We start from the raw sequence: 55,902 nt of genomic DNA, 5'->3' as shown, positions 1-55,902 counted from the left end.
CGCCGGAGGGCAGCCTTTTTTCGGCGGAGTTCGCGGGGCAGGAGCCGGACGAAGCGCAGCTCGTTTTTCCGCTTGGCGGCGGCGAGAGCGGCCGTGTCTGCCTCGACGACGTCTCGCTGGTGGCGACCGGGGCTTCCTCGCCGGCGGCGCGGCGGGCGGCCGAAGGGCCGGCCATTCGCGTCAACCAGCTCGGCTACCTGACGGATGGCCCGAAGCGGGCGACCTTCGTCGCCGATGCGAAACAACCCATCGATTTTCGACTGTTGGATTCTGCGGACAGGATCGTCGGCAAGGGCAAGACGCAGCCCCACGGTTTCGATCCGACGGCCGGGGTCGAGACGCAGGTTGCGGACTTCTCAGCGTTCAAGACGCCGGGCGACGGCTATCGACTGGTGTCCGGCGACTGGGCAAGCGACCGCTTTTCGATCGGCGAGGATCTCTACACGCGGTTGCGGGTCGATGCACTGTCCTGGTTCTACCCGCAAAGAAGCGGGATCGAGATCAGGGGGGCGATCGCCGGCAAGGCCTATGCCCGATCGGCCGGCCATGTCGGCGTCGCGCCGAACCAGGGCGACAAGGCGGTTCCGTGCCTTGGCGGCGCGCAGGCCGAGGCGGTCTATGGCGGTTGGTCCTGTTCCTACCAACTGGACGTGACCGGCGGCTGGTATGACGCGGGCGACCACGGCAAATATGCGGTGACCGGAGCGCTGGCTGCTGCGCAACTGCTCGCCGCCTACGAACGCGGCCTGACGTTTGCGCCCACATCGGCGGTGATGCGCGACGGGCTGTCGCGCATTCCGGAAAACGGCAATGGCCTTCCGGATATTCTCGACGAGGCGCGCTGGGAGCTGGAGTTCTTGCTGCGGATGATGGTCCCGGACGGCGAGCCGCTCGCCGGCATGGTGCACCACAAGATCCACGATACGGCCTGGACCGCCGCGCCTATGCTGCCGGGCGACGACCCGCAGCCGCGCGCGCTTTACCGCCCCTCGACCGCGGCGACGCTCGATGTTGCGGCGGTGGCTGCCCAGGGCGCGCGGCTCTTTGCCGAGCATAACCCGACATTTTCCGCGCGGCTGCTTTCGGCGGCGCGCAAGGCGTGGGTGGCGGCGAATGCCAATCCGGCGCTCCTTGCCCCCAAGTCCGATGGGTTCGGCGGCGGCGGCGACTACGACGACGACAGCATTTCCGACGAGCTTTTCTGGGCGGCGACCGAGCTTTATCTGACGACCGGCAACGGCGAATATCTCAAGACCCTGCGGGCCTCGCCGCTCTGGGAAGCGGATATGTTTTCGCCCGGCGGCGCTTTCAACTGGCGCGACGTTGCCGGCTTCGCGCGGCTGCAACTCGCCCTTTATGGCAGGGCGCTGCCGGCGGTCGATCAGGAAACGATCCGCAATTCGGTGCTCACGAGCGCGCAGCACCTGCTGTCGCTGCAACAGGCGGAGCCATTCGGTATCGTCTACCGGCCGAACGAGCGCCGCTACGACTGGGGATCGAACCAGTTGATGCTGCAGAACATCGTCGTGCTGTCGGCCGCCTACGATCTCTCCGGCGACAGGGTCTTTCTTGACGGCGCGCGCGAGGGCATGGACTACATCCTCGGGCGCAATGCGATGGGGCTTTCCTACATAACCGGCTATGGCAGCCGCTCGCCGCAGAACCAGCACAGCCGCTGGTATGCCCGTCAGCGCGATCCGCAGCTGCCAAATCCGCCCGTCGGTTCGCTTGCCGGCGGTCCGAACTCGACCTTTGTCGACGACATCGCCAGGGAGCGGCTGCGCGGGTGCGCGCCGCAAACCTGCTATGTCGACGATATCGAAGCCTATGGGTCCAACGAAATCGCCATCAACTGGAATGCGCCGCTCGTTTACGTCGCGTCGTTCCTGGCCGACGCGCGATAGGAGACTGAAAGCGTGACCGGGATTGCCTTTGTCGGAACCGGCTTCGTCGCCGACTATTACATGACGACGCTTGCCAACCATCCGGAGCTGCGGCTCACCGGCGTCTGGGACCGCGATGCCGAGCGCCTCGACGCGTTCGCACGCTACTGGAAGGTTTCGCCCTATGCCTCGCTCGACGCCGTGCTTGCCGATCCCGCGGTGTCGATCGTCGTCAATCTGACGACGCCGGAGAGCCACTATACCGTAAATTGCCGGGCGCTTTCGGCCGGAAAGCACGTCTATTGCGAAAAGCCCCTGGCGATGACGGTGGAGCAGGCGAGCGAACTCGTCGACCTGGCAAGGGCCAAGGGGCTTGTTCTGGCCGGTGCACCGGCCAATGGGCTCAGCGACGCGCAGGCGCTCTGCGCCCGTCTGCTTGCGGACGGTGCCATTGGCACGCCGCGGCTTGTCTACGCCGAGATGGAAGATGGCCCGGTGTTCAAGGCCAACTGGCGCGCCTGGCGCAGCCGCTCGGGCGCTCGCTGGCCGGGCGTGCATGAGTTCGAGGTCGGCTGCACGCTCGAACACGCGGGTTATGCAGCAAGCTGGCTTGTCTCCCTCTTCGGCCCGGTCGCCGAAGTCAGTGCCGTCTCGGCGCTGACCTTTCCGGACAAGGGGCCGGGAACCGAGACGCTGGCGCTCGGGCCCGATTTTTCCGTGGGTTGCCTGACGTTCCGCTCCGGCCTGACGGCGCGGGTCACCTGCGGCCTGGCGGCGCCGCGCGACCGCTCGCTGACGATCCTCGGCGAAAAGGGCATGATCGCCGTTCGCGATCTCTGGGACAATCGCTCGCCGATCCATCTGGAGATCTTCGGGGCGAAGCGGCCGCTCCTGCATCGCGGGCTCGACTGGCTGGAGTGGAAACTCGGCCGCAAGCTTCCGCTTCGGCTCTATCCCGGAACGAAGATGCGCTATCCGACGGCGCCATCGGCAAGTGCGCTTCCGGCCTTTCCGTCGCAGATCGATTTCGTGCGCGGCATTGCAGTGCAGGCGCAGGCGCTCAAAGGCGGCGAAACACCGTTTTTCTCCGGCGCGACGGCGCGACATCTGACGGAGGTGGTGTTGGCGCTCAACGGCGGCTGGCGGGACTACCGTCCGCTCGACCTCTAGGCGCAGCGTCGGCCACGTTTTGCGTCCCGTTTCGAGGTAGAACTAGCCTGCCTCAGGTGTCCTTGAGCGGACCGTCTCGATGATTTCCAGGGCCTTTATGCTGGCCGATAGCGGCATCGACGGATGTTCGCTGCGGCCCTCGAGAATCGCCGCGCTTGCTGCCTCGATCTCGAATTGCAGGCCGCTCCCCGGGAAGTGATGATCGTGGCGGGTAAGGCCGGGCAGCGGGATATGCCGGGCCAGCCGGTAGGCCGTTTTTCCGTTGAAAGCCAGTAGCTTGCGCGCCGCGCCGCCGGTGGAAACGAAGAGGCGGCTTGCCTTCAGAAACGGTGTGTCGATGACCAGCGTGCCGCGCTCGCCCTCAATAACGAAGCGATTGTGCCCGTTTCGATCGAAGCCGCAGCCCAGTTCAGCGTCAAAGCCGTCATAGGCCAGCTTGATCTTGGCTGAACTGTCGACGCCGGTCGGCGCGCGCTTCCATGTGCCATCGACGGACCCGGGGTGCCCGAACAGATTGAGGCAAAGGGCGATCGGATAAATGCCGAGGTCGAGCATCGACCCGCCGCCGAGCGCCGGATCGAAGAACCGGCTGCCGGCATCGAACGGTTTCTCATAGGCGAGGTCCGCCCGGACATGGCGGATCGCGCCGAGCGTTCCGGCCGTGAGCAGTTCGCGAACCCTGGAAATCGCCGGAAGGAAACAGGTCCACAACGCTTCCATGGCGAAGGTGCTGCCGGCGGCAGCGGCGTTTGCAAGCGTGCGCGCGTCGGCCGACGACGTCGTCAGCGGCTTTTCGACGAGCACGGCTTTGCCGGTGGCCAAGGCGAGGGTGGCCTGTTGAAGGTGCTCAGCATTGGGTGAGGCGACGTAGATCGCGTCGATATCGGGAGAGGCCGCCAGTGCCTCGATGCCCTGATAGCCGCGGATGCCGCCGAAACGCCCAGCGAAGCTCTCGGCCTTCTGCGCGCTGCGGGACGAGACGGCGACGAGGCTCGCATGGGTTGCGAAGCGGAAGTCCGAGGCAAGACTGTTTGCGATCGTGCCGGTTCCGGCGATGCCCCAGCGGACCTTGTCACGCATATCCCGATGTCCGCTTTCCGGCTGATTCTGTCGCGGCGCATCGTGCCCCGGAAGTCTCAAGGCTCGGTAAATGCCAGCAAGCGCCGGCACCTTTCGCGTGCAAACTGGGAAGACTATCCGCCAAAGAATAAGCCCCGCGCGATTTCTCGTGTGGGGCTGTTCGAACGGGTCCGCAGATGCGGACCGAATATCAGGCCGATTTACGGACCGGAGTCTTTTCTGCAGTGGCGCTCTGGTCGTCACCGTAGATTTGATTGAGCGTGCCTAGAATCCGCATGACCGCGTCGGATGAGCTCGAATAGTAAATCGTCTGCGCATCGCGACGGGTGCTGACGAGATTCTGAGCACGGAGCTTAGAAAGATGCTGGGAGAGAGCCGACTGGCTCAGCCCAACCTTGTTGGCCAATGCGCCGACTGCCATCTCTTCCTTCACGAGGGAATCGAGGATGAGGAGGCGCTTAGGATTTGCCATGGCCGAGAGGAAACCGGCTGCTACCTCGGCTTCATCGTGTTTTTCAGGCGAAAGTGGCTGCATTGCGTGCTCCATGCGAAAATTACATCACACGTAGTTATGGTTGACGAAGCAAGATAATTAGTCGTGATGCATAAAAGGGCAACCACCTACTGCAAGAAATGGGGGTAGCTCTCCAGCGATTAACCGTTAAGTTCACGCAAAATTGCCCGTAAATTGGAACTATCTTCGATAGGTGTCGGGAACTCAAGGCGTTTTAGCTGATCGCCATCTGCAAGATCGAGCCCCGCGGCGTCGATACCCACGACTTTCCAGTTGCCTTCCGGTGCCTTGCAGAGCTTCACCGCATAGCGCTGAACTGCGTCAGAATGATCCGTATTCATGTGATCGATCGCGTTCGCCTCCATCGCGGCGAGCGAGGCGATGGCAGGCGTGTCGATCAGAAGGTCTTCGGCGGTCAAAACATAGGCGCGGCCGAAGCCGCCGTTGAGACTGGCACGCAGCGGCGACAGCCGGAAGAAGCCGAAATCGGGAAAATCGACGTAGAGTTTCGACTTGGGGTGGCGGCGGACGAATCGCTCGCGGATGCGGATATGTGCTTCGCTGTCGCGCGCAACCTGTTCGGCGGTGCATTGCACGGTCAGGCGAGGATGGGCGAGGGGGTCGCCCTTGCCAGGCTCGCCGGTCAGGAGCGAGGCCCTGGCGTCGGCCAGCAGCGCCTGCGTGTGTGTCGACAGTTTCGAGATCAGGATGACAGGCACCCCGTCGACATCCATGCCGACGAGCACGCGGCTGACGAAGGGGAAGCCGCCGCTCTCCGGCTCGATCGCCGCAAGCGATGCGCTGCGCGCGCCCCGCAGAAGCGTGCGGGCCAGCGTGCGGGCTTCGTTATCGGTGTCGCGCAGAACGTTCGGCTTGTCGCTCATGGTCTTTCCCTTTTCCTGCCATGCGGTCGTTGCCGGGACGAAAAAAGCCCGGAACGACGCTCCGGGCTTTTATTGGCTTGTTGAGCGGCTTCGTCAACTTTTGTTGCGGTGGCGCGTCAGTCCCTGGACGATATCCTGGGCGTCGATCGTACCGACCACGGAACCGTTGTCGACGACCCCGATGCTGCCCGGCTGGCGGGACATGGCGTCGAGGATGTCGACGAGCGGTGTCGTGGGCTTGGCCGTCGCGGTCACGCCGGCAACAGTCACTCCGCGCTGGACGCCGGTCTGCATCACGTCTTTCGCCGTCAGCATGGTGATCGGGTTCATGTGCTGGACGAAATCGGCGACATACTGGTTGGCCGGGTTCTTGACGATATCTTGCGGCGTGCCGCACTGGATGATGCGCCCGCCCTCCATGATGGCGATGCGGTTGCCGATGCGGAAGGCCTCGTCGAGATCGTGGCTGACGAAGATGATGGTCTTCTTCAGCCGCCGCTGGAACTCCAGCAACTCGTCCTGCAGGCGGGTGCGGATCAAGGGGTCGAGGGCCGAGAACGGCTCGTCCATCAACAGGATCGGTGCACCGGTCGCAAAGGCGCGGGCAAGCCCGACGCGCTGCTGCATGCCGCCTGAAAGCTCGTTGACCTTGCGACCCGCCCATTTCGAGAGATTGACGAGTTCGAGCTGTTCGCCGACGCGCGCCTTGCGTTCGGCGTCCGGCATGCCGGCAAGCTCAAGCCCGAAGCCGACATTGTCGGCGACGGTGCGCCAGGGCAGAAGCGCGAACTGCTGAAACACCATCGAGACCGTGTGCATGCGGAAGTCGCGCAGCGACTTCGGATTGGTTCGATAGGGATTGAGCGCACCATTTGCGGTCTTCACCTCGACGTCGCCCCGCACGACCGGGGCAAGGCCGTTGACCGCGCGAAGCAGCGTCGACTTGCCGGAGCCCGAAAGCCCCATCAGCACGAGGATCTCGCCCTCGGTGATTTCGAGCGAGGCGCCGGCGACGCCGAGCACGAGGCCGGTTTCGGCGCCGATCTCGTCGCGGGTCTTGCCCTGGTCGACCATCTGCAGCGCGACTTGAGGGTTGTTGCCGAAGATGATGTCGACATTCTTGAAAACGACGGCGTTGGTCATGCGCCTTCTCCTTCGTCGGACGAGCGGAAAAGGCGGTCGAGAATGATCGCCAGGATGACGATGCAAAGGCCAGCTTCGAAGCCCTTGGCGATGTTGACCGTGTTCAAGGCTCTCACGACCGGAACGCCGAGGCCGCTGGCGCCGACGAGCGCGGCGATGACCACCATCGACAGCGACAGCATGATGGTCTGGGTGAGGCCAGCCATGATCTGCGGCATGGCAAAGGGTAGCTCCACCTTGCGCAATACCTGGCCGGGCGTCGCGCCGAAGGCCTGTGCGGCTTCCACCAGCGACGGCGGCGTCGAAATGATGCCGAGGCGCGTCAGCCGGATCGGTGCGGGAATGGCGAAGATCACGGTCGCGATCAGACCCGGAACCATGCCGAGGCCGAAGAGGATCAGCGCCGGGATCAGATAGACGAAGGTCGGGATCGTCTGCATGAGGTCAAGGATCGGCCGCATGACGGCGTAGACCCATGGGCGACGGGCGGCTGCGATGCCGAGCGGCACGCCGACGGCCATGCTCACGGCGGTGGCAGCGAGCACAAGCGCCAGGGTTTCCGTCGTTTCCTTCCAGTAGCCCTGGTTGATAATCAGGAGCAGGCCCAGGCCGGTGAACAGCGTTATGCCGATCGAACGGCGGAACCACCAGGCGAGCCCGGTGATGACGGCGACGACGATCAGCGGGTGCGGGGCATAAAGCACCCAGAGCAGCGAGTCGGCGACGGCCTGAAGGAAGCGGGCGAGCTGGTCGAAGAAGAAATCGAAATTCGTCGTCAGCCAGTCGACGAATGCCTTGGCCCAGCCGCCGATGGGGATGCGGTTATCGGTCAGATATTCCACGAAGGTAATCCGTCTCGTCAGGTCAAAAAGGAGCGCATGACGCGGTGAAAAAAGGCGGGGTCATTCCCCGCCTTGATGCCGATCAGAGGCCGAGCGCGGCCTTGACTGCGGCCAAGCCGTCGCCGCCATCCTTGGCGGTCACGCCGGCGAGCCACGGGTCGACGGCAGTCGGGTTGGCCTTCAGCCATTCCTCGGCCGCCTTGTCCGGCTCCTGGCCGTCGTTCAGGATCTTGCCCATGATCTCGTTTTCCATCTGGAGCGAGAACTTGAGGTTGGTCAAAAGCTTGCCGACGTTGGGGCACTCGGTGGTGTAGCCGGCACGCACATTGGTGAAGACTTCCGCGCCGCCGAAATTGGCGCCGAAGATGTCATCGCCACCCGAAAGGTAGGTCAGCTTGAAGTTGGCGTTCATCGGATGCGGTTCCCAGCCGAGGAAGACGACCGGCGCGCCGTCCTTTTCGGCACGGGCGACCTGCGCCAGCATGCCCTGCTCGGAGGATTCGACCACTTCGAAGCCCTTGAGGCCGAAGGTATCCTTGTCGACCATGTCGATGATCAGGCGGTTGCCGTCATTACCCGGCTCGATGCCGTAGATCTTGCCGTCGAGTTCGGTCTTCTTGGTGGCGATATCCTTGAAGTCCTTGATGCCGAGCTCGGCGCCCTTGGCGTTGGTCGCCAGCGTGTACTTGGCACCGACCAGGTTCGGCCCGAAGGATTCGACCGACTTGTCGTCGAGGAAGGGACGAACATCGTTTTCCTGGGTCGGCATCCAGTTGCCGAGGAAGACGTCGATGTCCTTGTTCTTGAGCGAGGTGTAGGTGACCGGAACCGAGAGAACCTTGATGTCGGTCTGGTAGCCGAGGCCCTTTAGAACGGTGGAAACGGTGGCAGTGGTCGCGGTGATATCCGTCCATCCGACGTCGGAGAAACGGACGGTGCCACAGCTTTCCGGCTCGGCAGCTGCAGCCTGCTGAGCGGTGATGGCGACGACCGAAACGGCGCCTGCCAGTATCAGTTTGAGAGAGAGTCGTTTTTTCATCGTTGTCGTTCCCCTGCCTCGATTATTGTTTTAGCCAAACACCATTGGATAGCGAATTCAAGCGCTTTGATGTCGGAGGAAGTGTATTGCGTCAATATGCTGGCGGGGTGCACGATGCGACGCTCGATGTCGCAATGTCCACGAAATAGTCTAGTCCGCCGAAAAACTGTGGGTGCTGCAAACGGGCTCTGGCCTTCCCGGCCAAGCCTCGTCATTACCCAAAAAACGGAAAAACCGGACGCGGTGACTATGGCCAAACTCTATTTCAGCTATGCGACGATGAATGCGGGCAAGAGCACGATGCTCCTGCAAGCCTCCTACAACTACCAGGAGCGCGGCATGCGCGTGGTGATGCTGATCGCCGCCCATGACGACCGGGGCGGCGTCGGCCGCATTTCCTCGCGCATTGGTCTTGGTGCGGACGCCATTCCCTTTCACGGCGACGACGATCTCTATGGGCTGATCGATCGGTTGCACTCGGATGGCGAAGGCGAGATCGCCTGCATCTTTGTCGACGAGGCGCAGTTCCTCAATGAGGGGCAGGTCTGGGAGCTCGCCCGCGTCGCCGACCGTATCGGCATTCCGGTCATGGCCTATGGTCTGCGTACGGATTTCCAGGGCAAGCTGTTCCCGGGCTCGATGGCGCTGCTGGCGATTGCCGACGAGCTGCGCGAGGTGCGCACCATCTGCCATTGCGGCCGCAAGGCGACGATGGTCGTGCGCCTGGACGGTGAGGGCAAGGTCTTGCGCGAGGGCGCCCAGGTCGAGGTTGGCGGCAACGAGAAATATGTCTCCTATTGCCGGCGCCATTGGGACGACCTGATGCGCTGCGAGTGAGTGCGGCGTCGTGGCGGCTTGAAACCGCCACGCGCGCGATGCCATTCTTCGCCTCTATCGCACGCCAGGGGTCTTCGATGTTGCGTCTCGTCACCAGCCTTTCCATCACGCTCTGTCTTGGCACGCTCTGTCTTGGCGCAACGGTCGCCCATGCCGGCGGCGACGCTACGGCTGGCGCTGCCGTCTTTCGCAAATGCGCGGCCTGTCACACGGCAAGCGAGCCGACAAACCGCGTCGGCCCAAGCCTCATGGGTGTCGTCGGACGTCCGGCCGCATCCGTCGCCGACTACAACTACTCCGATGCAATGAAGGCCTTTGGCGCTGAGGGTCGCGTCTGGGACGAGGCGACGTTGAGCGAATACCTGCTGAGCCCCAAGGCAATGGTCGGTGCCACCAAGATGGCTTTTGCCGGACTGAAGAAGCCGCAGGACATCGCCGACGTGATTGCCTATTTGAAGGCGCCGCCGGCTGCCAAATAGGGACGACGCAAACCCCGGACGGAAAACCGTTTCCCATCTTTCCTGGACCTGCGCGCGGCAATGCCGTCGATATCTCAAGCACTTCGCTGTGGTGGCTGATCAAAAAGCTGCCGGGAAAGGCTTGTTCTCTTTCGGTAAACACCCTTTATATAACTGCAATCGAAGGCTGAATAATTCAGCCGGGCTGGCGGATATCGCCGCGGTGGACCGAGGGGCAGGACATGGCGACTCTTCAGAATTTTGACGCGGAGATCGAAAAGACGAAGGGCGTGGTCGAGCAGATGCGCGGCAAGCTCGAACAATCAGGTGTCGTGCTCGAACAGTTCGCCAAGGCCGAAACCAAGCTCGGCGACGTCAATTTCGACATCGAGAATGCCCGCATCCAGGACGTGATCAACCAGCAAAAGGTGATGGAAGCCAACATCGCCGACCTGATCATCGGCCTCGAAGACGCGACCAATGTCTTCGGCTCCGAATTCGAGAGCATGAAGAACTATACGGGCTACGAGAAGTTCATCGGCATCTTCTCCAAGCAGAAGATGCAGCGCATGCGCACCGACCGCGTGCGCAACATGTCGCTTGCCGGCAACCTGCAGGAACTGCTTTCCAAGTCCGACATGATCGTCGGCATCCTCAAGGAACAGAAGTCGATCCTCGACCAGCGCTACAAGACTTCGGAGCAGAGCCTGATCCAGGTGATCGAGCGCCGCAAGGGCACGATGGCGAACCTCGAAGCGGTGCAGAAGCGCATCGAGGAACTGAACCCGCTGCTGCTCGACATCGAAAACCGCATCGCCGCCTCGACCGAGCAGAAGGTGCGCACCGAGCTCGAAGGCGAGCGCTCCGCGCTTGCGACCGAATATAACGAGAAGCAGGCCAAGGAGCAGGAACTGCTCGCCGAGAGCCAGACGCTCGAGCGCTATACCTCGATGTTCCAGACCTTCGTCGATTCGCTCAACAACCAGATCGCCGCGCAGAACACGCTGATCAACAAGCTGACGATCGATACCGAGCAGCGCATCGTGCTCTACAAGGCGCTGGAAGATTCGCTGAAGACCGCCGCCCAGCAGGACGTCGCGCACAAGATCAACACGCTCGGCAGCCAGGTCGACACGGCCGCCGAGGAGACCATGGCCGGCATCGGTGCCGCCGCGCAACGCCACATCGGCGATCTCCTGGAAATGCATGAAAAGAACATGCTTTCAACGCAGGATATCCAGCGCCGCAAGAAGCTGGCAGACGATGCCTTTGCCCGCCGCTTCCAGGCTGTCATGGACAAGCACAACACTGCCAATTACGTGAAGCAGTGAACGGGCGGCGCATGATCCGAACCGAGTTTGCCTTTCGGCACGCGCCACGGGGATTTGCATGAAGGTCGCGGCTTCATCCGCTGTCGCACAGTATTTCGCGTCGATCCACGCGGCACTCGCCGGGCTTGAGCTCTTTCTCGGCGACCGCAACTCGCCGCTCTATCGCAACACCGTCGTCGGCGAAGTGATCGTTCCCTATCTTGGCCGGCTGAAGGCCTCGATCGACTGCTGGGAGAACCGGATCGGCTTCGTCGACCAGTTCCGGATTTCGCGCGCCGAAAGCGGCTTTCCGGTCTTTCAGAACGTGCTGGAACTGGAGAACGATCGCCAGACGGCGACGAAGCGCCTGGCCGATATTCCATCGGCCGATGCGCTGCGCGACGAGATGGTCGACTTCATCCTGCGCCAGAAGGCGTTTCCGGAAGCGCTGCAGACGCGCATGGCCGAGCGGCTCTATCTGGAGCAGATCGGCAAGGGCGAGATCTTTTCGCCCTTCATCCTGCCGGAGACCATCCGTGTCGCCGTCAATTCCAAGACGATGCGGCCCTATTACATCGTGAGCTGGGGCGCCTTCGACGGGGCCAATACTCTGCCGATGGTCTACATGGCGACGATCGAGGATTCCTCGGAAAAGATCGTCGACATGCTGGTGACCGCTGATGGCAAGCTCAACCCGCAGGTGGAAATTCCTCTGCCGGTTGGCGGCCTGCTCAATCCGGAGCTTGCCAGCCGCTTTGACGATTTTGCGTCCAAGAACAGCAGCTATTCGCTGACACCGGTGACGATCGCCACCAATCTCGACAAGGATTTTGACGAGCTGCATCCGAAGCAGTTGCGCCGCATCGTGCTCGGGCCGTTCTACTCGTCCGGGATCACTGAGAATAATGCGCGCATCAACGACATCCTTTCGAAGGTGCGGAAAACCGAAAATGCCTGGCTCCTGACCTGGACGGTGCAGGAGGTCTTCTCGAAATCGGAGCGGCCGGCCAAGCGCGGCTTCTGGTCGTCGACCCCGGCGCAGGAAGAATTCCACATCGACACCGCAAATCTGGAAGCGACGCGCATGGGGGTTTCTTCCTACGAGAAGCACGCGCTGGTGCCGCACGACGCCTATCAGGCGCTCTATGCCGCCGGCGAGGCGGAACAGGTGTTCGGCGACTACAAGGTCCACGTCATTTCCGGCAACCAGGTCGTGAGCGAGGTTTGACGATGACACTCAATACGGGGCTGACGACGCTGCACGAGGACGACATCGCCAAGCACCAGGCGGTGGCGCAAGGGTTGGTGACGAAGCTCATTATCCTGGAGCGGGAAGATGCCGCCGCCGGAACGTCGCTTGCCGGCACCGGCCGGCGCTTCGTGTCGACAGTTTCGACTGGCGGCCAGCGGCGCACGCGCGAGGTGGAGCTGACGAAGACGATCCAGGCAGTGCGCCAGGGCGACCCGATGTTCTCTCCGGCCCAGCACGCCGTGCTCTACCGGACGCGCCGCGGCATCCAGGTGGCGCTGGCCGTTGCCGATGTCTTTGCCCGCCAGACGAGCCTCGAACAGCTGCAGGCGAAGAACGCCACCTCGCCGCTTGGCGGAGAGGAGGCGAACCAGTTCAAGGCGCTGCTGTCGGCTTCGGCTTACGTCGCGGCCTTCACACTCGCTGCCTATCTCGGCGCGACCCTGGCGGGCGAGGGCGAGCCGGTCGACGATGCTGTCGAGCCCGACTTCCTGTTCGACACGCCGCAGGACGCGCTGAAGAGCCTGATTTCGGCGCTCGATCGCGGTCTTGCCGGGGCCCCCGATGATCTGGCGCTGACCGCCCGGGCGCGGGCCTTCTCGCGGGTGGCGATCGAAGGGCTGATTGCCCGCAAGGCGCGCTTTACCGGGCTGCAGAGCTTCGAGACCGTGCATATCCGGCTCGACCAGGACGATTTTACGCTGAACGGTTTGGACGTCGCACCCGGCCAGAAGCGCAAGCCGCTGGTCATGACCTTCAAGAAGCCCGAGGAGATCATCGGCAACCACATCGCCAAGTATCAGGCGCTGAAGCTTGCCAAGATGCTGATGGCCTACGACTTCGACCGGCAGATGAACCCGTTCGTCGAGCTCGGCGGCTTCCTCTTCACCTTCATCGGCGACGGCATGCCGGGCACCGGCAAGACGATCCTGATCCAGATGCTGGCCGGCATGCTCAACGACTATTGCGAGATCGCCGGCTACGCCTTCCACTACGAGAACTTCGGCGTCGACCAGATCTCCTCCTATCAGGGCAAGTCCGGGCAGAACTGCAAGGACTTCGTCAACAACGTCATCAATCCGCGGGCGATCGGTTTCGGCACGATCGACGATGTCGACCAGGTGGCGGCGAAGCGCTCCGACGATCGAGCCTCTGCCGGCCAGCACGAGGTGACGGCGGTGTTGATGGAGAGCTTTGCCGGCGCCTCTACCGTGGTGCGCGGCAACTGCACCTTCGGCATGTTCTCCAACTACCCGGAGAATGTCGACGACGCGCTGCGCCAGCGCGCTGGCGCCCGCTGGCTGGTCGACGGGCCGCAGACCGAAGACGACTACATCGACATCTTCGCGCTGCTCGTCGGCAAGAACCACAAGATCCCGCTTGGCGAGCACCAGCTTTTCGAGGGGCAGGAGATCAAACGCGCGGTTGCTCAGTCCTATGCTGAGCACGCGCGGCCGAAGGAAGATGGCCTCGTCGCTGTCTGGGAGCGTTACGAGAAGGAGAAGGGCGCGATCGCCTCGCTTGCCGATGTCGGCGCCTATCTGCACATGATCAAGGAGGCCGAGCCGCGCTTTACCGGTCGGGCGATCAAGAACATCACCGACGCGATCAAGCTGAGAGCAATGGACGTGGAACTGCCGGATGACTGGTTCAAGGACGCCGGCTCCTTCATGCACAAGGGCTATGACGAGAAGAAAGCGATGATCGAGGCACTGCGGGGTCCGATCACCATCGACATGGTGCTGCAGGAGATCAACCGCTACGCCGACAGCGAATTCCGCTACACCGACAAGTCGGACGATGCCGCCGTCACCGACATCATCCGCCGCGAGCGCCAGCGCGAAAAGGCGATCCGCGAGATCGAGGCGATGAAACGCGACGGCCGGTGGCAGGGGTGATGCTAGGAATGACCGATGAAACGCCTGCTTGAAGCGGAACTCATCTATGGACGGCTGCTCGATATCTCCGAGCCGCATCTGATCGCGCGCTACAACAAGGCGCTCGAAGGGTTTGGCCTGCGACCGACGGCGCTGACCCAGTTCAGCATCGACATGACCGGCTTTTCGCCGGAGATCGCCGAGGAACTGGGGGATCGTGACTACCTCGATCCGAACCGGGTCAACCGCCGCTTCATCATCATGACGCCGGAGCAGGCGGAGCTGCCGGTCGTGCATACGAGCTTTTCCAACACGGCCGCGCTGATGCACGAGTTCTTCAACGCCAACAGCCGTGCGATCAACGCGATTACCATCAAGGATGCGCTCTATGGCGAGATCGAGGATTCGGTCTCGGTCGTAAACGACATCGACGATCTCTTGTCGATCAACGAGGTGCGGTTCCGGGTGCTTTCGGCCGAGGACATGCTCGGCAAGGCGGCCGAACTGCGTGGTCTCGTCGACCGCTTGAAGAAGGTGCCGACGGCCTGGGCCGACGACGAGATGCTGACGCGCATGGTCGAGCTTGCCAAGCAGACCGGCGATATCCGCCAGAACGCACTGGTGCCGGATCAGCTCGTCTTCCATCACGAAGCCTTCTGGGCCAATCATTTCGGCGGCGTCTATGTCTTTCTCGACGACAAGACGACGACAGTCATCTGCGACCCCTCGGTGCCAGGCTTCCGCCGCTCGCGGCCCTGGCAGGTGAGCTATATCGCCATAAACGATCACGCCCGGATCTACGATTTCCTCGCCTCGACCAAGCGGCTGCAACTGCCGCAGGCCTCCTGGGTCGAGGATTCCGGGCTCTATCAGCACCGCGCAGACATGGTGGTGCGCGGGCTGATCAACGAGAGCGACCCGACGGCCGATCTTGCCAATGCCGACCGGATCTGGCTGCAGACCTGGATGCACCGATATGCCGCCGCGGTCGCAAAAGACGGCGCCTATCCGTTCCTGCAGGAGATGATCCGCACGGTCGCTGCCACCGGCACGATCAGGATGCAGGACGTGGCGCCGGCAAATCGCTTCATGTTGGTGCGCGCAGCACCCACCCATCCGGACCAATGGCTGGTCAACCGGCTGATATCCCAGCTCGTGCCCCGCGATTTCGTCTCGCGCTTCGTCTTCGACAAGCAGGGTTTCTACGACGCCTACGAGCGTTATAGCGAAACCTTCAAGGAGTATGTTGTGGCGACGCTGACCGGCACATATCTGAAAGACAAGGCGGCCTTCCGCCACAAGCTCTATGGGCTCAGAGAGGAATAGGACATGTTCGATCCGATCGTTGCGTTTTTCCAGCGTGTCTTCACCGCGATCGGGCGCGGCATCGGGCTCGTCGTTGCCTGGCTGCTTTGGCCCTTCGTGGCGGCGGGCAACTGGTACCGGCAGCGCAGCTGGCTGCTCAAGGGGCCGATCGGCCTCATCCTCATCGGTCTGGTCCTGTTCTACGGCTACTTCATCTGGCAGACCCAGGCCTGGACGAACTTCAACGAAGACTACATCGACCAGTACAAGCTGGCAGAACGCAAGGTGCCCGCCGGCTCGCCGATGAGCGGCCCCGGTGCGACGTCGACGGGACAATCGACGACCGGCGGCACTGCCAACAACCTTGCGGGTGTCGCAACGCAGCCGATGGAATCGACGCCGGAGGCGCTCGCGGCCGTTCAACTGCCGGCCGGCACCGTGTGCCAGACGTCGGCGATCGTCGATGTCACCGCCGACCTCATCGATTTCAATGTCAACGAGAATGCCTGGATCTCGTCGATGCTGCTCTACAAGGTCGGCCTCTTCGGGCTCGACTGGGACGACACGCCCTGGCTCGACAACAAGGCGTCGTTCCAGCGCGGGGTCAACCAGGCGATCCGCCGTACCTCCGTGGAGCTCGTCGATTCGCTCGGTCGCATGCGCGGCACCTCGGGCATCAACAACGCCCTGCAGAGCGCGCGCGGCAACATGCAGTTCGATGAAGAGACCTGGTACTTCGGGATCAACCCGTTCGGTCCGAAAACTCCGACGCCGAGCTTCTATCGCGCGGCGATGAAGGATCTGAGGTCCTTCAACACCTCGCTCAGCAAGTGTGAGGCGATTTTCGACGGCCGCTCCGATAACCTCGTCGAGTTCCTCGACCGTGTCGCCAACGACCTCGGCAACACCTCGGCGATCCTGCGCGAGCGCTCGGAAAACCACAATGGCGGCTGGTTCGACACGCGTGCGGATGACCGCTTCTGGTTCGCCTATGGCCAGCTCTACGGCTACTACGGCATCCTTTCGGCTGCCGGTGCCGACTTCGACAACGTCGTCGCCCAGCGCGGCCTGTTGCCGATCTGGACGGAAACGATCAAGCAACTGCGGGCAGCACTCCGCATCCAGCCATGGATCATCTCCAATGGCGAGGAAGCCGGCTGGATCATGCCGACGCATCTGGCGACGATGGGCTTCTATACGCTGCGCGTCCGCTCCAACATCGTCGAGATGCGCGACATCCTCGCGCGCTAAGACCGAACGGTAAGGTGGCGCCTGAGTATCCGGGCGCTGCCGATTACTTGAGTTCAAGCGGGACGCGGATCGAAAACCGCAGACGCGTTTCCCCATCCCGCTCCGGTATCATGAACTGCGCCTTGAAAGGCGCGGGTAAAAACGAGACCCTGGGGAGGGGACTGTCATGGCGGAGGTCAAGTCCGATATCGAGATTGCGCGCGCGGCGAAGAAAAAGCCGATCCTGGAGATCGGGGCCGCACTCGGCATACCGCCGGAGGACCTGTTGCCCTACGGCCATGACAAGGCGAAGATCAGCGCCGATTTCATCGCCCGCCAGCGCGGGAAGAAGAACGGCCACCTGATCCTGGTGACGGCGATCAACCCGACGCCGGCAGGCGAAGGCAAGACGACAACGACCGTGGGCCTCGGCGATGGGCTGAACCGCATCGGCAAGAAGGCGATCATCTGCATCCGCGAGGCGTCCCTCGGCCCCTGCTTCGGCGTCAAGGGCGGTGCTGCCGGCGGCGGTTATGCGCAGGTTGTGCCGATGGAGGACATGAACCTCCACTTCACCGGCGATTTCCACGCGATCACCTCGGCGCACAATCTGCTGGCGGCGCTGCTCGACAATCACATCTACTGGGGCAACGAGCAGAACATCGACGTCCGTCGTATTTCGTGGCGGCGGGTGATGGACATGAACGACCGCGCACTGCGCAACATTGTCGGCTCGCTCGGCGGGATCGCCAACGGTTATCCACGCGAGACCGGCTTCGACATCACCGTTGCCTCCGAAGTCATGGCGATCCTCTGCCTTTCGGCGGATCTTAGGGATCTCGAGCAGCGGCTGGGCAACATCATCATCGGCTACCGCCGTGACAAGAGCCCGGTCTTTGCGCGCGACATCAAGGCCGATGGGGCGATGGCGGTGCTGCTCAAGGATGCTATTCAGCCGAACCTGGTGCAGACCCTCGAAAACAACCCCGCCTTCGTCCATGGCGGCCCCTTTGCCAACATCGCCCATGGCTGCAACTCGGTGATTGCGACGACGACGGCACTGAAGCTTGCCGACTATGTGGTGACCGAAGCCGGCTTCGGCGCCGATCTCGGCGCGGAAAAATTCTTCGACATCAAGTGCCGCAAGGCCGGGCTGAAGCCGGATGCCGCGGTGCTGGTCGCGACCGTCCGCGCGATCAAGATGAACGGCGGCGTCAAGAAGGACGACCTCGGGAAGGAAAATCTGGAAGCGCTGCGCAAGGGCTGCGCCAACCTTGGCCGGCATGTGCAGAACGTCAAGAAGTTCGGCGTACCCGTCATCGTCGCGATCAACCACTTCACCTCCGATACCGAGGCCGAAGTGCAGGCTATCAAGGATTATGTGGCGACGCTTGGCGCCGAAGCGGTGCTCTGCCGCCATTGGGCCGAGGGCTCCGCCGGCATCGAGGAGCTGGCGATGAAGGTGGCGGCACTTGCCGAGGGCGGACACTCGCAGTTCTCGCCGCTTTACCCCGACGACATGTCGCTCTTCCACAAGATCGAGACGATCGCCAAGGACATCTACCATGCTAGCGAGGTGATTGCCGACAAGTCGGTGCGCGACCAGCTGCGCAGCTGGGAAGATCAGGGTTACGGCCATCTGCCGATCTGCATGGCAAAGACGCAGTATTCCTTCTCGACCGATCCGAACCTGCGCGGTGCGCCGACAGGCCATGCTGTGCCGATCCGTGAAGTGCGGCTGGCCGCCGGCGCCGGCTTCATCGTGGTGATCACCGGCGAGATCATGACGATGCCCGGCCTGCCGAAGGTGCCTTCGTCGGAAAAGATCTTCCTCAATGATCAGGGCTACATCGAAGGGCTGTTCTAGGCGCTTCCTGCCTGCCTGAAAAACAATGCCGTGCATCCGGGTGGATGCGCGGCATTCTTGTGTCCGGGGTCTTCCGCGGCGGAAATCAGGCAGTGAGGCTGAGGAAGTCTGCCTTGCCGAGCGGCACGCCCTTGTGGCGCAGGATGTCGTAGGCGGTCGTTAGGTGGAAGTAGAAGTTCGGCAGCACGAATTTCTGCAGGTATTCCTCCCCCGTGAGCGTCACCTTCAGGTTCGGGAAATTCAGCACGACTTCGCGGCTGTCGCTGTCTTCGAGATCGACAGGGCGCACCGTTTCAAGGAAGGCGACGGACTTGGCGATGCGCTGGCGCAGTTCGTCAAACGTCTTTTCCTCGTCCGGGAACCGGGGCACTTCGATCGACGTCAGCCGGCCGACCAGGCCCTTGCTGGTGTCGCTGACACGCTGCACCTGGCCGGCAAGCGTCAGCATATCGGGCGCCAGCCGGGCGTGGAAGAGATCATCCGTGGGGATGCCCTTTTCCTCAGCGAAAGCCTCTGCCTTGTCGAGCAGCTTGGTGAGGACACCAAGGCCGCGAACGAGTGCGGGAATGGAGAGCTGGTACATCGTCAATGCCATGACAGATTTCCTTGAGATTAGGCGCAAAACGGGTGGATTTTCCTCGCGCCGTATTTGGGAGCCGGGGCGGGCTCCTGCAAGGCGCGCAGCCCGGTATCTTTTGGGCTACGGGGGCTTGCGGGAGACGACAGGACGTAGGCACCTTGCTCTGGTCAGGACATGTGGTCTCGTGCACTGATCCGCGCAGGAACGCATCAGGGATGCCACGATGACGCCAGAGGAACTCCAGTCCTATCTTCATAACCACATCCCGCTGTCAGCGGCGATGCAGGTCCGCGTGGATGCGGTGAGCGACGATCATGTGCTGCTCTCGGCGCCGCTTGCGCCCAACATCAACCACCGTGACACGGTGTTCGGCGGCAGCGCCTCGGCGCTCTCGATCCTGTCGGCCTGGTCGCTGCTGCATGTGCGCATGCGCAAAAGCGGCGTTGTCGCGCGCCTGGTGATCCAGAGCAACCGGATGGATTATCTGAAGCCGGTCACCGGCGCTTTCGCCGCACGCTCGTCGCTGGCGGACGCCGGGCAATGGCCGGGCTTTCTGCGATTGCTCGAACGTCGGGGCAGGGCGCGCGCCGTGGTCGTTGCCGACCTCCTCGACGGCGACACCTTGGCCGGTCGCTTCGAGGGCGAGTTTGTCGCCCTTGGCTACGACAACGCCTGACGAGCGCCAGCGCAAGGAGGCTCATTCCTAGCGGCAGTAGCGGTAGTCGTTGCGGCGCTCGATGACGTCGAGATGCAGGTGGGTTTCGTGGGCGGCGTCGCTGCCGGGGTCGAGCACAGTCTTGAAGTAGAGGCAGGCGGACGCAGTGACCGCGCGCTGGAAGGCACCGTCCATGGTGCCATCCTCGTCGCGCGGCTGGATGGCGATCGTCGCGCCGTTGCTTAACGTGAAGGACGCGATGTCGACGGCGTTGCCGTGGGCGTGCTCGGAGATTTTGCCCGTCGTCGCATTGTTGCGCAGGCGGCAGATATAGGTCGATGCCTGGTTCAGCGCCTTGATCTTGATGGTCTTGTCGAAGGCGACTTCGGCGGCCGGCTGGGCGGTCTCCTTGGTCCAGCGTGCAAGCGCCAGCGCCGTTTCGCACCGCATAAGCCCCTTAGGCGCGAGTGTGACGGCGGGCAGGATGCTCGTGACCTCCAGTGGCTTGTCGATGCCGCAGCCCTTGCCGTCGTCGATGCGTTTGGCTTCGACAAACGTCGCTCCGATCGCCTTCAGGTCGGCGACACACTTTGCATAGTCGGCGGCGTCCTCCGCTTCGACCGGCGGATAGACGATCGATGCCGGCTTTTCCTCTTTCTTGTCGTCGACGGGCTGGTCCTTTTCGCCTGTGGCCGGCTTTTGATCCTTCGCCGCTCCTTCACTCCCGTCCTTGGGCTTTGGCTGCGGCACGGGCTGTTCGTCGCCAGCCGGCACCCCTGGCTGATCGGCCTTGCCACCGTCCGTAGGCGTCGCCGGTTTCTCTTCGGGTGTGGGAGCAGCCTCTTTCTCTCCCGCCTCGCTCGGCGGCTTTTTTAGCGGGATCGGTCCGGATTTCGGCAGGCTGGCGCCGGTGAGGATCAGGAGTGACAGCAGGATCAAGGGAAAAGAGCGACGCATCCGGGTCCTTTCGCATTGCCCCCGCAGCGGGGCCTGGAAGGGAGGGAACGCACGGAACCGGATCTGGTTTCATCCGGCCTTCGGCAAAAGCGTTGCAGTTTAGCAACGCCTCGAATTGGCACGACCCCATAAATTGTGGGGACTGCCTTTGTATGTTGACAAGAACACTCATGTTTTTTATGCGGCTTAAATGAGGCGACGACATGTCGCGCCGCTCTAGAATCTACCGCCCAGCCAGCCCCTTGAGTTTGCCGCTCAACAGCAAGCCCGGCCTCCGAAAATCAAAGGATTGGTCCATGCTCACCCGGCATCGTCGCCTGGCTCTTTTGGCTTGCGCTGCAGTCACCTTCGTACCCCCCATCTCTCAGGCCTTTGCCCAGAGCACCAAACCGGCGACGGCTGCGGAGGCTGGCACCAATACTACGGTGCTCCAGAAGATCGTGGCCAAAGGAAATCGCGTGACAACCGCGCCCAAGGGCAGCATCGCCGACACGCCGCTGGCCAGCGAGATCGATGAAAAGACGCTGGAAGAAAAGCAGGTGACCGATCTCGACGACCTCGGTCGCAGCGTCGATGCCGGGATCAATTCGTCGAAGCAGGACTCGGGCATCAACATCCGCGGTCTTTCCGGCCCGCGCATCGTCACGACGATCGACGGCGTTCCGATCCCGTTCCTGTCTAACAGCTCGCGTCAGAGCCCATTCCAGTCGATCAACGCCAACGGCGGCGGTGACACCTTCGATTTCAACTCGCTCTCGGCGCTCGATGTCGTTCGCGGCGCGGATTCGAGCCGTGGCGGCTCCGGCATGCTCGGCGGTGCCATCGTCCTGCGCACGCTTGAGCCGGAAGACCTGATCTCCGACGGCAAGGACTGGGGTGCGCTGTTCCGGACCATCTACGACAGCGAAGACGACAGCATTACCGGCTCGGCGGCGGCAGCCAGGCGTTTCGGCGACACGTCGGTCCTGTTCCAGGGCAGCTACCGCAAGGGGCATGAGCGCGAGAACGAAGGTACGGTTGGCGGCACCGGCGCCACCCGCACGGAAGCCAACCCGATCGATTTCGACCAGAGTAACCTCCTGTTCAAGCTTCGCCATGAACTGGAAGGCGGTCACCGGATCGGCTTTACGGCCGAAAGCTTCCGCCGCGACGGGGACGCCGACCTGATGTCGGAACAGGGTCTGCGGCGCAGCTACAAGATCGGCGACTACAACGGTTTCGAAGATCGCTCGCGCAAGCGCGTTTCGCTCGACTACGATTTCGAGGCGCTTTCCTCCGACGATCTCTTCAGCTTCGCGCGCGCCACTCTCTACTGGCAGGAGCTTGAGCGCTCATCCGGTTCGAACGGTCGCACGACCGCAAACGTTGCCTACGGCCGCGATAACTCGATCAGCAACGAAAGCTTCGGCTTCAGCGGCAGCGCCGGTAAGGATTTCGAAGCGGGCGGGTTCGACCACTCCGTGCTGTTCAAGCTGGATGTCCAGCGCTCGGACTGGAACCAGTACACCTGGGCGCTTTGCCCGACGCCGACGTCGTGCCCGTCGCTCAACAACCAGTCGGAAATCCCGACCGTCAAGAGCACGACCATCGGTGCGGTTCTGGAAGATCGTATCTCGATGGGCGATAGCGCCTTCGCGTTGACCCCGGGCGTGCGTTTCGACTGGTTCGATTATCAGCCCGAAGCCAATGCCGGTTTCCAGTCGAACCCGGGATCGCCGATCTTCGGCGGACTGAAGGACCGGGACGGCGCGCGCCTGTCGCCGAAGCTGCTTGCGACTTACGATGCCACGCCGGACACGCAGCTGTTTGCGCAATGGTCGATGGCCTACCGCGCACCGACAGTGGATGAACTCTACAGCCGCTTCTACAACCCCTTCGGCCGCTATGCCCAGCTTGGCAATCCGGACCTGAAGCCCGAGACCGCCAACGGTTTCGAGATCGGTGCGAACTTCGACACGGGCGGCATCGTCGGTCGCGTTGCCGCGTTCCACAACATCTACGACAACTTCATCGAGACGACGACGAACGTGGTCGGCGGGATCACCGAATTCCGCTATGAAAACGTGCAGAAGGCGCGCATCTCCGGTATCGAACTGAGTGCTCTGAAGACCTTCGACAACGGCTTCAACATTCACGGCTCGATCGCCTATGCCTATGGCAAGAACGAAGATACCGACAAGCGCCTGCGTTCGGTTGCCCCGTTCAAGGCCATCCTTGGTGCCGGCTACAGCCAGGAAACCTTCGGCGTCGATCTCTCGACCACGCTTTCGGCGGCCATGCCCAATGACGACGTCGCGACCACCTTCGATGCGCCGGGCTACGGCATCGTCGACTTCACGGGCTGGTGGACGCCCGAGGAGTTCAAGGGGCTGCGCGTCCAAGCCGGCGTCTACAACATCTTCGACAAGAAGTACTTCAACGCGCTCGGGCTTCGCGACCTGAACCTCGGAGCCGCAAGCAGCCAGCCGCGCGACTTCTACTCGGAGCCGGGCCGCACCTTCAAAATCTCGCTTACGCAGCGCTTCTAAAATCGACTGCATGCCTCTTTACGGGCGGCTCTTCGGGGCCGCCTCTTTTTTTGACGCAACCGTGACGATGGGCGCCGCTTTCCCGCTTGCGCAAGTCCGCAACCCAAGCTAACACTTTCGCCCATGGAAAACGCACGCAACATTTCGATCTGGTGGTGGGCTCGCTGAAGCGGCCTTGACCAGTCATGCGTGATTGAGAGATGAAGCCGCCCGGAGATTTCGAGGCGGCTTTTTTGTATCCAGGCCGCTCAAGGACCGGGCTTTTACGGAGCGAGGCGAATGGCAACGGTAATTCTCGAGGACGGCTCGGAGAGCTACACCACCAAGGGCGGCATTACGGTGACGCGCCGGCGGCGGGAAGCGTCCTATGGCCAGGCGATCGCGAGCTATGTGGACAAGCTCGACGAACGCCGCGGCGCAGTGTTCTCCTCCAACTACGAATATCCCGGCCGCTACACTCGTTGGGACACGGCTGTCGTCGACCCGCCGCTCGGCATCTCCTCCTTCGGCCGCTCGCTCTGGATTGAAGCCTATAATGGCCGCGGCGAAGTGCTGCTTGCGATCATCGCCGAGCATCTGAAGACCGTCGCCGACATCACGCTCGGCGCTTCGACCAGCCGTCGCCTCGACCTGACGATCAACGCGCCGGATCGCGTCTTCACGGAAGAAGAGCGCTCGAAGATGCCGACGGTGTTCAGCGTGCTGCGCGCCGTCACCAATCTTTTCCATTCGGCCGAGGATGCGAGCCTCGGGCTCTACGGTGCCTTCGGCTACGATCTCGCCTTCCAGTTCGATGCGATCGACCTGAAGCTGAAGCGTCCCGACGACCAGCGCGACATGGTGCTGTTCCTGCCGGATGAAATCCTCGTCGTCGACCACTATGCAGCCAAGGCCTGGATCGACCGCTACGATTTCGCCAAGGACGGCAAGACCACCGAGGGCAAGGCGGAAGAGATCGCCAGCGAACCCTTCAAGACCGTCGACAGCATTCCGCCGCATGGCGACCATCACCCGGGCGAATATGCCGAACTCGTCGTCAAGGCGAAGGAGAGCTTCCGCCGCGGCGACCTTTTCGAAGTGGTGCCCGGCCAGAAATTCTTCGAGCGCTGCGAGAGCAAGCCGTCGGAGATTTCCAACCGGCTGAAGGCGATCAATCCGTCGCCCTATTCCTTCTTCATCAACCTCGGAAATCAGGAATATCTCGTCGGCGCATCGCCGGAAATGTTCGTGCGTGTTTCCGGCCGCCGCATCGAGACCTGCCCGATCTCGGGCACGATCAAGCGCGGCGACGATCCGATCGCCGACAGCGAGCAGATCCTGAAGCTGTTGAACTCCAAGAAGGACGAATCCGAACTCACCATGTGCTCGGACGTCGACCGCAACGACAAGAGCCGGGTCTGCGTGCCGGGCTCGGTCAAGGTCATCGGCCGCCGCCAGATCGAGATGTATTCGCGCCTGATCCATACGGTCGACCATATTGAGGGACGCCTGCGCGACGACATGGACGCCTTCGACGGCTTCCTCAGCCACGCCTGGGCGGTGACCGTCACCGGTGCGCCGAAGCTCTGGGCCATGCGCTTCATCGAAAGCCATGAGAAGAGCCCGCGCGCATGGTATGGTGGCGCGATCGGCATGGTCGGCTTCAATGGCGACATGAACACGGGCCTGACGCTGCGCACGATCCGCATCAAGGACGGTATCGCCGAGGTGAGGGCAGGGGCGACGCTGCTCTACGATTCAAATCCGGAAGAAGAAGAAGCCGAAACCGAACTGAAGGCCTCCGCCATGATCGCTGCCATTCGCGATGCGAGATCCGCCAATGCCGGCAAGGCCGGTCGCGACGTTGCCGCCGTTGGCGCCGGCGTCAACATCCTCTTGGTCGATCACGAGGACAGCTTCGTCCATACGCTTGCGAACTATTTCCGCCAGACGGGGGCAACCGTCACGACGGTGCGCTCGCCGGTCGCCGAGGAGATCTTCGATCGGGTGAAGCCGGATCTCGTCGTGCTTTCGCCCGGACCTGGCAATCCCAAGGATTTCGACTGCAAGGCGACGATCAAGAAGGCGCGGGCGCGCGACCTGCCGATCTTCGGCGTCTGCCTCGGGCTGCAGGCGCTTGCCGAAGCCTACGGCGGGGATCTCCGCCAACTCGCGATCCCGATGCACGGCAAGCCGTCGCGCATCCGCGTGCTGGAGCCGGGCATCGTCTTCTCCGGCCTCGGCAAGGAAGTGACCGTCGGTCGTTACCATTCGATCTTTGCCGATCCGGCGAGCCTGCCCGCGGAGTTCATGATCACCGCCGAAAGCGAAGATGGCACGATTATGGGCATCGAGCACACGAAGGAGCCGGTGGCGGCGGTGCAGTTCCATCCGGAATCGATCATGACGCTCGGCGGCGACGCCGGCATGCGGATGATCGAGAACGTCGTGGCGCACCTCGCCAAGCGCGCCAAGATCAAGGCCGCCTGATTAGCCCGGCAATCCCCTATTCCGGGATGGAGCAGATGTTGGCGAAGACAAGGTGCCGCTTCCACCGTGGAGGCGGCCCTTTCTGTTCCTACTGTGCCGCCTGAATGGCCGGCACATTCTCGCAGCGATCGGCAAACAGTCGCTCGCTCAGAAAATCGACGAAGACGCGGACCTTGGGGGAGAGGTGACGGTTCGACGGCCACAGCAGGTGGAACTGTCCGGGCGCGTCGAGATGGGCGTCGAGCACTGTGTGCAGTCTGCCGTCGCGAAGATGGTGGCGGGCGAGAAAGTCCGGCAGGCAGCCGATGCCGAGGCCGCTAAGCACGGCGCCGCCGAGCGCTTCCATGTTGTTGCAGTTCAGCACGGTCTTGAGGCGCGGCTCCTTTCCCTCAGGCGGCAGCGTGATCGGCCATTCCTGCAGCTTGCGGCTGTTGGGAAAGCGGAAGCGAACCGCATGGTGTCCTTCGAGGTCGCGGGGGCATTCGGGCCTGCCATGCTCTCGAAGGTATGACGGAGCAGCGCAGAGCAGAAGCTGGAACGGCCTGAGCGCGCGCGTCATCAGTCGTGAATCCGGCAGCACGCCGCTGCGGATCGCGACATCCACTTCCTCGTCGATCAGGTCGACGATGCGGTCGTTGAAGTCGAGGTCGAGTTCGATTTCGGGATAACGCCGTACGAACGCCGGCAGCACCGGCAACAGCAGGTGGTAGCTGACGATCGGCACGCTGACGCGCAGCCGACCGCGCGGCGTCGCCACGGCGTCCGCCAATGACGCCTCGGCGTCATCGAGATCATCGAGGATGCGGCGGCAGCGCTCGTGAAAGAGGCGTCCCTCCTCGGTCAAGCGGATACTACGGGTCGAGCGCTGCAGCAGGCGGACGCCGAGTTCTCGTTCGAGAGTGGTAACAGCCTTTCCGACCGCGGAAGCGGACAGGCCGAGCACGCGACCGGCCGCGACGAAACTGCCGAGGTCGGCGGTGCGGACGAAGGCGGTCAAGCCGCTCAAGCGATCCATGCTACCTCCATTCGAGCGTTTTGTTCCGGTATGATCGGAGCGTTGATGCCGTTCTCATCGAATTATGTCGAAACTATCCTGCATTCGTCAATCGATACCCGGCAAGTGCCGACCTCAAGACGCAAGGTCCTACCGGGCCTGCGCGGGTATCCCCTTTGCTCGAACGGATGGAACGGGGAATGAGAACCGAAATTCAAGAACCACGCGGGCGCCGGCTCGTCCTTCTTGCGGTCTGTTGCGCCGCGGCGGCAATGCCGCTCACCTTCACCGGACCGGCGGTGGCGCTGCCGTCGATCAGTCGCAGCCTCGGCGCCGATCCAGTTGCCCTCAACTGGGTCACCAACGCCTTCATGCTGACCTTTGGCAGTTCGCTGATGGCGGCCGGTGCGCTTGCCGACAGTTTCGGTCGCAAACGCGTGTTCCTGGGCGGTCTTGCGGCCTTCCTGCTGTTTTCGGCCGGGCTCGCCTTCGCTCGGGATATCCTATGGTTCGATGCCCTGAGAGCGCTTCAGGGTATTGGGGCAGCCGCCGCCTTTGCCGGCGGTATGGCTTCGCTTGCGCAGGAATTCGACGAGAACGAGCGGCTCCGGGCCTTCAGCCTGGTCGGCGCCAGCTTCGGTGTCGGCCTTGCCTTTGGGCCGATCGCCTCCGGCCTGATGGTCGAGGCCTTCGGCTGGCGGGCGATCTTCGTCCTGGTCGTGGCGCTCGCCGGCCTGTCTCTGGCACTCGGTGCGGTCTTCCTGCGGGAAACGCGCGATCCGGACGCTGCTGGCCTCGACTGGAAGGGAGCGGCAAGTTTCACGGCGGCGCTCACCGCACTCACCTTCGGCATTCTGCAGGGTCCGGAAAGCGGCTGGAGCCATCCGCTCGTGCTCGCGATGCTCGCGGCATCGGTGTTCTTCTTCCTGGCCTTCTGGCGGATCGAGCGTTCGGTCGCGCGGCCGATGCTGGATCTGACGCTGTTTCGATATCCGCGTTTTGTCGGCGTGCAATTGCTGGCGGCAGCCCCCGCCTACGGCTTCGTGGTGCTGCTCATCCTGCTTCCGGTCCGCTTCATCGGTATCGAAGGCATGAGCGCCGTCGCGGGCGGGCAGATGATGATCGCCATGTCCGCGCCGCTTCTGATCCTGCCGATCGCGGCGGGCCTTCTGACGCGCTGGTTCACGCCGGCGGTTATCTGCGGTGTGGGCTTGCTGATCTCGGCGGCCGGGCTCCTCTGGCTCAGTCTGTTTCCGGCGGGGTCCGGGCCGGCCACGCTGCTTGCACCACTGATGATGATCGGTCTCGGCATCAGCTTGCCTTGGGGGCTGATGGACGGGCTTGCGGTCAGTGTCGTGCCGAAGGAGCGCGCCGGGATGGCGACGGGCATCTTCAGCACCACGCGCGTGGCCGGGGAGGGCATTGCGCTGGCGATCGTGACCGCCATCCTCTCCGCGCTTACGGCCTGGAACCTCGGATCGGAAGCCGGCGCCACTGCGGCTCCCATGGCGCAGCGCATCGTCACCGGCAATCTGCCCGCGGCGATGCAGCTTGCCCCTGAGACATCGCACGCCGCGCTGCTGCAGGCCTATGGCGACGCGTTCAGCGTCCTGCTTCTGGTTTTGACCGGCATCACTGTCGCAACTGCGGCCGTGGTATTCTTCTTCATCGGCAGGGGCGATAAGGCCGCCGGTGATGCGGAGATCGAAGCCGGTGCTCTGCCTTTCGAGGCGATTGCCTGCGGAGAAACCGGAACCGGCCGATCCAATCTTTGACAAGCGCCGCTTAATCCAGCATATGCTTGTCCATCGACCGCCTGCGCGAAAATTCGCGCGGGCGGTTTTGCGTTTGAATGGGCTTGCGTTTGCAACTCGTTTGCATCTGCACGAGGAATGACAATGACGACTGGAACCGAAAACCGCACCGTGCTCCGCCTTGCTTTCTGGGGCATACCGCTCTCGCTCGCTGTGCTCGGCCTGAAGCTGCTTGCCTGGTGGCTGACAGGCTCGATCGCGCTTCTCTCCGACGGGCTGGAGTCGACCGTCAACGTGATCGCGGCGGTCATCGCCTATCTGATGATCGGCTATGCTTCCAAGCCGGCCGACGCCGGCCACCCCTTCGGTCACCACAAGGCGGAGTATTTCTCGGCCGTTATCGAAGGCGTTCTGATCGTCGTTGCGGCACTGCTCATCGTCTGGGAGGCGGTGCCGGCAATGATGGCGCCAGTGTTGATGGAAGCACCGGCTCTGGGCCTGGCGATCAACTTCGTCGCCGGCGTCATCAACGCCATCTGGGCCTATGTGCTGATCACCGCCGGCCGCAAGCACCGCTCGCCGGCACTCAGCGCCGACGGCCACCACATCCTGTCGGACGTCGTCACCTCGATCGGCGTTCTCGTCGGCCTCGTGCTTGCGATCGCCACCGGCTACGCGATCCTTGATCCGCTGCTGGCCGTCATTGTCGCCTGCAACATTCTTTACCAGGGCTGGATGGTGATCTCGCGCTCGATCGACGGGCTGATGGACCGGGCCGTCTCGGGTGAGGAAGAAGAAGCGATCAAACAGGCGATCGCCGCCAACGCCGCGGGTTCGCTCGGCGTGCACGATCTGAAGACCCGTCAGGCCGGTCCGGCGATCTTCGTCGATTTCCACATGGTCGTGCCGGAGTTGATGCCGGTCGGCGAGGCGCATGACATCTGCGACCGGATCGAGGATGCGATCCGGGACGTGCATCCCGGTGCCAAGATCGCGATCCATGTGGAGCCCGAAGGTGAGAAGGCGCATGGTGTGCGCGTCAAGACGACGGTCGGGCGCCACTGATTCAAGGTCGACGGCACTTCAACCGTGACGAGGTTTCCTTCTTGAGGCAGTTCTGATTTAAGGGCCGCAAATGGAGCGGGTCGGCGAGGGCAGAGGCCAGCGTCGACCGCACCCACGCGCGGATGTTCTCATGGAGCAACAGGCAAATGAGCAAGACTGACGTATCCGGCCTTTCGCAACTGGGCGCAAAGGTCGACCTGCCGCAGAGCCCGGAAGACGCGGTGCTGGAGCGGGTCCCGAGCGGCAACAAGGGCAAGGACTATCTGGTGCGCTTCACCGCGCCGGAATTCACCTCGCTCTGCCCGATGACCGGCCAGCCGGATTTCGCCCATATCGTCATCGAATATGTGCCGGACGAATGGCTGGTGGAATCGAAGTCGCTGAAGCTGTTCCTGCATTCCTTCCGTAACCACGGCGCATTCCACGAAGATTGCACCATCGAGATCGCCCAACGGCTGGTGTCGTTGCTTCAGCCACGCTGGCTTCGCATCGGCGCCTATTGGTATCCGCGCGGCGGCATCCCGATCGACGTCTTCTGGCAGACCGGCAAGCCGCCCGAGGGCCTGTGGCTGCCCGACCAGGGCGTGCCGACCTATCGCGGTCGCGGCTAAAGCGGGAGATCCCCCCGCTACGGTCTGAGTGACTGGCGTTTGAGCCAGGCGTCAACGATGCGCGCGGCGATCTGATCGGTCGGGTCGCGCGTGTCCACTTCTAGGTCGTAGGCGCAGTAATCGTGCGTCTTCAGGTGAAAGCGGGCTTCGCCGATCGTGCGGTCGCCGCGCTCGCGCTCGCGACGCTCCAGGTCTTCGATCGGCGCGTGCACTCCGACCCAGAAGGTGTCCAGATGCGCGGTTTGCCTTCTGATATCGTCGGACCAGCTTTTCTCCTCGACGATGTGCTCGACGATCAGGTCGTTGCCGGCCTCGGCGAAGGCTGCGATCGAGCGATGAAATCCGTCGAAGAACCTCGCACGCTCGCCGCGCATTCCAGGATGCATGCCGCGCCTAAGGACCCGAAATCCGGCGTCGGCAAGCTGGTCGGAGGCATAGAAACAAAAGGGCTCCGGGAGGATTTCCCGGAGCGCCTTTGCCAGCGTTGACTTTCCGGCACTCGACGTGCCGTTCAGAAAGATAATTCGTCCGTGCTGCATGCCCGTTTGATTTCAGCCGAAGATCAAGGCAGCGCCGGCCAGAGCCGTGAGACCGCCGAGGAGGCGGGCAAGCAGGCCGCCGCCGGAGAGGCGCTGAAGGGCGATGCCGAGGCCGATGCCGGCCACATGCAGCGCGGCGGTGGCGAGGATGAAGCCGACCGAGAAGGCAAGCGCCCCGGCGCTGCCGAGTTCGCCGCCATGGGCATGGCCGTGGAAGAGGGCGAAGACGCCAACGATCGCAGCGGATGCCGCCGTGTCGAGCCGCACCGCCATGGCAACAAGCAGGCCGAGCGCCACCACCGAGGCGAGGATCGCCGGCTCGACGAAGGGCAGGCCGACACCGGCAACCGCCAGCGCGAAGCCCGCTGCCATCATCGCGACGAAGGCCGCCGGCACGACAACGAGCGCCCGGCCGCCGATCTGCGCCGCCCAGAGGCCGACGGCGACCATGACGAGGATATGGTCAAGTCCGAACAGCGGATGCGAGAAGCCGGCGGCAAACGAGCCGTGCTCTGCCGGATTGAGATGGGCGAAGGCGGGTGCGGCGGAGGCTATCAGCGCGGCAGTGGCGATCAGGATGCGTCTGTTCATGCGTGTCCCCATGGATGGGCGGGACCTGGGAGGCTGGCCCCACTCTTGAGTGTTTGACGCGACCGATCTTATTGGCCTCCGTCCCCCTGTCTATACGGCATTTGGCGGTAGGTGTTTTTACCATAAGCATAGTCGACCTTGCTGCTTTGTCGCCGCTTCGGTTTGTTGCATTGTCTTCGGCGTCGAGTCGCATTATCTGACTTTGACTGAAGACTTCATGAGATGCCGGAGAAAAACGGATGATGAACGACGACGAGGACGACAAGAAGACCGAATTGCCGCTCGGCAAGGAAACGGAGGCGAACCTTTTCAAGTCGCGTTCGATTTTCATCTACGGGTCGATCAATCAGGAACTGGCGCAGAAGGTCTGCTCGCAGCTCGTGGCGCTTGCCGCCGCCAGCGACGAAGACATCCGCATCTTCGTCAATTCGCCGGGCGGCCATGTCGAATCGGGCGACAGCATCCACGACATGATCAAGTTCGTGAAGCCGAAGGTCTGGACCATCGGCACCGGCTGGGTCGCTTCCGCCGGCGCGCTGATCTTTGTCGGCGCTCCCAAGGAGCGTCGCATTTGCCTGCCGAACACCCGCTTCCTGCTTCACCAACCGTCGGGCGGCACCCGCGGCATGGCGTCGGACATCGAGATCCAGGCACGCGAAATCATCAAGATGAACGATCGCCTGAACAAGATCTTCGCCGACGCAACCGGCCAGCCGGTCGAGAAGATCGCCAAGGACACGGACCGCGATTACTGGCTTTCCGCTGAGGAAGCGAAGTCCTATGGGCTCGTTTCGCGGATCATCTCGTCTGCTGCGGACATCTGAGTTCGCAAGCCAGTCAAGGGCTTGGAGGGCATCGGCATTTTGCCGGTGCCCTTTTCTTTTTGCGGTGATCCTCGCCATCGCGTGGCTTGCTCCACTCTGGCAAGCCGTGTATAGGCTTTGAGCATGACCAAGGCTGACGCATATCGGATCGCCTCGATCCCCGCCGGACACGATACCAATCGTGCGCCGTCGCGCGCCTTCGCCTCGCTTCTTCTTCTCGGCCTTACTCGCGGTTGCCGGGTTCGCTGAGGAGCGCCCGGCGGCCGAAAAGCCACGCCGGCGGATGCTCCTCGACCCCATCAAGTGTTTTAGGATAAAGGCGCGTTCGGCGCGGCATTAGCCATCGCAATCCGATCCCCGATCGGGTATGGCAAGGCGGCCAGGACGTCCAGTGATGAAGAGAAGCTGCAATGATCCAGAAATCCCATCCCGTTAAGATTGGCATGCCGGAAGCGGCGGTGAAGTACCAGGCCTATCCGCAGATCGCGCTCACCGACCGTACCTGGCCGTCGAAGACGATCACCAAGGCACCGATCTGGTGCTCGGTCGACCTGCGCGACGGCAACCAGTCGCTGGTCGACCCGATGGGGCACGATCGCAAGGCCCGCATGTTCCAGCTGCTGCTCGACATGGGCTTCAAGGAAATCGAAATTGGCTTCCCCTCGGCCTCGCAGACCGATTTCGATTTTGCCCGCTGGTGCATCGAGGAAGGCAATGTCGCCAAGGATGTGTCGCTGCAGGTGCTGGTGCAGTGCCGGCCCGAGTTGATCACCCGCACCTTCGAAGCGCTGGAAGGTGCGCACCAACCGATCGTGCATTTCTACAATTCGACGAGTGAACTGCAGCGCCGTGTGGTGTTTGCCAAGGACGTGCGCGGCATCAAGCAGATTGCGACCGACGCCGCCAAGATGATCACCGACATGGCGGCCAAGGCCGGCGGCGGCTACCGCTTCGAGTATTCGCCGGAAAGCTTTACCGGCACCGAACTCGAAGTGGCCTTGGAGATCTGCAACGCGGTCACCGAGATCGTCAAGCCGACGCCAGACAACAAGCTGATCCTGAACCTGCCCTCGACCGTCGAGATGGCGACGCCGAACATCTATGCCGACCAGATCGAATGGATGTGCCGCAACCTCGACAACCGCGAAAGCCTGATCATCTCGCTGCACCCGCACAACGACCGCGGCACCGGCATCGCCGCCACCGAATTGGGCCTGATGGCCGGCGCCGACCGCGTCGAAGGCACGCTGTTCGGCAATGGCGAGCGCACCGGCAACGTCGATGTCGTGACGCTGGCGCTGAACATGTTCACGCAGGGCGTCGATCCGCAGCTCGACTGCTCCGATATCGAGCGGATCAAGGAAGTCTACGAATACTCCAACCAGATGGTCATTCCCGAGCGCCATCCTTATGTCGGCGAACTGGTCTACACGGCCTTCTCCGGCTCGCACCAGGATGCGATCAACAAGGGCATGAAGGCAATCAAGACCGCCAACAAGCCGCTCTGGGAAGTGCCGTACCTGCCGATCGATCCGCGTGACGTCGGCCGCTCCTACGAGGCGATCATCCGCATCAACTCGCAGTCGGGCAAGGGCGGCATCGCCTACATCCTGCAGGAAGACTACGGCATCAACCTGCCGCGCAACCTCCAGGTCGAGTTCCGCGAGGACATCCAGCGCATCACCGACGAGGAAGGCAAGGAGCTGCCGTCCAAGCGCATCTACGAGCGCTTCATCGAGCGCTACGTCGAGCAGCCGGGCGGGCGCATCAAGTTCGTCGACCATCACACTTATCCGGTGGGCGAGCACAAGGGCGTGCGCGTGGTGGCGGCCGAGATCACCGACAATGGCGAGGTCAAGCGCATCGAAGGCAAGGGCACCGGCCCGATCGACGGCTTCATCAATGCGCTGTCGATCTATCTCGGCATCGACCTCTCGGTTGCGGATTACTCCGAGCACTCGCTGCAGCACGGCTCGAACGCAGCCGCGATCGCCTATGTCGAGATGGAGCACCCGGGTGGCAAGCTGTTCGGCGCCGGTATCAACACCAACATCGTTGCCGCCTCGCTCGAAGCGATCGTTTCGGCGGCAAACCGCGTACTCGAGATGAAGCGCGGCTGACACACTTCAGCGTTACGAATGAAGCCGCGTCGGGGAAACCCGGCGCGGCCTTTTCGTTTCAGGGGTAGGGGAATGCCGTCGATCTCAGATCGTCGCGGCGACGGCTTCGGCGATGTCCTGGATGCCGACATGGGAAGACGGGCCGACGAGCACGAAAGAGGCGCCGCCTCGCTGCCAGGAGACCATGCCGAGATCGTCGCGGATGCTCTCGTCGAACTGCTCCGCCTGCGGGCCGGTGGTGTTCTTGAGGAAACAGATCGCGAAGATTTCGCCTTCGGTGCTTCGGTAGACGAGCTGCGCCACGGGCTTGCCGTTGGCGACGAGCAGCCGCGCGCCCTCGAAGGTCAGGCCCTTGCCGGAAAGCTGCGGGACCTTGAAGGGAACGCCGACGCTTGCGGCAAGCCAGGTCTCGATCTTCGGTCCCTCTGTCGCCGGGACCTCGACCAGATGCTCCTTCTGCCGCGAATAGATGCGGTGATAGTCGGCGATGTCGTCGAGCCAGCCACGCGCCGCGGCGAGCTTGGTCGGCTCGCTCCCGGTGTTCGCCGTCCCGACGATGAAGCCGGCGCCGCCGCCGAGCAGCAGCAGGGCCACCGATGCGGCAAGCATGCGCGGCCAGACCCGCGCGTGCCGGACAGTGGTCGTCGTTGCCGCAATCCGCTCGGTCTTCGGATTGACCCCTGGACCCTGCTTGATTTGCCGGACAAGAGCGAGCGGCACGGGATCGTGCAGGAAATCTTCGAAGGCGGTATCGCCGAAGCTGCTGCCGGCCTTCAGCCTCTCGAACAATGCCTTTGCGTCCTCGTCGCGGGCGAGAATCGCGTCGAGTTCGGTTCGTTCAGCTTCGCCGATCTCGCCGTCGATATAGGCAGAAAGGCGCACTTCGAGCGCTTGACCCCTTGTCTGTTGCAACGGTCAGGCCCTCCTTTCGGTATTCTCTGAGATCATCGCCGCGAGCCTGAGGCGCGCGGTCGACAGTCTGCTCATGACGGTGCCGATCGGAATGCCCAGGATATCGGCGGTCTCGCGATAGCTGTGGCCTTCGACATTGACCAGCAGGAATACGCTCGCCAGCCCCTCGGGCATCGACAGGATCATCTTCTGCAACTGATTGGCGTAGACGGCTTTTTCGGCCGACGGCTCGATGCTGAGTTCGTCATGTCCGAGCGCATCGACGGTGCCGCTGCCGGTGCGAACCTTGCGCTTGCGGATTTCGTCGACCCAGAGATTGCGCGTCATCGCGTAGACCCAGCTTTCCAGCCGGCCCTCTCCGTTCCAGAGGTGGCTGCGGGTGATCGCGCGCTCGCAGGCTTCCTGGACGAGGTCGTCGGCGTCATTGGCATTGCGCGTCAGCGTCATCGCGAAACGGCGCAATTTGGGCAGCAGGCTGACCAAGTCGCGTCTGAAGTCCTTCGTTTCTGCCGCTGGACGCATTTCTCTTCCAATGAAACGTGCCGGATCATGCATTTATTCGCCGTGCTGCGCACAAGCGGATGATATGAAACATTTGCTCCTTAGTCTGCAAGGGAAGTCCCGGAACGGAAAGCAAATTCTGCTGCTTCATGGCGCCTTTTCCCAAAAAGCTTTCGCTTGCCCGCGGCCGTTAATCACGCGCTTCGTTACCGTTAACTGCAATGGTGGCCGGAGATCGCGTCAAAGTTCGGCCCGAATCTGGCCGGACCTCATGCACAACTGCAGGTCGACGTCGGGGACACGCCAATGAACGCACAGCATCGCAATGGCATGAGTATTGTCAGGTTTGTCGGGAGACATTGTGGCGGACGCCGCATTCGGGGAGGTGCGGCCGTCATTCGCACGGCTGCGCTGGTGCCTTTGTTTGCGGGGCTCGCCGCCTGCCAGAGCGCCCAGGTCATGGAAACGGGGTCTCTATCCTCCTACAAGGATTTCGTTGCCAGCGACGGGATGGTGACCAAGACGAAGTACCGGGTGGATTCTGCTGCCACCAAGAACGTCAAGACGGTGCATGTGATCCCGACGACCTTTGCCGCCACCGCGGATCTCGACAAGCTCGGGGATCCGCAAAAGAAGCTGGTGGCCACGGCGATCGACCGGTCGCTCTGCGAAGCCCTGAGCGAGCAATTCGACGTCGTGCCGATCTCCAAGCCCGCCGACATGGCGGTGCGCTCCGTGATCAGCAAGGTCAAATCGACCAATGCAGTCGTCGCCGGCGTGTCGACTGTCACCTCGGCCGTCGCTCCGATCCCGGTTCCGCGCATTCCCATCGGCCTTGGAAGTCTCGCGGTCGAGGCGGAGGCATTCGACCCGATGGGCAAGCAGATCGCCGGGCTGGCATGGGCGCGTGGCGCCAACATCCTCACCAACGGGTCCCGCGCCTCGACGGCTGCCGACGCCTTCGAGCTTGCAGGCGACTTCTCAAGCGACTTCAGTGCGCTGCTCGAAAAATCGGGTGACCCGATGAAGTCCGATTTTGAGCTGCCGTCGATGAAGAACGTCAAGAACAGCGTCGCCTATGCGGTCACCGGCAAACCCACCGATCCGGATTGCGCCGTGTTCGGCAAGGGATCCGGTCTCGGCGGCATCGCCGGCGGCGCGCTCGGCCTGCCGCCGGAATGGTCGGAGAAGAAGAACGAGGCAAAGTCGATTGCTGACGACACGACGGGAAGCGGTCCCTCAGCAGGCGGGGCGAAGGGAAATGCAGCCAAGGCAAGCGAGCCCAAAAAGAACGGGCCGGCGGCAAGCGGGTCGAAGAAAACCTAGCGTCCCAGTCCGTGTCCGTGGAACGTCGGATCGAGGCGGCGCCTGGCGCCGCCCGTCCATGTTACCGCCCGGTCAGTACTGGCGGACGCCGCCGAGCGACTGCAGCAAGGCGCGGTAAGCCCAGGTGTTTTCGCCGCCGCGGTCGCGGATCTCGACGAGTTGCACACGCGCTTCCTCGACGCGGCCCTGTTCGATCAGCGCCTGGCCCATGTAGGAGCGGGCGAGGATGTAGTTCTCGTCGGCCTGGAGCGCGCGTTTGTAGTACTGCATGCCGAGTTCCATGCGCCCGGCCTTGCGGTTGGCATAGCCGAGGTAGTTGAGCACCCGGGCGCTCTGCTGGTCCTTGACGGCGCCGAGCACCCTGATCGAATTTTCATACTGGCCGGCATAGGCGAGTTCGCGGGCAGCCTGGAACAGGATATCGTCGCCAAGGTCGCTCTTCTTGGCGTCAACGCAGGCCTTTTTCTTGGCGTCCCATACCTTGCCGTCGGTGCATTCGCTGGTCGTCTTGGTTTTCTTCGGCGGTTCGCTCGTATCCTCGCCGGCGGCCATCACCGCATGCGCCATGAAGCTGGTTGCCCCGGCGGCAAACAGGGCGAAAACGAGGTTCTTGTGGTTCATCATGCCATCTCCCATTGCTGGCGCATGACCGCGAAAGCCTCGCGCTGTTTCAAACGACTGCGTGTCCTGCATTCGCGCAGAGGCGGGCGCGCTGCCATGCGGCGGCGGACCGGAGTATGACGCAGCAGGGCCGGGGTTTATTCGCCGGGCGATGAATTTTCTGCAGAGGGAGGCTGCGTTCGGCTAGAAGCGTGTGGTTTCGGCGAGCGACACCGTGGTGGCATCGTCGTTCAGGGCGTAGCGCTCGCGCGTCAGGTGCCAGTTTCCGGCTTCACCGGCGACGGTGAACAGGTTGTAGGCTGCCGGCGGCTTGTGGCCGCCAGGACCTTGCGAGGCCGAGGCGATGCCGACAACCGGGACAGGGGCATGCTGGCCCTTCAGCCAATAGACAGTGTTGAGGTGCGTGTGGCCGTGGATCACGAGTTCGGCGCCGCCGGACGAGATCGTCGCAGCAAAGCGGCGAATGCCGATCATGCGCTTGTGCATCGAGGTTGCGCCGCGGATCGGCGGATGGTGGATCATGACGATGCGAAAGAGCCCGGCTTCGCCGGCTTGTCTCAGCAGATTGACGGTGGCGCGGGCCTGGCGCTGGCCGAAATAGCCGCTGGCGGCAAAGGGCGGGGTCGCAACGGCGGTCGAGCAGCCGATCAGCGCCACCGGGCCGCGCACGCGCATGTAGGGAAAGCAGCGGTGCCGGTCATGCCAATGCGCCGGCGCATCGTCGCCGCGCATATAGGGATACCAGGCACGGGTGGTCTTCTCGTAGGCGCCCGGAACATAGGCGTCGTGGTTGCCCGGAACGACGGAGATGTTTTCCGGCTTGCCCGCATCCTCCAGCCATTCGGTGACCGCCTTGATCTCGAGCGAGGAGGCGAGATTGACGAGATCGCCCGTCATCGCCAGATGGTCCGGATCCTTCTTCTCGATGTCGGCCAGCAGGGTGTCGAGCGTACCGGTGAAGAGATGGCGGCTGCGGTTGCGATGCCAGTTGACGAAACCGGTGATGCGCTTGGAAGCGAGTTCCCTGAGGGATAGCTCGGGCAAGGGCCCGAGGTGGACGTCGGAAATATGGGCGAGTTTGAACATCGACCCCGTCTAGCGCATATTCCGGCCGAGGGGAATCAGGTCGCCCGATGAATCGCGTGTGGCCGGGACGAGGAAGGAAAAAACGCCTGGAACAAGATCGGCCACCGGAGATGCGGCGCTGGTATCTCCGGCTGCTGATGTGGCTTGCGCATGGCTACTACGCTGTTGCGCGTGGCATGACGATGGGTGTGCGGGCGGCCTGTTTCGATGGCGAGGGCCGCGTTTTCCTCGTCCGCCACTCCTACCTGCCGGGCTGGCACCTGCCGGGCGGAGGGCTCGACCGCGACGAGGCCTCGATCGACGGCTTGCTGCGGGAGTTGCGCGAGGAGGGGAACCTCGAAGTTTCGGCGCCGCCGGTGCTCATCCAGGTCTACTACAACAGGCGCACGAGCCGCCGCGACCACGTCGTCTTCTACCGCTGTGACGGTGTCAGCCAGAGCGCGCCGAAAACGCCCGATCTCGAGATTTCCGAAAGTGGCTTCTTCGCACTGGACGCGCTGCCTGACGACACCACGCCGGCAACACGCCGCCGGCTTGCGGAACTTGCCGGCGGCATCGCAATCGATCGCTACTGGTAGCGATCGATTGCCCTTTCAGTGCAGTGTTACAGCGCCTCGCGGCCGTGCGGGGCGGTGAGGTCGAGCACCGGGCCCACCGGCACGACGCCGGTCGGGTTGATGGTCGTGTGGCTGCGGTAGTAGTGCTCCTTGATGTGGCGCATGTCGACCGTCTCGGCCACGCCCGGCACCTGATAGAGTTCCCGCAGATACCCTTGGAGGTTCGGATAGTCGGCGATCCGGCGGATGTTGCACTTGAAATGGCCGACATAGACAGGATCGAAGCGCACCAGCGTCGTGAATAGCCGCCAGTCGGCCTCGGTGAGGCGGCTGCCGGTGAGGTAACGGTGCGAGCCGAGGCGCTCTTCCAGCTTGTCCAGCCGGGCAAAGAGTGCCGTCACACTTTCCTCGTAGGCGGATTGCGTGGTGGCAAAGCCTGCCTTGTAGACGCCGTTGTTGACGTCATTGTAGACGTCGGTGTTCATCGCATCGATCTCGCCGCGCAGCTCTTCCGGATAGAAATCGAGCGTCGAGCCGGTCAGGCCATCGAAGGCGGAGTTGAACATCCGGATGATCTCGGAGGATTCATTCGAAACGATGGTGTTCTGCTTCTTGTCCCAGAGGACGGGCACGGTCACGCGGCCGGAATAGTTGGCATCGGCGCGGGTATAGACCTGCCACAGCGCCTTCGAGCCGAAGAGATGATCGCCGGTGCCGATGCCGCCGTCCTTGAATTCCCAGCCCTGGGTGAGCATCAGCGGATCGACCACGGAAACGGAGATCAGGTCCTCGAGCTTTTTCAGCTTGCGGAAGATCAGCGTACGATGGGCCCATGGACAGGCGAGCGAAACATAGAGGTGATAGCGATCGGCCTCGGCCTTGAAGCCGGCGTCGCCGCTCGGGCCGGCCGATCCGTCCGCCGTCACCCAGTTGCGGAACTGCGAAGCGCTGCGCTTGAAGTGGCCGTTCGTTGCCACCGTGTCGTACCAGACGTCCTGCCAGACGCCATCTACCAACCTGCCCATCGGACAAACTCCTTCGTGATCGTTGCGTCAATAGATAGCGCTTCCAGCGACATTCGATAGGTGGCGAAATCGGAACAGTGCGTTTTAGGCTTTGACAGAGGGCAAATTTCTGCTATCGGCGATTTCACAACTTTTTTCGTGTCTGGAAGAATCCGCACAGATGATGTTCTCGGGAAACCTGCGACGACGCTGATGCTGCCAACGCCCTCATCGGGCGAAGCCATCCCTATGTCTGTTCGCATGCCTGGTTTCTCGATCTCATGAAAAAGCACGATCTCGTCTATCTGACCGAAGACGCGTCCCATGACGCAGCCATCGAAATCATCAACGAAGAAGCTTTCGGCCCCGGCCGGTTTGCCCGGGCGGCCGCGCGCATCCGCGAGCAGGGGCCGCATGACCGGTCGCTGTCCTTCATCTGCGCCGACAATGGCGAGACGATCGCATCGGTCCGGATGACGCCGGTCATGGCGGGCTCGATCAAGGGCCACCTGCTCGGACCGCTCGCCGTCAGGCCGTCGCACAAGAACCAGGGCATCGGCCGGGAATTGGTGCGTATCGCGGTCGAGGCGGCGCGGCGCAAGGGCTCACACGCGGTGATCCTTGTCGGCGATCCGCCCTATTACCAGCCGCTCGGCTTCGAGAAGGTGCGTTACGCGGCACTCGAGTTCCCTGGGCCGGTCGACCCGGCGCGGGTGCTCGTCGTGCCGATGGCAGAGGGTGTGCATGCCGGACTTGCCGGCGTTATCGCCTGGCGGGATGATAGGCTGATGCAGGCGGAGCCGATTGCGTTACCGCTTGCCGTCTGATTCCGGACCTTATCGCGCGACGAGCGATTTCTTCAGAAACACCCGGGTTCGGCCAACAGGGAAATCCGGCAGTTCACCGAAGGCCGCATAGCCCTGACGCTCGTAGGCGCGCAGGGCCCGCGGGTTGAAGGTGTCGATCCAGGCGCTGTGGCAGCCGCGATTGCGCGCTTCGTCCTCGGCCGCCTGGAGCAACTTGCCGGCAAGCCCCTGTCCGCGAAGATCTTCCGGTAACCACAGCCATTGCACGAATAGCCAGCCCCAGCCGGTGTAGCCGTTCAGGCCGCCGCGGGCTCCCTGTGCCTCGGGGCCGCCGACAAGGACGGCGAGGGGGCGTCGCTCCGACGGGCCGACGTCGGCGGCGTTGAAGGCTGCAAGACCGTTGCCGATTGCTTCGATCGCCTCGGGCGGCGGGGCGTCGGTGACGACGAACATCAGCCTTTACCTTTCGACACGGCGCATGCTGAAGACATCCAGGCGGTCTTCGCCGACATCCGTCTCGTCGAGCTGCCAGCCGAGACGCTCGTAGAAGGCGCGCTTGCCCGAGAGGGCGCAAAGATGCACGGCTTCGGCGCCGGTATCGAACGCCGCCTGCGCTGCCTTCAGCACGATGTCGCCGCCGATACCTGCCCCGCGGAACGGCGGATCGACCCAGACGGCAGCAACCCACGGCGTGAGATCCGGTCGCTCCTCAAGATCGGAGGCGATGACCGAGGCGGTGCCGACGAAACGGTCGCCGGCATGCGCCACCAGACACAGCGGCTCGGCATCGTCGGCAAGGCTCGCCTGAAGCAGGCCGGTAATGTGTTCCAGCGGGAAGCCGTGCGGCTCCCACCAGGCGCGCCAGACGCGGTCGGCCACGGCATCGAAGAAATGCGGTGCGTCGCGAAGGTCGCTGACGACGATGGTGCTGTCGCTCATCGTCCCTCGCGATACCAGGTGGCGGAAATCAGCAGCAGCAGCGCCGCAAGACCAAGGAAGCCGGTAAACAGCGGCACTGAATTGACGCCCTTCAGCACGGTTTCGTCGGTCATGCGGATCGAGAGCCGCTGGTCGTCTGCCGCTCGGATCGAGCCCCTGACCGGCAGAACCGTGGGCAGGTCGAGCGGTCCATCGGCACTTGCGAGGCGCCGCACGATGCCCTTGGTCTTTTCCGCCCAGGGACGCAGCTTGTCCTCGGTCGAGATCGCGGCCTTGAATTCCGGAGCGTTGGGGTCGCCGACATGGGCAAGAGCCGTGAGCTCGCCGTTCGACATCTCGAAGAGCCCGGTTTCCGTGGTGGCGACTTCGGCCGAGTAGAGGCCCGGCTGGCGTTCGGTCAGCTTGACGTCCTGCTTCCCGCCGGAGGGAGCGACCAGCGTCACCGGACCCGGATCGCCATCGATCGTCTGGCGGGTGATTTCGAGTGTCCGGCCGCGTGCGCGTGCCGTCAGCGCCTCTTCTTCGAGCGAGGGCTCTTGCATCAGCCAATGGGCGGTGCGCCGATAGAGCGAAACGTGGGGTCCGCCGCCTTCGAAGCCGCGAGCCCAGAGCCAGCCCTGATCGGAGAGCAGCATGGCGACGCGGCCCTTGCCGACACGGTTGAGCACCAGCAGCGGTTTGCCGTCGGCCGCTTCCATGACCGTATGGCCCTGCGGTCGGTTGACGTCGACGGTGCGGAACCAGCGGCCCCAATGCGGCGGCTCGCTGTCGGAGCCTTCCAGACCCCGGGTCACCGGATGCTTCTTTCCTTCCTCCGACAGGCGCGGGAAGAAGGCCTTTTCGTTCATGACGCCCGTCGGCGCGGCCGGCAGCACTGCCTCAAGCGGTGTCGCTGCAATCGAATCGTCGCCGGCATGTTCGGGACCTGCCGCGATCAGCAGCGCGCCACCGTTCTCCACATATTGCGCGATGTTGTCGTAGTAGAGGATCGGCAACAGACCGCGGTGCTGGTAGCGGTCGAGGATGATCAGATCGAACTCGTTGATCTTGTCGACGAAGAGTTCGCGCGTCGGAAAGGCGATCAGCGATAGCTCGTTGATCGGTGTGCCGTCCTGCTTTTCCTGCGGACGCAGAATGGTGAAATGTACGAGATCGACGGCCGCATCGGATTTCAAGAGGTTGCGCCAGGCGCGTTCGCCGGCATGCGGCTCGCCGGAGACCAAGAGCACGCGCAGGTTCTCGCGAATGCCGTCGAGCACGTGGACCGCGCGGTTGTTGGCCGTCGTCACTTCGCCCGGAACGGCATCGACGGCAAATTCGAGCACGTTGTTGCCGCCGCGCGGAACGTTGAAGGCGAACGGGACGTCCGTGCCGGGCTCGGCCCTCTCGCGGGCGATCTCGTTGCCGTTGAGGCGGATCGTGACTTCGGCGCTGCCGCCGGGTGCCGCCCCGTCGTCGACCACCCGGAACGAGAGCTTCTGTTCCTCGCCGACAATGCCGAAGCGCGGCGGGTTGATCAGTTCGACACGCCGGTCGAATTCATCGGGCTTGCCGGTGATCAGCCCGTGCACGGGCGCGTCGAAACCGAGCGCGCGAGCGACATCGGGCACATCGTGGATCTGGCCATCGGTGACGAAAATGGCGCCGCCGATGCGCGCCGGGGGAACGTCAGACAGCGAGGAGGCAAGCGCGCCAAAGAGATTGGTCGACGGTGAGACATCTGCCGGATCGGTGTTTGCCTCGATGATCCGCGGCTCGATCAGCGGTATGGCCGCCAGCCGTTCCTTCAGGCCCTCGACGGCGCGATCGGTCTGCGCGGTGCGGTCGCCGTTCTGCTGGCTCTGGCTGCGGTCGACGACGACGGCGACGATGGTCGAGAGCGGATCGCGCAGCTCCACGAAAATGGAGGGGTTGGCGATCGCCAGTCCGAGCGCTGCGAGTGCGGCCAGGCGCAGCCAGGCGCCGCGCACCTTCTGCCAGAGGCCATAGGCGATGAACAGCGCCGCGATTGCGAGCAGCGGGACGAAGTAGATCCACGGGATCAGCGGGGCAAAGCCATAGGTCATCGATCGGCCCTCACTGTCCAAGCCTTTGCAGAAGGTCCGGCACGTGAACCTGATCGGCCTTGTAGTTGCCCGTCAGCATATACATCATGATGTTGACGCCGGCGCGGTAGGCATATTCGCGCTGCATCTCGTCCGGCGGCACTGTCGGCAAGAGCGGCGCGCCGTTGACGTCAACGGCCCAGGCACCGGCAAAATCGTTGCCGGTGATCATGATCGGCGTGACGCCGTCGCCGCCGCGCACGGGGCGATTGCTGCGGTCTTCGTCGTCATTGGGGGCGGCCTCGACCCAGAGCTGGCTTTCCGCATAGCGCCCGGGGAAGTTCGAAAGCAGATAGAAGGCCTTCGTCAGCACGTGGTCGGAGGGCACCGGCTCCAGCGGCGGAATGTCGAGCCCGCTCAGCATCGCCTGCAGGCGCTGCACGTTGGGACTGTCGCCGGCGTCCGACGGTGTCAGCGAGGAAAACTGGTCGCGCGTGTCGAAGAGAACGGTGCCGCCGTTGCGCATATAGGCGTCGATCCGGCTCATGACCCGGCTGCTTGGCATCGGAGCGGTGGCCGAAACCGGCCAGTAGATGATCGGGTAGAAGGCCAGCTCGTCCTGTTCGAGGTCGACGCCGACGGGCGCTCCGGGTTCGAGCGCCGTCCGGTAGGTCAGATAGTTGCTGAGGCCGATGAGGCCCTGTTCGGAGAGGCGGTCGACCTCCTGCTCGCCGGTGATGACATAGGCGAGATGGGTCGTGTCCAGCCGCTGCAACGTCTGCTCGTCGCTCGGCTGGCTGTCCTGCGCATGTGCGATCGCCGGGGCGAGAGCGGCTACAAGGCCGAGCGTCGCAAGGCCAAGGGTTGCGACCAGTGCCGCGGCCGCGGCGCCGCGCCCTGCGCGCCGGCGCAGCCCGGCGAGACCGCCGGCCATGTAGAGAACGATCAGCGTATCGAGGACGAAGAGCGCCAGCGCCAGCCCGAAGAGGTAGGGTCGGATCGAGAAGGGCCGGGCGCCCTCCAGTCCTTCGGCCCGCGCTCCGACGAGATTGCCTGTAATCGGGGTGAGCTTGCCGCCGTCAGGCAGCAGATTGTTGGCGACGAAACCTTCCTCCGAGCCGTAGAGGCCGGGGGGCGTGTCGGCGGAAACGGTGGGCGCGATGCCGGGTGCGATTTCGAGCGGTCGAGCGCTGCCGGTGTCGCCGGTCAGTTCGCCGCGGGCGCTCACCAGGCGATAGGGGGGCAACGTCTGCGCCTTGCTTGGCTGATCGCCGGCAACGCCGCCGGCGCGCGACAGCTGGATGGAGCGGCGCAGCATGTCGACGAACGAGCCGGAGATCGGCAGGTTCGACCAGTTCGGATCGGCGCTCACGTGGAAGAGCACGATGCGGCCGCGGCCGCGCTCGGCGGTCGTCACCAGCGGTGTGCCGTCGGCGAGGTTGGCCCAGGTCCGCTCCGTGAGATCGGGTGTCGGTTGCGCCAGCACCTGGCGCTTTACCAGGACGTCACGCGGGCGTTCCAGTCCGGCAAAGGGGCTCGAGGACGGATAATCGGCAAGCGGCTGCGGTTCCGACCAGGAAAGCGCGCCGTCGAGCGTACGCTCGCCCTGCCGGAGCACGACCGGTACGAGCGGGTCGTCGGCGGGCGCGCCGGCGAGCCTCGGGCCGGCGAAGCGCACCAGCATGCCGCCATTTTCCAGCCAGCGCGTGACCAGCGGGTAGCTTTCGTCCGGCAAACGGCCGACGTCGGCCATGACGAGGATCGACGGATTTTGCGCCAGAAGCTCGGCGATTGCCTTCCCGACCGCCTCTTCGCGGGGTTCGATCAGGTCGGCATGCGGCTCGAGCGCGCGCTTGATGTAGTAGAGCGGCGAAAGCAGCGGCTGCGACTGATGAACCTCGCCGCTGAGCAGCGCGACCCGGCGGCGGCGGTTGCCGTCATCGAGCAAGTGCAGGCCGCCGGCCGTCGCCTGGCCCTCGATCGTCAGACGTGCGAAGTCGTTGCGCAGCTCGAAGGGCGCCTTCAGCAAGGCATCCGCCGTGGTGGCGCCCGTCGCGAAGCGAAGCTCGCCCTCGGCGATCGCCGTGCCGCGAATGTCACGGGCAAGCACGTAATAGGCGCGTGGCTCGCCGAGCGGCAGGCGCGAGGCGGTAACCCGCATTCCGTCGTTTTCGTTGGTCGCTGCCGTCAGTGCGATGGCGCTTTCCGCATTGCCCTCGACCCGGCGGACATTCGTAGCGCCGAGCTCTGCGATCTGCTGCATCGTCCCGCCATTCGACGCTTCGATGCCGTCGCTGAGGAAGGCGAGGGTGCCGGGCGGAGAGCCGGCAAGCGCGGCCTTCATGGCAGCGAGTGCCCGCTCTCGGTCGGCCGGCAGCGGTTGCGGCTGGGCGGCGGCCAGGCGGTCGCGCGCCGCGGCGGCGGAAGCGGGCGTCGCGTCGTGCTGGCGGTCGGTGGTAAAGACGATCGAAACGGGAAGCTCCTTGGCTTCCGCGTCGTCGATCAGCGCACCGGCGGCTTCGACCCGCTGGTTCCAGTCGGAGACCGTCGCCCAGCTATTGTCGATGACGAGGGCAAGCGGACCGGCTGACGAAAGCGTGTTCTGCCGCGGGTTGATCACCGGATCGGCGATCGCAAGGATAAGGGCGGCGGCCATCAGCATGCGCAACAGCGTCAGCCACCACGGGCTTTGCGCCGGGGTCTCCTCACGCTTCATCACCGACGCGAGGATGCGCAGCGGCGGGAAGACTTCGGCCGACGGCCTTGGCGGCGTCATGCGCAGCAGCCACCAGATGACCGGCAGGGCAACCAGGGCGGCAAGGATGGCCGGATTGGTGAAGAGGAAGGCGAGGCCGCTCATAGCTGGCCTCCGTGGGTCGCGCGTCCCGGCATGCCGGAGAGATAGGTGTGCACGGCGACGAGCGCCTCGGAGGCGGGCCGGTCGGTCTTGTGCGGGGTGAAGGTCCAGCCGAGATGGCGCAGCGTCACGCCCAGCGTGTCGCGGCGGCCAATATAGGCGCGCTGATAGTCTTCACGCAGCACTTCGGCGCGGCCGGCGGTCAGCTTCTCGCCGGTCTCCGGGTCGGTGAATTCGGTCCGGCCGGAATAGGGAAACACTTCTTCGGCCGGGTCGGCGATCTCGACCACATGGCCGCGCAGGCCGCGTCTGGCCAGCGGGCCGAGGCGGTCCATGATCTTTTCGGCAGGATCGAGAAAATCGCCGATCAGCACGAGGTCGCTGGCGCTGCGGATCATTCCGGTTTCCGGCAGGCCCTCGGCAAGTGGGCTCAGCATGATGGCGGCCGCCAGCCGTTCGGCGGCGTTGCGCGCCGAGACCGGCTCCATGATGCCCGGGCAGCCGATGCGCTCGCCCGAGCGCGCGAGGATTTCGGCGAGCGCCAGCATCAGTACCAGCGCACGGCTCTCCTTGGACACGGTGCCGAGCTTCGACTTGTACATCATCGACGGCGAAAGATCGGCCCACAGCCAGATGGTGTGGGCGGCTTCCCATTCGCGGTCGCGCACGTAGGTATGGTCGTCACGGGCAGAACGCCGCCAGTCGATGCGCGACATGCTCTCGCCGTCCGAATAGGGCCGGAACTGCCAGAAATTCTCGCCGATGCCGCGCTTGCGCCGGCCATGCCAGCCGGAAATTACGGTGTTGGCGATCCGTCGCGCCTCGACCAGGCAATCGGGTACGAGCATGGCGCGCTGCTGCGCTCGTGAAAGCACTTCACTGGCGGGAGTACGCGAGACTATGTGCCCGACGGTGGCCATGCGTCAGCCTCTGGCCTGCTTCACCAGATCGGCGACGACGTCGCGCACGGTCATGCCTTCGGCGCGGGCGGCGAAGGTCAGCGCCATGCGGTGCTGAAGCACCGGTTCGGCCAGCGCCAGGATATCGTCGATCGAAGGCGCCAGACGGCCGTCGTAGAGCGCGCGGGCACGGGCGCAGAGCATCAGCGCCTGGCCGGCGCGCGGGCCTGGACCCCAGGCGACGTTCTTGTCGGTCGCGGCATTACCGTTGCCCGGACGGGCGGAGCGCACCAGCGAAAGGATCGCGTCGACCACCTTTTCGCCGACCGGCATCTGGCGGATGAGGCTCTGGATCTGCAGCAGCCGGGCGGCATCGATGACCGGGTGGGCGGTCGCTTCGCCGACACCTGTGGTTTCGAGCAGGATCTGCCGCTCGGCCGTGAGGTCCGGATAGCCGACGTCGACCTGCATCAGGAAGCGGTCGAGCTGCGCCTCGGGCAGGGGATAGGTGCCTTCCTGCTCCAGAGGGTTCTGGGTCGCGAGCACATGGAAGGGCGCCGGCAGGTCCTTGCGGGCGCCGGCAACCGTGATGTGGTACTCCTGCATGGCCTGCAACAGTGCCGATTGGGTGCGCGGCGAGGCGCGGTTGATTTCGTCGGCCATCAGCAACTGCGTGAAGATGGGGCCGGGAATGAAGCGGAACGAGCGATGGCCGGCCCCGTCCTGGTCCATCACTTCGGAACCGAGAATATCCGACGGCATCAGGTCGGGCGTGAACTGTACGCGGCTGGAATCGAGCCCCAGCACGGTGCCGAGCGTGGCGACGAGCTTCGTCTTGGCAAGGCCGGGAACGCCGACGAGCAGCGCGTGACCGCCGGAGAGCACCGCGAGCAGGGTCTGCTCGACGACGCTTTCCTGGCCGAAGATGACTTTGCCGACTTCCGCACGCACCCGGGCGATTTCACCCAGCGCACTTTCGGCCGCAGCGACAATCGCCTTCTCGTCGATCGCGTCAGCCGCGCCCTTCATCACACTCATGGTCATACTCCCCGGTCGCCCGTTGTTAAACCGAATCGCCCCTACAGCGCCGCGCGTCCTTATAGAGCGCGCCAGGCTCGCTGTAATATTGAGCCGCCGCATGACGCCTGTCCTTACATCGATCCCGATTCAAGGAATCATGCGGTAGCCTGGATTTCAGTCGCCAAAATCCAATTTAGACCCTGCCGCACGGCTGACAAGTCGGCGCCGACGCACTATCTCGTGAGATATCAAAGGTCTCGATGCAAAATCGAGGTCAAACGGGACGGAACAATGGCAGAAGCCGAAATTCAGCAAACCGGCGATGCGGCCGGACTGGCGGCCCTGATTGCGCGTGCCGCCGGGCAGACCGGCGAAAAAGCGCGCGGCCTGCCACCGGTGGACCGCTGGAATCCGCCGTTTTGCGGTGACATCGACATGGAGATCCGCGCCGACGGAACCTGGTTCTATCTGGGCACGCCGATTGGCCGGCAGCCCTTGGTGCGGCTGTTTTCCACCGTTTTGCGCAAGGACGAGGATGGGCGCACCTATCTCGTCACGCCTGTGGAAAAGGTCGGCATCCGCATCGTCGATGCGCCTTTTGTCGCCGTCGAGATGAGCGTGACCGAGGGGGAGGAGGGGCAGGTCCTGACCTTCCGCACCAATGTCGGCGACGTGGTCGAAGCCGGGCCGGAGCATCCGCTGCGCTTCGTCATCCATGGCGAGAACCGCGAGCTGAAGCCTTACCTGCATGTGCGAGGGCGGCTGGAAGCCCTGGTGTCGCGGCCGGTCATGTATGACATCGTCGAGCTCGGCGAGACGGTTGCGATCGACGGCACGGAGATGTTCTGCGTGCGCTCGGGCGGTGCGGTCTTCCCGATCATGCCGGCAGCCGAGCTGGAAGCGCTTTCCCGATGAATGCGCATCCCTTCTCAGCCGACGAGTTTCGTCGTCGGGCGCTGACCCAGATGGGTGGGCCGATCGAGACCTCCTGGCGCGAGCACGGCGACTTCCTGCTCAATCCGGGCATCGTGCCCTATCTGGAGACGCTGAAGCTCAAGGATGCCGCGGTCCTGGTGCCTGTTGTTGATGATGGCGACGATGCGACGGTTATCTTGACGCAGCGCACCACCAGCCTGCGCAAGCATTCCGGCCAGGTCGCCTTTCCGGGCGGTGCCGTGGACCCCGAAGACCGGTCGGTCGAAGTGGCGGCGTTGCGCGAGGCGCAGGAAGAGATCGGGCTCGATCCGCGCTTCGTCGAAACCATTGGCCGGCTTCCGCATTACATGGCCATGTCCGGTTTCCGCATCACCCCGGTGCTGGCGGTGGTCAAGCCGGGTTTCGAGCTCGTGCCCAACCCGGAAGAGGTCGAAAGCGTCTTCGAGGTGCCGCTGTCGTTCCTGATGAACCCCGGCAATCACGATCGCGGCAGTGGCCACTGGCAGGGCGAGGAACGGCATTTCTACCGGATGCCCTATGGCGGCCGCAACATCTGGGGTATCACCGCCGGAATTCTGCGCATGCTCTATGAAAGGCTTTATGCATGACCTCGGTTGCTGGCGAAGGCTGGTTCTCGACGCCTTCTCTGCGTCGCGTTTTCGATGTGCTCAATGTCGACGGCGGCGAAGTCCGGGTTGTCGGCGGCGCAGTGCGCAACAGCTTGATGGGCTTGCCGGCCGGCGATATCGACATGGCGACCACCTGGCGCCCCGACGAAGTCGCCGAGCGGGCGAAGGCGGCCGGCATCAAGGTGGTGCCGACCGGCATCGACCATGGCACGGTGACGCTCGTCATCGACGGCACGCCCTATGAGGTCACGACGCTTCGCCGTGACGTTGCGACCGATGGCCGCCGTGCGGAAGTGGCCTTCGGCACCGACTGGAAGGCCGATGCCGAGCGGCGGGACTTCACCATCAACGCACTCTACGCCAACGACCGCGGCGACGTCTTCGACGATGTCGGGGGGCTCGCCGACATCGAAACGCGGACGCTGCGCTTCATCGGCGATGCCAGCGAGCGTGTCGCCGAGGACTATCTGCGCATCCTGCGCTTCTTCCGCTTCTTCGCCCATTACGGCCGCGGCCGGCCGGATGCCGACGGCTTGCGTGCCTGTGCCCGTGCGCGCTCGAAGCTTGCAACGCTTTCGGCCGAGCGGGTCTGGGCGGAAACGAAGAAATTGCTTTCGGCCGATGATCCCGGCCGCGCGCTGCTCTGGATGCGCCAGGCCGGCGTGCTCACCGAAATCCTGCCGGAAACCGAGAAATGGGGCATCGACGCAATCCCGGAACTCGTTGCCGCCGAGCGGGCCTTCGGCTGGAAGCCGGACCCGCTTCTGCGCCTTTCCGCGATCGTGCCGCCGGATGAGGAGCGTCTGGAGGCGATGGCAGAGCGTCTGCGTGTCTCGAAGGCGGAGGCTGCCTATTTCAGCCGCTGGGCGAAGGCGCCTGCGGTCCCGGCGACGATCGTCGACACGGCATTCGATCGGTTGCTCTATCGTCATGGCGTGGAAGGGATCGTCGTAAGACTGCGACTGGTGCTCTCAACAGCGCGGCGCAAGTCGGAAGGCGACCCGGCGTTTTTGTCCGAGACCGCTTCGCTGCGGCGGCTCCTGGCACGGGCCGAGGCCTTCAAGCGGCCAAGCTTCCCGCTGAATGGCGGTGACGTGCTGAAGGCCGGCGTGCCGGCCGGCCCGCGTGTGGGGGAAATCCTCGGCGAACTCGAAAATCTCTGGATCGAGCGCAACTTCAATCTCGACCGGGCAAACCTCGTCGCCCGGCTCGAAGCCATGGTGCAGCCGTCCTGATCAGGCCGCCTTGGCCGGACGGCTTAAGCCGCCTTGGCCGGACGGCTAGGCCGCCTTGGACTCGTCGGTGATCCGGGCCTTGATGTTGTCGATCATGTTTTCGCGGATGACGGTCTCGCCATGCGTTTCACGCATGTGGTCGACGACGCGGCGCACGATTTCGGCATCGTTGTCGGCTCGGGTGTGCCATTCGCAACCCGGGACGAGGGAACCGCATTCAAACAGGCGCATGGTTGCTTCCTTCCCTGTGTAAGTTTGATGCGAGAGCGCGGCGCGCCGGTCGGGCGACCGCACGGTCAGAGTAGCATCAACCCCCGGCACGGCCAATTGTTCCCACCGAACGCGCGACAAGAAACCGTTATAGACAAGCGGGCCGATGGTGTTATGGGTTTGCGGTAACAAGAGACGCAAAGGCCCTTTTGCCCATGACCTCCACCGTTCAATCGGAACTGATTGCCGCCATCCGGAACATTCCTGACTATCCGAAGCCGGGCGTGATGTTTCGCGATATCACCACGTTGCTCGGCAATCCGCGCGCCTTCCGCCGCGCGATCGACGAACTGGTGCATCCCTATGCCGGCACCAAGATCGACAAGATCGCCGGCATCGAGGCGCGTGGCTTCATCCTCGGTGGTGCGATCGCGCATCAACTCTCGTCGGGCTTTGTGCCGATCCGCAAGAAGGGCAAGCTGCCGCACGACACCGTACGTATCGCCTACAGCCTGGAATACGGCGTCGACGAGATGGAGATGCACAAGGATGCGATCCAGCCAGGCGAAAAGGTGATCCTGGTCGACGACCTGATCGCGACCGGCGGCACGGCGGAAGCGGCCACCAAGCTCTTGAAGCAGATGGGCGCCGAGATCGTCGCCGCCTGTTTCGTCATCGACCTGCCTGAACTCGGTGGGCGCAAGAAACTCGAAGCGCTCGGCGTCAATGTCCGCACGCTGATCGAGTTCGAGGGCCACTGATTGGTCGTTGCGGGATGGGTGCGGGAACCGCGCCCTTCCTTTGGCCTACATGCGGTTGATCGTCCGCAGCATCAATTGCACTTCGCGCTGGGCTGCCGGCGACAATGTCTCCACTTCGGCGAGCCAGAATTTTTCGGCTTCCGGCGGCTCGTCTTCCCAGCTTCTCACCGATGTTTCGTTATCATCGATGACGACGCGACGGTGACCGCCAAGACGCAGATATTCGTCCGCCAGTTCGCGGGCGTGGGTTTTTTCCATAGCCGCTCCTCCGCTAGCAATGGTCGCTGCCCGCAAGCCGCTTGGGCGCGGCCAAGGGCGCGCAACCTTTATCCCGAGAGTGTACACCCGGCGAAAGGCGATTTTAAGAAATGATGGTGTTTGGCCGGTTTCGTCCGGTTAGACGAACTCGATGACCTTGCTCTCGAAACGGATCACCGCCTCGCCGTGCTGGTTTTCGCCTTCGCACAGGATCGTGTTGACCCGCCAGCCGGGCTTTGAAGCAAGCGACCGGCTTTCAAGAAACGTGACGAAGTAGGTGACCGTGTCGTCGGCATAGACGGGCTTCAGCCATTTCAGGTCACGAAATCCGGGCGAGGGGCCGAGGTTCGGCGCCTTCAGGCCTTCGGCGGCAAGTCGCCGCTGCTCGTTTCGCCAGAACTTGACGAAGCACTGCATCCACCCGGCGCAGGTATGCCAGCCCGAGGCACAAAGGCCGCCAAACAGCGAATGCCGCGCCGCTTCCGCATCGAGATGGAAGGGTTGGGGGTCGAAGTCGGTGGCAAACCGGATGATGTCCTCGGCCGTAAAGGTCAGGCTGCCGATCACGGTCCGGCTCTTGGCCGCGTAGAATTCTTCCATCGTCATCATCAGGCTTTGCCCTTGTCGCGGCAGCGAAAGAGAACCGAGCATTCGGAAACCGCCACGGGTTCACCGGCCTGGTTATTGATTTCGTTTCGGAATTTGACGATGCCGAGATCGGGTTTCGACCTCGAACGGCGCGCCTCCAGCACAATGCTGAAGCCCGAGAGCACGTCGCCGGCAATGACCGGCCTCCTCCAATCCATGAAATCGATGCCGGGCGAGCCCTGGGACGTGGAGTTTCCCATGAAGGCGTCGAGCATCATGCGCATGCCGATGGCGCTGGTGTGCCAGCCGGAGGCGGCGAGACCACCAAGAATGCTGCGTTTTCCCGCTTCCTCGTCGAGGTGCATCGGCTGCTGATCGAATTCGCTGGCAAACGCGATCATCTCCGGTGGCTTCATCTCGACCGGCTTGTAGTCGAACCGCCGGCCTTCGGAAAAATCCTCGAAGTAGAGCATGCTTGCCTTGTCCCGTCTGATTTGTTGCCGCATTACCTACTGCATAATCTCCGGAAGCGGAATCGATTTGAGCGGAGATGCGCAACATCGCAGGTCGCTCGCGACGTTTCGCGGTTGCGCTTGGCTCTTGTCCATGCAACCAGCTGATAATCCGTCCCATCCGCTCGTGTCTTGACTGAGGAAAGCGCGTGACCGAACTGAACAGAGCGCTCGCGGGCGCAGCCGAAAAAGGCATCATATCCGCGCATCAGGTGCGCGATCTCGAAGTCTATCTGGCTGATCGCGGCTTCCGTTTCGGACCGGCGGCATCGGATGCCGCGGCCGACAGGGCCGACGCCGCGCTCGATGCGCGGGCGGCGGAAGACAGCGAACAGCCGCGCTTCATCAGAGGCTTTCACGACATCCTGATCACCATCGGCATCGTGGTCGTGCTCATCGGCCTGTGGGGCCTGACCGGTCCGCTTGCAACGCTGCCGGTCATTCTCGTGCTTGCGGAAATTCTCGTGCGGCGCCAGCGTCTGGCGCTGCCTTCGGTGGTGCTGACGCTCGCGCTCGTTCATTGGGTCGCAATGACGTCGATGTGGCTGGTGGACGATCATGAGGACACCTGGCACCCGCTTACCTTCACCCTGGTCTACGTTGCTACCTTCCCGATCCCGCTGGCGCTGTTCTACTGGCGCTATCGCGTTCCGCTTGCGCTGGCCGGTCTGGTGCTGTCGATCGCGCTCACCTGCGTGGTGGCGGTCCTGCTCGCATTCGAGAGGGCCCTCGGTATCGACGTGGCCAACCCCGATTACGTCCTGCTGCTTCCATTGACCCTGCTCGTCGGGGCACTGGCTGTCTTCGCGATCGCCATGCGCTACGACGTTTCGGACCCGCAGCGGCTCACCACCCGTTCGGACATCGCCTTCTGGCTGCATCTCGCAGCCGCGCCGGCTCTGCTTTACTCGCTGATGGGACTGGTGTTCCTGGTCAATGGCGGTGCAACGTGGTGGGACGGACAGGCGAGCTTCAATCAGGCCGCTTCCGCCATTGTGATCGTCGCCGTGTTCATGCTGGTCGGGCTCGTCATCGACCGCCGCGCCTTCGTCACATCGGGGCTGTTGTCGCTGGGCGGCGCGATCTGGACCGTGCTGAGCAAGACCAATGCATCGCTCGACAGTTACGTCTTCATCGCCCTTGCGGTCGTCGGGGTAACGGTCTTGTTCATCGGCATTTTCTGGCAGCGGCTGCGCCGCATGGTCATCGACCTCTTGCCGGAAACGATAACGGCGCGGTTGCATGCCGCGCCGTAGTATCAAGTTCTGATGCGCTCTGATCCCGCGCCTTGAGTGCGGGATCAGACCGACAGGTCTTACGTGTTGAAGCGGAAGTGGATGACGTCGCCGTCCTGGACGACGTATTCCTTGCCTTCGTCGCGGGCCTTGCCGGCCTCCTTGGCGCCCACTTCGCCGCCAAGTGCGATGTAGTCTTCAAAGGCAATGGTGTTGGCGCGGATGAAGCCGCGCTCGAAGTCGGTGTGGATGACGCCGGCAGCCTGCGGAGCCTTGGTGCCGCGCTGGATTGTCCAGGCGCGCGTTTCCTTGGGGCCGACGGTGAAATAGGTGATGAGGTCGAGCAGCTTGTAGCCGGCACGGATCAGTCGGTCGAGACCGGCTTCTTCGAGACCGAGCGCGCTCAGGAACTCCTTGGCTTCTTCCTCCGGCAGCTGCGCCACTTCCGACTCGATGGCAGCGGAGATCACGACGCTTTCCGCCCCTTGCGCCTTGGCCATTTCGGCAACCGCGCGCGTGTGTTCGTTGCCGTCGACGGCATCGCTTTCCGCGACGTTGCAGACATAGAGAACCGGATGGGCGGTCAGGAG

The 55,902-nt window shown here is 63.5% G+C and carries 54 protein-coding genes (2 of these 54 running past the window's edge); 27 read left to right on the top strand and 27 right to left on the bottom strand.

All coding sequences use genetic code 11. From position 1 onward, the window contains the following. Positions 1–1,904: the 3' portion of a glycoside hydrolase family 9 protein gene (locus IB262_RS27645; protein WP_112975132.1), read on the top strand. The gene continues 349 nt to the left of window position 1, outside the view; the window shows 1,904 of its 2,253 coding nt (coding positions 350–2,253); the start codon falls outside the window, past its left edge; it ends in the stop codon at positions 1,902–1,904. A gap of 60 nt (positions 1,905–1,964) precedes the next feature. Continuing rightward, the gene (locus IB262_RS27640; protein WP_210333269.1) at positions 1,965–3,053 is read left to right on the top strand and encodes a Gfo/Idh/MocA family oxidoreductase; all 1,089 of its coding nucleotides are present in this window, start codon (positions 1,965–1,967) and stop codon (positions 3,051–3,053) included. Between the two features lie 42 nt (positions 3,054–3,095). On the opposite strand, the gene IB262_RS27635 is transcribed toward IB262_RS27640, so the two are convergent. From IB262_RS27635 to IB262_RS27610, 6 genes are all read right to left on the bottom strand, one after another. Beyond that, a complete protein-coding gene (locus IB262_RS27635) occupies positions 3,096–4,133 on the bottom strand; it encodes a Gfo/Idh/MocA family oxidoreductase (protein ID WP_112975105.1) in 1,038 nt (345 codons plus the stop codon). A gap of 190 nt (positions 4,134–4,323) precedes the next feature. Beyond that, positions 4,324–4,668: a metalloregulator ArsR/SmtB family transcription factor gene (locus tag IB262_RS27630; RefSeq protein ID WP_034788940.1), complete on the bottom strand. Its 345-nt coding sequence runs from the start codon at positions 4,666–4,668 to the stop codon at positions 4,324–4,326. 119 nt (positions 4,669–4,787) lie between these two features. Further along, positions 4,788–5,531: a HugZ family protein gene (locus IB262_RS27625; protein WP_060518950.1), complete on the bottom strand. Its 744-nt coding sequence runs from the start codon at positions 5,529–5,531 to the stop codon at positions 4,788–4,790. 93 nt (positions 5,532–5,624) lie between these two features. Beyond that, positions 5,625–6,674 carry a choline ABC transporter ATP-binding protein gene (gene choV / locus IB262_RS27620; protein ID WP_034788932.1) on the bottom strand — a complete coding sequence of 350 codons (1,050 nt, stop codon included), beginning with the start codon at positions 6,672–6,674 and terminating at the stop codon, positions 5,625–5,627. After that, positions 6,671–7,516, bottom strand: coding sequence for a choline ABC transporter permease subunit (gene choW, locus IB262_RS27615; protein ID WP_034788930.1), 846 nt, complete (start codon positions 7,514–7,516; stop codon positions 6,671–6,673). The genes choV and choW overlap by 4 nt, the downstream gene beginning before the upstream one ends. 82 nt (positions 7,517–7,598) lie before the next feature. Next, positions 7,599–8,555, bottom strand: coding sequence for a choline ABC transporter substrate-binding protein (locus tag IB262_RS27610; protein WP_034788927.1), 957 nt, complete (start codon positions 8,553–8,555; stop codon positions 7,599–7,601). A gap of 249 nt (positions 8,556–8,804) precedes the next feature. Between IB262_RS27610 and IB262_RS27605 the strand changes: the two genes are divergently transcribed. The 8 genes from IB262_RS27605 to IB262_RS27570 all read left to right on the top strand — a co-directional run bounded on the left by IB262_RS27605 (position 8,805) and on the right by IB262_RS27570 (position 18,688). Continuing rightward, the gene (locus IB262_RS27605) at positions 8,805–9,392 is read left to right on the top strand and encodes a thymidine kinase (protein ID WP_192494003.1); all 588 of its coding nucleotides are present in this window, start codon (positions 8,805–8,807) and stop codon (positions 9,390–9,392) included. 77 nt (positions 9,393–9,469) lie between these two features. Further along, entirely contained in the window at positions 9,470–9,871 is a 402-nt protein-coding gene (locus tag IB262_RS27600; RefSeq protein ID WP_090298540.1) for a cytochrome c family protein, read from the top strand. Between the two features lie 221 nt (positions 9,872–10,092). Further along, positions 10,093–11,181, top strand: coding sequence for a hypothetical protein (locus IB262_RS27595; RefSeq protein WP_060606673.1), 1,089 nt, complete (start codon positions 10,093–10,095; stop codon positions 11,179–11,181). Positions 11,182–11,239: 58 nt separating this feature from the next. Further along, the gene (locus tag IB262_RS27590; RefSeq protein WP_060581714.1) at positions 11,240–12,388 is read left to right on the top strand and encodes a hypothetical protein; all 1,149 of its coding nucleotides are present in this window, start codon (positions 11,240–11,242) and stop codon (positions 12,386–12,388) included. Positions 12,389–12,390: 2 nt separating this feature from the next. Further along, on the top strand, positions 12,391–14,307 hold the full coding sequence (locus IB262_RS27585) for an AAA family ATPase (RefSeq protein ID WP_112975102.1): 1,917 nt from the start codon (positions 12,391–12,393) through the stop codon (positions 14,305–14,307). Between the two features lie 15 nt (positions 14,308–14,322). Next, entirely contained in the window at positions 14,323–15,612 is a 1,290-nt protein-coding gene (locus IB262_RS27580; protein WP_060581717.1) for a DUF6638 family protein, read from the top strand. A 3-nt stretch (positions 15,613–15,615) separates the two neighbouring features. Beyond that, positions 15,616–16,842 carry a DUF2333 family protein gene (locus IB262_RS27575; protein WP_034788906.1) on the top strand — a complete coding sequence of 409 codons (1,227 nt, stop codon included), beginning with the start codon at positions 15,616–15,618 and terminating at the stop codon, positions 16,840–16,842. Positions 16,843–17,008: 166 nt separating this feature from the next. Then, entirely contained in the window at positions 17,009–18,688 is a 1,680-nt protein-coding gene (locus tag IB262_RS27570; RefSeq protein ID WP_034788903.1) for a formate--tetrahydrofolate ligase, read from the top strand. 85 nt (positions 18,689–18,773) lie between these two features. Here IB262_RS27570 and IB262_RS27565 read toward each other — a convergent pair whose 3' ends face one another. After that, entirely contained in the window at positions 18,774–19,283 is a 510-nt protein-coding gene (locus IB262_RS27565; RefSeq protein WP_089045023.1) for a DUF1993 domain-containing protein, read from the bottom strand. A gap of 208 nt (positions 19,284–19,491) precedes the next feature. On the opposite strand from IB262_RS27565, the gene IB262_RS27560 reads away from it, so the two are divergent. Beyond that, positions 19,492–19,944 (top strand): thioesterase domain-containing protein, encoded by a 453-nt coding sequence (locus tag IB262_RS27560; protein ID WP_112975101.1) that lies wholly within the window; start codon positions 19,492–19,494, stop codon positions 19,942–19,944. Between the two features lie 27 nt (positions 19,945–19,971). Here the strand turns inward: IB262_RS27560 and IB262_RS27555 are convergent, their stop codons facing one another. Continuing rightward, complete coding sequence (locus IB262_RS27555; RefSeq protein ID WP_112975100.1) at positions 19,972–20,880, bottom strand: extensin family protein; 909 nt, start codon at positions 20,878–20,880, stop codon at positions 19,972–19,974. Positions 20,881–21,176: 296 nt separating this feature from the next. Between IB262_RS27555 and IB262_RS27550 the strand changes: the two genes are divergently transcribed. The 3 genes from IB262_RS27550 (at position 21,177) to IB262_RS27540 (ending at position 25,877) form a co-directional block, all read left to right on the top strand. Next, a complete protein-coding gene (locus IB262_RS27550; protein WP_112975099.1) occupies positions 21,177–23,408 on the top strand; it encodes a TonB-dependent hemoglobin/transferrin/lactoferrin family receptor in 2,232 nt (743 codons plus the stop codon). Between the two features lie 123 nt (positions 23,409–23,531). Beyond that, complete coding sequence (gene trpLE / locus IB262_RS27545) at positions 23,532–23,576, top strand: trpE operon leader peptide TrpLE (RefSeq protein WP_178385070.1); 45 nt, start codon at positions 23,532–23,534, stop codon at positions 23,574–23,576. A 111-nt stretch (positions 23,577–23,687) separates the two neighbouring features. Continuing rightward, entirely contained in the window at positions 23,688–25,877 is a 2,190-nt protein-coding gene (locus tag IB262_RS27540) for an anthranilate synthase (RefSeq protein WP_060518756.1), read from the top strand. An 88-nt stretch (positions 25,878–25,965) separates the two neighbouring features. On the opposite strand, the gene IB262_RS27535 is transcribed toward IB262_RS27540, so the two are convergent. Next, positions 25,966–26,892 carry a LysR substrate-binding domain-containing protein gene (locus tag IB262_RS27535; RefSeq protein ID WP_060581726.1) on the bottom strand — a complete coding sequence of 309 codons (927 nt, stop codon included), beginning with the start codon at positions 26,890–26,892 and terminating at the stop codon, positions 25,966–25,968. 179 nt (positions 26,893–27,071) lie between these two features. Here IB262_RS27535 and IB262_RS27530 point away from each other — a divergent pair, with 179 nt between their 5' ends. From IB262_RS27530 to queF, 3 genes are all read left to right on the top strand, one after another. After that, a complete protein-coding gene (locus tag IB262_RS27530; protein WP_112772279.1) occupies positions 27,072–28,646 on the top strand; it encodes an MFS transporter in 1,575 nt (524 codons plus the stop codon). 117 nt (positions 28,647–28,763) lie between these two features. Further along, entirely contained in the window at positions 28,764–29,690 is a 927-nt protein-coding gene (locus IB262_RS27525; RefSeq protein ID WP_060518750.1) for a cation diffusion facilitator family transporter, read from the top strand. Positions 29,691–29,836: 146 nt separating this feature from the next. Further along, the gene (gene queF / locus IB262_RS27520) at positions 29,837–30,301 is read left to right on the top strand and encodes a preQ(1) synthase (protein ID WP_112975098.1); all 465 of its coding nucleotides are present in this window, start codon (positions 29,837–29,839) and stop codon (positions 30,299–30,301) included. 17 nt (positions 30,302–30,318) lie between these two features. Here queF and IB262_RS27515 read toward each other — a convergent pair whose 3' ends face one another. Together IB262_RS27515 and IB262_RS27510 are read right to left on the bottom strand one after the other, a co-directional pair. Continuing rightward, positions 30,319–30,840 (bottom strand): chloramphenicol phosphotransferase, encoded by a 522-nt coding sequence (locus IB262_RS27515; protein WP_112975097.1) that lies wholly within the window; start codon positions 30,838–30,840, stop codon positions 30,319–30,321. A gap of 12 nt (positions 30,841–30,852) precedes the next feature. Then, positions 30,853–31,431: a HupE/UreJ family protein gene (locus tag IB262_RS27510; protein WP_060518747.1), complete on the bottom strand. Its 579-nt coding sequence runs from the start codon at positions 31,429–31,431 to the stop codon at positions 30,853–30,855. A 239-nt stretch (positions 31,432–31,670) separates the two neighbouring features. On the opposite strand from IB262_RS27510, the gene IB262_RS27505 reads away from it, so the two are divergent. After that, positions 31,671–32,255 (top strand): ATP-dependent Clp protease proteolytic subunit, encoded by a 585-nt coding sequence (locus tag IB262_RS27505; RefSeq protein WP_034788862.1) that lies wholly within the window; start codon positions 31,671–31,673, stop codon positions 32,253–32,255. Positions 32,256–32,665: 410 nt separating this feature from the next. After that, on the top strand, positions 32,666–34,375 hold the full coding sequence (leuA, locus tag IB262_RS27500; RefSeq protein ID WP_112975096.1) for a 2-isopropylmalate synthase: 1,710 nt from the start codon (positions 32,666–32,668) through the stop codon (positions 34,373–34,375). Positions 34,376–34,459: 84 nt separating this feature from the next. On the opposite strand, the gene IB262_RS27495 is transcribed toward leuA, so the two are convergent. Both IB262_RS27495 and IB262_RS27490 read right to left on the bottom strand, forming a co-directional pair. Then, positions 34,460–35,287 (bottom strand): anti-sigma factor, encoded by an 828-nt coding sequence (locus IB262_RS27495; RefSeq protein ID WP_060581732.1) that lies wholly within the window; start codon positions 35,285–35,287, stop codon positions 34,460–34,462. Positions 35,288–35,290: 3 nt separating this feature from the next. After that, the gene (locus IB262_RS27490) at positions 35,291–35,809 is read right to left on the bottom strand and encodes an RNA polymerase sigma factor (protein WP_034788854.1); all 519 of its coding nucleotides are present in this window, start codon (positions 35,807–35,809) and stop codon (positions 35,291–35,293) included. Positions 35,810–36,094: 285 nt separating this feature from the next. Between IB262_RS27490 and IB262_RS27485 the strand changes: the two genes are divergently transcribed. Then, positions 36,095–37,114: a DUF3313 domain-containing protein gene (locus IB262_RS27485; RefSeq protein WP_112772275.1), complete on the top strand. Its 1,020-nt coding sequence runs from the start codon at positions 36,095–36,097 to the stop codon at positions 37,112–37,114. Between the two features lie 72 nt (positions 37,115–37,186). Here IB262_RS27485 and IB262_RS27480 read toward each other — a convergent pair whose 3' ends face one another. Both IB262_RS27480 and IB262_RS27475 read right to left on the bottom strand, forming a co-directional pair. Further along, positions 37,187–37,735 (bottom strand): tetratricopeptide repeat protein, encoded by a 549-nt coding sequence (locus IB262_RS27480; RefSeq protein WP_082566327.1) that lies wholly within the window; start codon positions 37,733–37,735, stop codon positions 37,187–37,189. Positions 37,736–37,918: 183 nt separating this feature from the next. Continuing rightward, complete coding sequence (locus IB262_RS27475) at positions 37,919–38,821, bottom strand: metallophosphoesterase (RefSeq protein WP_034788848.1); 903 nt, start codon at positions 38,819–38,821, stop codon at positions 37,919–37,921. Positions 38,822–38,931: 110 nt separating this feature from the next. Here IB262_RS27475 and IB262_RS27470 point away from each other — a divergent pair, with 110 nt between their 5' ends. Next, on the top strand, positions 38,932–39,399 hold the full coding sequence (locus IB262_RS27470) for an NUDIX domain-containing protein (protein ID WP_034788845.1): 468 nt from the start codon (positions 38,932–38,934) through the stop codon (positions 39,397–39,399). A 26-nt stretch (positions 39,400–39,425) separates the two neighbouring features. Here IB262_RS27470 and IB262_RS27465 read toward each other — a convergent pair whose 3' ends face one another. Then, positions 39,426–40,403: a glutathione S-transferase family protein gene (locus tag IB262_RS27465; RefSeq protein WP_034788840.1), complete on the bottom strand. Its 978-nt coding sequence runs from the start codon at positions 40,401–40,403 to the stop codon at positions 39,426–39,428. Between the two features lie 260 nt (positions 40,404–40,663). Between IB262_RS27465 and IB262_RS27460 the strand changes: the two genes are divergently transcribed. Further along, positions 40,664–41,209, top strand: coding sequence for an N-acetyltransferase (locus tag IB262_RS27460; protein ID WP_060518737.1), 546 nt, complete (start codon positions 40,664–40,666; stop codon positions 41,207–41,209). Between the two features lie 9 nt (positions 41,210–41,218). Here the strand turns inward: IB262_RS27460 and IB262_RS27455 are convergent, their stop codons facing one another. The 6 genes from IB262_RS27455 to IB262_RS27430 are packed head-to-tail and all read right to left on the bottom strand — an operon-like array spanning position 41,219 to position 48,966. Continuing rightward, the gene (locus tag IB262_RS27455; protein WP_112975095.1) at positions 41,219–41,641 is read right to left on the bottom strand and encodes a GNAT family N-acetyltransferase; all 423 of its coding nucleotides are present in this window, start codon (positions 41,639–41,641) and stop codon (positions 41,219–41,221) included. Between the two features lie 6 nt (positions 41,642–41,647). Next, the gene (locus IB262_RS27450) at positions 41,648–42,127 is read right to left on the bottom strand and encodes a GNAT family N-acetyltransferase (protein ID WP_162728690.1); all 480 of its coding nucleotides are present in this window, start codon (positions 42,125–42,127) and stop codon (positions 41,648–41,650) included. Further along, complete coding sequence (locus IB262_RS27445) at positions 42,124–44,193, bottom strand: hypothetical protein (protein ID WP_112975094.1); 2,070 nt, start codon at positions 44,191–44,193, stop codon at positions 42,124–42,126. Before IB262_RS27445 ends, IB262_RS27450 begins: the two co-directional genes overlap by 4 nt. A gap of 10 nt (positions 44,194–44,203) precedes the next feature. After that, complete coding sequence (locus IB262_RS27440; RefSeq protein ID WP_192357206.1) at positions 44,204–47,032, bottom strand: DUF4159 domain-containing protein; 2,829 nt, start codon at positions 47,030–47,032, stop codon at positions 44,204–44,206. Continuing rightward, positions 47,029–47,949, bottom strand: a complete 921-nt coding sequence (locus IB262_RS27435; RefSeq protein ID WP_112975092.1) for a DUF58 domain-containing protein — start codon at positions 47,947–47,949, stop codon at positions 47,029–47,031. Before IB262_RS27435 ends, IB262_RS27440 begins: the two co-directional genes overlap by 4 nt. 3 nt (positions 47,950–47,952) lie before the next feature. Beyond that, positions 47,953–48,966 carry a MoxR family ATPase gene (locus IB262_RS27430; protein ID WP_034789050.1) on the bottom strand — a complete coding sequence of 338 codons (1,014 nt, stop codon included), beginning with the start codon at positions 48,964–48,966 and terminating at the stop codon, positions 47,953–47,955. A gap of 273 nt (positions 48,967–49,239) precedes the next feature. Here IB262_RS27430 and IB262_RS27425 point away from each other — a divergent pair, with 273 nt between their 5' ends. The 3 genes from IB262_RS27425 to IB262_RS27415 are packed head-to-tail and all read left to right on the top strand — an operon-like array spanning position 49,240 to position 51,748. Then, positions 49,240–49,863: a DUF1285 domain-containing protein gene (locus IB262_RS27425; protein ID WP_034788824.1), complete on the top strand. Its 624-nt coding sequence runs from the start codon at positions 49,240–49,242 to the stop codon at positions 49,861–49,863. After that, positions 49,860–50,492, top strand: a complete 633-nt coding sequence (locus IB262_RS27420; RefSeq protein ID WP_034788821.1) for a CoA pyrophosphatase — start codon at positions 49,860–49,862, stop codon at positions 50,490–50,492. The genes IB262_RS27425 and IB262_RS27420 overlap by 4 nt, the downstream gene beginning before the upstream one ends. Further along, positions 50,489–51,748, top strand: a complete 1,260-nt coding sequence (locus IB262_RS27415; protein WP_112975091.1) for a CCA tRNA nucleotidyltransferase — start codon at positions 50,489–50,491, stop codon at positions 51,746–51,748. The genes IB262_RS27420 and IB262_RS27415 overlap by 4 nt, the downstream gene beginning before the upstream one ends. Before the next feature lie 45 nt (positions 51,749–51,793). Here the strand turns inward: IB262_RS27415 and IB262_RS27410 are convergent, their stop codons facing one another. Next, positions 51,794–51,979, bottom strand: a complete 186-nt coding sequence (locus IB262_RS27410; RefSeq protein WP_034788815.1) for a DUF1059 domain-containing protein — start codon at positions 51,977–51,979, stop codon at positions 51,794–51,796. A 194-nt stretch (positions 51,980–52,173) separates the two neighbouring features. Between IB262_RS27410 and IB262_RS27405 the strand changes: the two genes are divergently transcribed. Further along, a complete protein-coding gene (locus IB262_RS27405; RefSeq protein ID WP_034788812.1) occupies positions 52,174–52,719 on the top strand; it encodes an adenine phosphoribosyltransferase in 546 nt (181 codons plus the stop codon). A gap of 45 nt (positions 52,720–52,764) precedes the next feature. Here the strand turns inward: IB262_RS27405 and IB262_RS27400 are convergent, their stop codons facing one another. The 3 genes from IB262_RS27400 to IB262_RS27390 form a co-directional block, all read right to left on the bottom strand. Beyond that, positions 52,765–52,977, bottom strand: a complete 213-nt coding sequence (locus IB262_RS27400; RefSeq protein WP_112975090.1) for a hypothetical protein — start codon at positions 52,975–52,977, stop codon at positions 52,765–52,767. Positions 52,978–53,115: 138 nt separating this feature from the next. Continuing rightward, a complete protein-coding gene (locus IB262_RS27395) occupies positions 53,116–53,586 on the bottom strand; it encodes a MaoC family dehydratase (RefSeq protein ID WP_089045006.1) in 471 nt (156 codons plus the stop codon). Beyond that, positions 53,586–54,038, bottom strand: coding sequence for a MaoC family dehydratase (locus tag IB262_RS27390; protein WP_112975130.1), 453 nt, complete (start codon positions 54,036–54,038; stop codon positions 53,586–53,588). The genes IB262_RS27395 and IB262_RS27390 overlap by 1 nt, the downstream gene beginning before the upstream one ends. Before the next feature lie 188 nt (positions 54,039–54,226). On the opposite strand from IB262_RS27390, the gene IB262_RS27385 reads away from it, so the two are divergent. Continuing rightward, positions 54,227–55,333 carry a hypothetical protein gene (locus IB262_RS27385; RefSeq protein ID WP_226020611.1) on the top strand — a complete coding sequence of 369 codons (1,107 nt, stop codon included), beginning with the start codon at positions 54,227–54,229 and terminating at the stop codon, positions 55,331–55,333. Positions 55,334–55,392: 59 nt separating this feature from the next. Here the strand turns inward: IB262_RS27385 and ychF are convergent, their stop codons facing one another. After that, on the bottom strand, positions 55,393–55,902 hold the end of the coding sequence (gene ychF / locus IB262_RS27380) for a redox-regulated ATPase YchF (protein WP_034788804.1). Its footprint extends 594 nt past the window's final position; only the last 510 of its 1,104 coding nucleotides appear in the window; its start codon lies beyond the right edge, outside the window; the stop codon is at positions 55,393–55,395.

It is taken from the genome of Ensifer sp. ENS02 (assembly GCF_014851885.1).
Classification (GTDB): domain Bacteria; phylum Pseudomonadota; class Alphaproteobacteria; order Rhizobiales; family Rhizobiaceae; genus Ensifer; species Ensifer adhaerens.
Note: the sequence above shows the minus strand (reverse complement) of the source record. Positions and strands in the feature narration are given on the sequence as shown.

Excerpts from the sequence above, each read along its gene's own strand:
- IB262_RS27390 (WP_112975130.1), bottom strand. The coding sequence starts at position 54,038 with ATGCTCTACTTCGAGGATTTTTCCGAAGGCCGGCGGTTCGACTACAAG.
- IB262_RS27405 (WP_034788812.1), top strand. The coding sequence starts at position 52,174 with ATGACCTCCACCGTTCAATCGGAACTGATTGCCGCCATCCGGAACATT.
- IB262_RS27640 (WP_210333269.1), top strand. The coding sequence starts at position 1,965 with ATGACGACGCTTGCCAACCATCCGGAGCTGCGGCTCACCGGCGTCTGG.
- IB262_RS27410 (WP_034788815.1), bottom strand. The coding sequence starts at position 51,979 with ATGCGCCTGTTTGAATGCGGTTCCCTCGTCCCGGGTTGCGAATGGCAC.
- IB262_RS27635 (WP_112975105.1), bottom strand. The coding sequence starts at position 4,133 with ATGCGTGACAAGGTCCGCTGGGGCATCGCCGGAACCGGCACGATCGCA.
- IB262_RS27400 (WP_112975090.1), bottom strand. The coding sequence starts at position 52,977 with ATGGAAAAAACCCACGCCCGCGAACTGGCGGACGAATATCTGCGTCTT.
- IB262_RS27485 (WP_112772275.1), top strand. The coding sequence starts at position 36,095 with ATGAACGCACAGCATCGCAATGGCATGAGTATTGTCAGGTTTGTCGGG.
- IB262_RS27530 (WP_112772279.1), top strand. The coding sequence starts at position 27,072 with ATGAGAACCGAAATTCAAGAACCACGCGGGCGCCGGCTCGTCCTTCTT.
- IB262_RS27565 (WP_089045023.1), bottom strand. The coding sequence starts at position 19,283 with ATGGCATTGACGATGTACCAGCTCTCCATTCCCGCACTCGTTCGCGGC.
- IB262_RS27525 (WP_060518750.1), top strand. The coding sequence starts at position 28,764 with ATGACAATGACGACTGGAACCGAAAACCGCACCGTGCTCCGCCTTGCT.
- IB262_RS27430 (WP_034789050.1), bottom strand. The coding sequence starts at position 48,966 with ATGAGTGTGATGAAGGGCGCGGCTGACGCGATCGACGAGAAGGCGATT.
- IB262_RS27590 (WP_060581714.1), top strand. The coding sequence starts at position 11,240 with ATGAAGGTCGCGGCTTCATCCGCTGTCGCACAGTATTTCGCGTCGATC.
- IB262_RS27460 (WP_060518737.1), top strand. The coding sequence starts at position 40,664 with ATGAAAAAGCACGATCTCGTCTATCTGACCGAAGACGCGTCCCATGAC.
- IB262_RS27510 (WP_060518747.1), bottom strand. The coding sequence starts at position 31,431 with ATGAACAGACGCATCCTGATCGCCACTGCCGCGCTGATAGCCTCCGCC.
- IB262_RS27580 (WP_060581717.1), top strand. The coding sequence starts at position 14,323 with ATGAAACGCCTGCTTGAAGCGGAACTCATCTATGGACGGCTGCTCGAT.
- IB262_RS27560 (WP_112975101.1), top strand. The coding sequence starts at position 19,492 with ATGACGCCAGAGGAACTCCAGTCCTATCTTCATAACCACATCCCGCTG.
- IB262_RS27395 (WP_089045006.1), bottom strand. The coding sequence starts at position 53,586 with ATGATGACGATGGAAGAATTCTACGCGGCCAAGAGCCGGACCGTGATC.
- IB262_RS27470 (WP_034788845.1), top strand. The coding sequence starts at position 38,932 with ATGCGGCGCTGGTATCTCCGGCTGCTGATGTGGCTTGCGCATGGCTAC.
- IB262_RS27450 (WP_162728690.1), bottom strand. The coding sequence starts at position 42,127 with ATGAGCGACAGCACCATCGTCGTCAGCGACCTTCGCGACGCACCGCAT.
- IB262_RS27605 (WP_192494003.1), top strand. The coding sequence starts at position 8,805 with ATGGCCAAACTCTATTTCAGCTATGCGACGATGAATGCGGGCAAGAGC.
- IB262_RS27475 (WP_034788848.1), bottom strand. The coding sequence starts at position 38,821 with ATGTTCAAACTCGCCCATATTTCCGACGTCCACCTCGGGCCCTTGCCC.
- IB262_RS27585 (WP_112975102.1), top strand. The coding sequence starts at position 12,391 with ATGACACTCAATACGGGGCTGACGACGCTGCACGAGGACGACATCGCC.
- IB262_RS27490 (WP_034788854.1), bottom strand. The coding sequence starts at position 35,809 with ATGCGTCCAGCGGCAGAAACGAAGGACTTCAGACGCGACTTGGTCAGC.
- IB262_RS27425 (WP_034788824.1), top strand. The coding sequence starts at position 49,240 with ATGGCAGAAGCCGAAATTCAGCAAACCGGCGATGCGGCCGGACTGGCG.
- IB262_RS27445 (WP_112975094.1), bottom strand. The coding sequence starts at position 44,193 with ATGACCTATGGCTTTGCCCCGCTGATCCCGTGGATCTACTTCGTCCCG.
- IB262_RS27550 (WP_112975099.1), top strand. The coding sequence starts at position 21,177 with ATGCTCACCCGGCATCGTCGCCTGGCTCTTTTGGCTTGCGCTGCAGTC.
- IB262_RS27555 (WP_112975100.1), bottom strand. The coding sequence starts at position 20,880 with ATGCGTCGCTCTTTTCCCTTGATCCTGCTGTCACTCCTGATCCTCACC.
- IB262_RS27415 (WP_112975091.1), top strand. The coding sequence starts at position 50,489 with ATGACCTCGGTTGCTGGCGAAGGCTGGTTCTCGACGCCTTCTCTGCGT.
- IB262_RS27630 (WP_034788940.1), bottom strand. The coding sequence starts at position 4,668 with ATGCAGCCACTTTCGCCTGAAAAACACGATGAAGCCGAGGTAGCAGCC.
- choV (WP_034788932.1), bottom strand. The coding sequence starts at position 6,674 with ATGACCAACGCCGTCGTTTTCAAGAATGTCGACATCATCTTCGGCAAC.
- IB262_RS27435 (WP_112975092.1), bottom strand. The coding sequence starts at position 47,949 with ATGGCCACCGTCGGGCACATAGTCTCGCGTACTCCCGCCAGTGAAGTG.
- IB262_RS27440 (WP_192357206.1), bottom strand. The coding sequence starts at position 47,032 with ATGAGCGGCCTCGCCTTCCTCTTCACCAATCCGGCCATCCTTGCCGCC.
- IB262_RS27420 (WP_034788821.1), top strand. The coding sequence starts at position 49,860 with ATGAATGCGCATCCCTTCTCAGCCGACGAGTTTCGTCGTCGGGCGCTG.
- IB262_RS27600 (WP_090298540.1), top strand. The coding sequence starts at position 9,470 with ATGTTGCGTCTCGTCACCAGCCTTTCCATCACGCTCTGTCTTGGCACG.
- IB262_RS27625 (WP_060518950.1), bottom strand. The coding sequence starts at position 5,531 with ATGAGCGACAAGCCGAACGTTCTGCGCGACACCGATAACGAAGCCCGC.
- queF (WP_112975098.1), top strand. The coding sequence starts at position 29,837 with ATGAGCAAGACTGACGTATCCGGCCTTTCGCAACTGGGCGCAAAGGTC.
- IB262_RS27535 (WP_060581726.1), bottom strand. The coding sequence starts at position 26,892 with ATGGATCGCTTGAGCGGCTTGACCGCCTTCGTCCGCACCGCCGACCTC.
- IB262_RS27505 (WP_034788862.1), top strand. The coding sequence starts at position 31,671 with ATGATGAACGACGACGAGGACGACAAGAAGACCGAATTGCCGCTCGGC.
- IB262_RS27575 (WP_034788906.1), top strand. The coding sequence starts at position 15,616 with ATGTTCGATCCGATCGTTGCGTTTTTCCAGCGTGTCTTCACCGCGATC.
- IB262_RS27570 (WP_034788903.1), top strand. The coding sequence starts at position 17,009 with ATGGCGGAGGTCAAGTCCGATATCGAGATTGCGCGCGCGGCGAAGAAA.
- IB262_RS27595 (WP_060606673.1), top strand. The coding sequence starts at position 10,093 with ATGGCGACTCTTCAGAATTTTGACGCGGAGATCGAAAAGACGAAGGGC.
- IB262_RS27455 (WP_112975095.1), bottom strand. The coding sequence starts at position 41,641 with ATGTTCGTCGTCACCGACGCCCCGCCGCCCGAGGCGATCGAAGCAATC.
- leuA (WP_112975096.1), top strand. The coding sequence starts at position 32,666 with ATGATCCAGAAATCCCATCCCGTTAAGATTGGCATGCCGGAAGCGGCG.
- IB262_RS27480 (WP_082566327.1), bottom strand. The coding sequence starts at position 37,735 with ATGAACCACAAGAACCTCGTTTTCGCCCTGTTTGCCGCCGGGGCAACC.
- IB262_RS27465 (WP_034788840.1), bottom strand. The coding sequence starts at position 40,403 with ATGGGCAGGTTGGTAGATGGCGTCTGGCAGGACGTCTGGTACGACACG.
- IB262_RS27610 (WP_034788927.1), bottom strand. The coding sequence starts at position 8,555 with ATGAAAAAACGACTCTCTCTCAAACTGATACTGGCAGGCGCCGTTTCG.
- IB262_RS27515 (WP_112975097.1), bottom strand. The coding sequence starts at position 30,840 with ATGCAGCACGGACGAATTATCTTTCTGAACGGCACGTCGAGTGCCGGA.
- IB262_RS27540 (WP_060518756.1), top strand. The coding sequence starts at position 23,688 with ATGGCAACGGTAATTCTCGAGGACGGCTCGGAGAGCTACACCACCAAG.